This window comes from Roseomonas aeriglobus, from assembly GCA_016937575.1.
Lineage (GTDB): Bacteria > Pseudomonadota > Alphaproteobacteria > Sphingomonadales > Sphingomonadaceae > Sphingomonas > Sphingomonas aerigloba.
In genome coordinates, this window is sequence record JAFHKN010000002.1 from 1,302,626 (window position 1) to 1,358,663 (window position 56,038).

A 56,038-nucleotide genomic window follows, 5' to 3' on the forward strand; every position below is an offset into this window, starting at 1 on the left:
CCGCTCGGTCGACTCGAAGCCCGTCCGACCGCGACGATGACCGTCGAGGCCCAGGAGCGGCACGAGCGCAACGAGCGTGTCTCGCGCGAGGACTGACGCGGTTCAGCGGTTCCGTGCCGGCGTTTACGAAGTGGCAAGATTCGGCGTGATCTAATCGCGTCGCGCATACGATCTTCCACTCGGCCGGGACGATGATGGACCAGTTTTCCTCTTCAGGCGAATTTGCCGGCCTCGATGCCGCATCCGGAGCGGCCGCTGGCCGCGACGGCGGGCGCGACAGCCTGCTGCTGGTCGCACCGCTCAAGCTCGCGTCGATGGCAGTGCCCGTCACCGTGCGTATCCGCAATCTGTCGAGCGGGGGCCTGATGGCCGAATATGCCGGCCGGGCGGACATCGGCGATGCGGCGGAAGTCGACGTGCGTGGCGTCGGGCTGGTCGCGGGTCGGGTCGCCTGGGTCGCGGAGGGCCGGATGGGCATCGCCTTCGACAAGGAGATCGACCCCAAGAAGGCGCGCAAGCCAGTGGCGGTCCCCTCGCGCAGGGCGGCCGCGGTCAAACGCGGAATCCTGTAGCGTCGTCAGGGGCGGCGGTTTCGCCACCGCGGCCGCCCGGGCCTCACCCCATACGAAAAAGCCCGGCGCTGCAGTCGCCGGGCTTCGCCGTGTCTAGCGATCCTGCTGCGGGATCAGCTGTTCGCCATTTCTTCCTTGAGGCGCAGCTTCCGCTTCTTCAGTTCGGCGATGGCTGCCTGGTCCGGCGCCGGTCGTCCCTGCTCGTCTGCGATCCGGGCGTCGAGCGAAGCATGCTTGGCTTCGAGCGCCGTATAATGCGCGGTCTGCATGGATTGTTCTCTCCTTGCTTTCAGTTGCGGGAGGATGAGTAGACCATGGATCGCAGCGCTTGTCGCGGGGCGTTTTGGATGCAATCGGTGACGCGTGCGGTTTTGCGTGACGAAACGTGCGTGAGCGAAGGGTGGGGTCGATGGACGAGGCCGAGGTTCGGCAGAAACTGGCGGCATTGAAGGTCGAGCATCGCGACCTGGATGCCGCGGCCGAGGCGCTGCTGTGCCAGACCGCGCCCGATCAGCTGCTGATCGCGCGGCTGAAGAAGCGCAAGCTGTTGCTGAAGGACGAAATGGCGCAGCTGGAAGACATGTTGATTCCCGACATCATCGCCTGACGAGCGGACAGCGCCGTGACGTGGACGGTAAACGGGTCGTTAGCTTCGCAAGTGATCGCGCCGGATCGGGACACCCTGTCGGTGCGTTAACCCAAAATCGGTCTTGGCGTGCCGAGTCGCGTCATGGCACGTGTTCCGCACAGGGGACAGGGAGTAGCAGATGCGCGACGCGCCGCATTCGAGGATGCATCGCCGGCTGATCGATTCGCTTTACGTCGAATCGATGCTGCTGGCCGACGAGGCGCGCGGCTATTTCGACGAAGCCGGGCGCGCCGACCGCGAGTCGCTCGATGCGTTGTCGCGGGTGCTGTTCTCGTGCGAATCGATGAAGGTCACGACGCGGCTGATGCACGTCATCGCCTGGCTGCTCACCCAGCGCGCGGTGGCGAACGGGGAATTGCGGGTGGCCGATGCACTCGATCCCTCGCGCCGGCTGGGCGATGCGCCGCTGACCGACGAGGGGGCGATCACGATGCTGCCCGATACGGCGCGTATCCTGATCGGCGCGAGTATCGACCTCCATCGCCGGGTCGGGCGGTTCGACGTCGCGCAAGCGCGTCCGCGGATGGTCGAAAGCCCGGTGCGCTCGATACAGGATCGACTGGCGCTGGCGCTGGCGAGTTGAGAGCAGGTTCAGCTCCGCCTGATCCGCCGTCATCCCCGCGGATGCGGGGATGAGGATAGAGCCTCAAGCCCCCAGGCGCGCCCGCGCCGCCGCATATTCGCGCGCCAGCTTTGCGACATAGTCTCCGGCCGGCATCACCGCATCGACCGCGCCGATGCCCTGGCCCGATCCCCAGATATCGCGCCACGCCTTGGCCTTCGACCCGTCGTTACCGCCGAAGTTCATCGTCTTCAGGTCGCCCTCGGGCAAATTATCGGGATCGAGCCCGGCGGCCTCGATCGAGCCGCGCAGATAGTTGCCGTGGACGCCGGTGAACAGGTTCGAATAGACGATATCGCTCGCCCGCCCCGCGACGATCCCCTGCTTGTAGGCATCGACGGCATTGGCTTCCGCCGTCGCGATGAAGGGCGAGCCGATATAGGCGAGGTCCGCGCCCATCGCCTGCGCCGCGAGCACCGCGTCGCCGGTCGCGATCGAGCCCGACAGCGCGAGCGGTCCGTCGAACCACTGCCGGATTTCTTGAACGATGGCGAAGGGCGACAGCCGCCCGGCATGGCCGCCGGCGCCGGTCGCGACCGCGATCAGCCCGTCGGCGCCTTTCTCCACCGCCTTGCGCGCGAAGCGGTCGTCGATGACGTCGTGCAGTGTGATTCCGCCCCAGCCCTGGACCGCGGTGTTCAGATCCTCGCGCGCGCCCAGCGAGGTGATGATGATCGGCACCTGCCACTTCGCACAGGTCGCGAGATCCGCCTCAAGCCGGTCATTCGACTTGTGGACGATCTGGTTGACCGCGAACGGGGCGGCCGGCGCGTCGGGATTGTCGCGATTCCACGCCGCGAGCTCTTCGGTGATCCGGTGAAGCCACTCGTCGAGCAACGCTTGCGGGCGTGCGTTGAGTGCGGGGAAGCTACCGACGATGCCCGCCTTGCACTGGGCGATGACCAGGTCGGGGTTCGAAATGATGAACAGCGGCGAGCCGATGACGGGAAGCCGAAGGCGATCGAACAGGGGGGGTAGAGCCATGATCCGTTTTCTGCCGCAACCCAAATGGGCTGTCCAGCCGACCCTGTGTGCGCTTCGTGAGATCGTCGGCGCGGGGCGGTTGCGCCGTGCGGCCGGCGGGCGCACAGACCGGCTCATCGAATAAATGCCCCGGAGTGTCGGAATGAAGCGCCTTGCCACTGCCCTGTTGTTGATGACCGTTTCGACGCCCGCGCTCGCGCAGGGGCAGCTGCCGAAGACGGTCGTGCCGGTCAGCTATGACATCCGCGTCGAGCCCGATGCGGGCGCGATGACCTTCACCGGCAGCGAGACGGTAAACGTCCGCGTGACCGCACCGACCAAGACGATCGTGCTGAACGCGGCCGACCTGAATGTGACGCTGGCCAGCGTCGATGGCGTGCAAGTCAAGCCGGTGCTGAATGCCGAAGCGCAGACGCTGACGCTCAACCTCGCCAAGCCGTTGACCGCGGGCAATCACCGCGTCGCCTTTGTCTGGTCGGGCAAGATCAACACTTCGGCTGCCGGACTTTTCGCAATCGATTACACGAATCCGGACGGCAGCAAGGCGCGGATGCTCGCCACCCAGTTCGAGGCACCCGACGCGCGCCGCTTCGCACCGATGTGGGACGAGCCGGCGTTCAAGGCGAAGTTCACCTTGTCGGCCGTCGCGCCGAAGGGCCAGACGGCGTTCTCCAACATGCCGGCGAAGGTCACGAAGCTCAGCGGCGACAAGCAGCTGTACAGCTTCGCCGAGAGCCCGATCATGTCGAGCTACCTACTGTACCTCGGCATGGGGGATGTCGAGCGCAAGACGGTGATGGCCGGCAAGACTGAGATCGGCGTGATCACCCGCCGTGGCGTCATCGACCAGGCCGATTATGCGCTGGCCGCCGCCAAGCGCCTGCTACCCTATTACGAGGCGTATTTCGGCCAACCCTATCCGCTGCCCAAGATGGACATGATCGCCGGCCCCGGATCGTCGCAATTCTTCGGCGCGATGGAGAATTGGGGCGCGATCTTCTATTTCGAACCCGAACTGCTGTTCGATGCCAAGCGCGCGACGGTCGGCAACCAGCAGAGGATCTATTCTGTCATCGCGCATGAGATGGCCCATCAGTGGTTCGGCAACCTCGTCACCATGCGCTGGTGGGACGATCTGTGGTTGAACGAAGGCTTCGCCAGCTGGATGGAAGGCAAGGCGACCAACGATCTCAACCCGCAGTGGATCTATCGCGCGCTGACCGTCGCGACCGAGCGGGAAGCGGCGATGCGGGCCGATGCGACCGCGGCGACGCATCCGGTCATCCGCAAGGTGACGACGGTCGACCAGATCGGCGAAGCGTTCGACACGATCACCTATCAGAAGGGTCAGGCCGTCATCGACATGTTGGAGAGCACCGTCGGCGAGGCGAAGTTCCGCGACGGCGTGCGGCGCTACATGGCGAAGTATAAATATGGCAACACCGTCACCGATCAGCTGTGGGCCGAGATTTCGGCCGCCGCGGGCCGCGACGTCGCGCCGTTCATGCGCGACTTCACGTTGCAGGGCGGGGTACCGTTGATCAGCGTCACCACGGGCGGCTGCACGGGCGGTCGCGCGAACGTGACGTTCCGCCAGACCCGCTTCGGGCTCGACGCGGCGTCGAAGGCGCCGCAGACCTGGCGCGTGCCGGTCACCTGGACGACGCTGGGCGGCGGCCAGCAGGGCAGTGGGGCGAAGGAAGTCCGCGGCGCCACCCCGCAGACTGCGACGGCCGCGTGCGGGCCCGTCTTCGTCAACCCCGGCATGGGCGGCTATTATCGCACGCGCTACGATGGGGCTGGTCATGACGCCATCGTGAAGACCTTCGGCACCCTGCCAGTGGCGGACCAGGTCGGCTTCATGGGCGATGATCTGGCGCTCGGGTTCAGCGGTGACCAGGATCTGGCACTCTATTTCCAAACCCTGGGTGCGGTCACCACCAATGCCGATCCGCTGGTCTGGACGATGGCGGCCGGTCAGCTCGCGCGGCTGTCGGCGCTCTACGAAGGTACGCCGCTCGGCGAGCGGATGCAGGCCAGGACACTCCAGATCCTCGCGCCCGCGCTCGATCGCTATGGCCTCGAGCCCAAGCGCGACGACGACGCGCAGGTGACGAACCTGCGCGAGCAGCTGGTGTCGATGCTGGGCGGGGCGGGCGATCCGCGCGTGGTCGAGCGCGCGCGCAAATATTTCGCGGCCGTTCGTCGCGATTCCTCGGCGATCCCGCCGGCGATCCGCGCGCCGATGCTTGGGACGTTCGCGCATAACGCCACGCCCGAGGACTGGGACGCGCTGCTCGCCGCCGCGCGGGCGGAAACCAACCCGGTGGTCAAGAACAACTATATCAACCTGTTGGGTATCGCGAAGGACGACGCACTGGCGCGCCGGGCGCTCGATCTGGTCAAGACATCGGACTTCACCGACCAGCAGAAGGTCAGCCTGCTCGCCACCATCGCTCGCGAGCATCCCGACATGGCGTTCGATTTCGCGACGGCGAATGCAGCGACGATCAACGCCATGCTGGAGACGAGTTCGCGCTCGAGCTTCATCGTCCAGCTGGGCGGCGGGTCGAACGATCCGGCGATGCCGGGAAAGATTACCGCCTGGGCGGAGAAGAACCTGCCCGCCGCCTCCCGCGCGCCGGCGCAGCGTACGGTGAACGCGATCAGGAATCGCGCGGTGTTTGCGGATCGCTTGCGCCCGGCGGTGACGCGCTGGGCGGGGATGTAAGGAGCGATCCGCTCTACGTCGTCATCCCCGCCTTCGCGGGGATGACGGTGGCGGGGGGGGTGTCACCGCCGCGCGAACGCCTGCGCGATCAGACGCTTCGTCTCCGCCCAGGCAGCGCTCTCCGGCGCGACCAGTTCGACATGGCCGGTGGCGGGGACCGTGTGCAGCACCGCCCGGTCCCCCTTGGCCTGCGCGGCAGCGATATAGTCGGTCGCCATGCGATATGGGATGATCTTGTCCTCGCGTCCGTTCACCAGGTCCTGTCGGACCCCCAGCGGGAAAAGGCGGGGAACGGACGTATCGGCGTAGGGATCGGCGCGACCCGTGCCGACCAGCTGCGCGACCACGTCCGTGCCGCAACCATTGTCCGGGCTGGCGGCGGTCGCCTCCAGATCGGGCAGCCCGCCCAGGCTGACGACGGTGTCGATCGGTTGCGACCGCACGGTACGCAACACGCTATCCTTCGGCAGCTTCGGCCGGGCCGCCAGCCACAGCGCCAGATGCCCGCCCGCCGAATGGCCGACCGCGACGATGCGGCGTGTGTCGAGTCCGAAGCGCTTCGCTTCACGCGACAATCGGTCTGCGGCCATGGCGGCATCGGCAAAAGTGCCAGGATAGCCGCCGCCCGCCCGGTCCACGCCGCGATAATCGATGTTCCAAACCGCATAGCCATCGCGGCGCAAGTCGTCGGCGATCCAGTTCATCAGGCTGCGATCGGCGATCGACGTCTGCCAGCATCCGCCGTGGACCATCAGCACGGTCTTGTACGGTGGCCTGGAGCCTTTCGGCAGCCACACGTCGACCTTCTGCATCGAATCCGGGCCATAGGCGACGGTGGCATCGGGTTCGGGTTTGGGGCGTTTGGCCAGATCGGGCCAGGTGAGGAGATCGCCGGTCATGAGCGTAAGGCTAGCGGCGAGCAGGGCGTGAAGAAACATGGCGGGAGCCTAGCGAAAACATAGGTCTCGCGAAAAGGGGCGTGTCAGCCTGCGTTCGGCATCGTCGGGCGCATCGGGACGCCGGCGGCGCGGTCGCGCGCGCGGCTCGCGTTGCGCCGCCCCTCGAGCAGTTCGACCACCTGCGCGGCGAAACTCGACAATTGGCGCTTGTCACGCTCGCTCAGCCCGTCGGCGCGGGGAGTGGGATCGAAAATGCAGACCGTCCCCAGCCGCGCACGGTTGAGTGCCTTGATCGGCGCAGCGGCGTAGAAGCGGACCCCGCCGTCGGTCAGGACATGGGGGTTGGTCCGGAACAGCGGATGCAGCCGGGCGTCGGGCACTACCGTCACATCGTCGCTGTCGAGAATGTGGGTGCAGAAGGATTGGGCCCGCTGGACGGCATTTCTTTCGACGCCGTAACGCGCCTTGTACCATTGACGCTCTTCATCGATGAACGAGACGATGGCGCTGCGCACGGCGAACGTCGTTGCGATCCGACGGGCCAGATCGTCGAACGCCGGCTCGGCGCCGGTGTCGAGCACGTCATACCCCTTGAGCGTCGCGATGCGGACCGCTTCGGTGACCATCCTCTTTCTCCCTGGGATCGCGATTTTATCGAAAATAGCTTACAAATCTATGAGCATGGCAATGATTTTTACGACCGTTATGGTGGCTTTGCGTCGCTGAGCGCGCCCTGCTAACGCTTGCCGTCGCATGGCAACCCTACCCGTCGACCCCATCATCGATGCTCCCTTCGATAGCGCGCTGAGCGAGCGTTACCTCGTCTACGCCCTGTCGACGATCACGGCGCGATCGCTACCGGACGTGCGCGACGGGCTGAAGCCTGTGCACCGTCGCCTGTTATGGGCGATGCGGCTGCTGCGGCTCGACCCGGCAAGCGGCTACAAGAAGTGCGCGCGCGTCGTCGGCGACGTCATCGGCAAATATCATCCGCACGGCGATCAGTCGGTCTATGACGCGATGGTCCGCCTCGCGCAGACGTTTGCGCTGCGCTATCCGCTGGTCGACGGGCAAGGCAACTTCGGCAATATCGACGGTGATAACGCCGCGGCCTATCGCTATACCGAGGCGCGGCTGACGCAGGTTGCGATCGACCTGATGGCGGGCCTGGACGAGGACGCCACCGATTTTCGCCCGACCTATAACGGCGAGGAGCAGGAGCCGGAGCTGTTCCCAGGCCTGTTCCCCAACCTGCTGGCGAATGGCGCGGCCGGCATTGCCGTCGGCATGGCGACGAGCATCCCGCCGCACAATGCTGCGGAGCTGATCGACGCGGCGGTGGCATTGATCGACAATCCGCAGGCCAACGTCCTCGATCATGTGAAGGGCCCGGACTTTCCGACCGGCGGCCTGGTTGTCGACAGCCCCGCGGCAATCGCAGAAGCCTATGCCACCGGCCGCGGCGGTTTTCGCGTGCGCGCGCGAATCGCCGTCGAGCGTGAAAAGGGCGGCGGCTGGTATCTGGTGGTCAGCGAAATCCCCTACGGCGTGCAGAAGGGCAAGCTGATCGAGGGCATCGCTGCGCTCATCAACGAAAAGAAATTGCCGATCCTCGGCGACGTCCGCGACGAGAGCGACGAGGAAGTGCGCATCGTCATCGAACCGCGCGCCCGCACGGTAGACCCGGAAACGCTGACCGAGAGCCTGTATCGCCTGACCGACCTCGAAACGCGGGTGCCGCTCAACCTCAACGTGCTCGACAAGACGCGCACGCCGCGGGTGATGTCGCTCAGCGAGGCACTGTCGGCTTGGGTCGAACATCAGTTCGTCGTGCTGCGTCGCCGGTCCGAACACCGATTGCAGAAGATCGCCGATCGTCTGGAATTGCTGGGCGGTTACATCATCGCCTACCTCAACCTCGACCGCGTGATCGAGATCATCCGGACCGAGGACGAACCCAAGCCGGTGATGATGGCTGAATTCGCGCTGACCGATCGGCAGGCCGAAGCGATCCTCAACATGCGGCTGCGCAGCTTGCGCAAGCTAGAGGAGATGGAACTGGTCCGCGAGCGCGATGCGCTGACGAAGGAACAGGGCGAGCTGCAGACCCTGTTGTCGTCCGACGCGCGCCAGCGGACGCGGTTGAAGCGCGACCTCGGCAAGATACACGACCGGTATGGACCGGAAACCGCACTGGGCGCGCGGCGGACGACGATTGCGGAGGCCGCCCCGACGCGGATCATCCCGCTCGAGGCGATGATCGAACGCGAGCCGATCACCGTCATCCTGTCTCAACGTGGCTGGATCCGCGCGATGAAGGGGCATGTCGATCTGGCGTCGGCGGAGACCATGAAATTCAAGGAGGGCGATGGCCCCGCCTTCGCCTTTCACGCGCAGACGACCGACAAGCTGCTGCTCGCGGCGGCGACGGGGCGGTTCTATACCTTGGCCGCCGACAAGCTGCCGGGCGGTCGCGGATTCGGCGAGCCGGTGCGGCTGATGATCGACCTGGACGGCAGCGTACAGATCATCGCCTTCCTGCGTGCATCGTCGGCGGAGCGGCTGCTGATTGCGGCCACCGACGGGCGCGGCTTCCTGATCAAGACCGCCGACACGATCGCCGAGACGCGCAAGGGCAAGACGGTGATGACACCGCGCACCGGCGCGATGCTGTCGCTGGTGAAGCCCGTCCATCCTGACGACGATTACGTCGCGGCGATCGGCGACAATCGCAAGATGCTCGTCTTCCCGATCAGCGAACTGGCCGAGCTGTCACGCGGGCAGGGCGTGCAACTGCAGCGCTACCGCGACGGCGGCTTGTCCGATGCGATCACCTTCCGGTTCGACAAGGGACTGACGTGGGCGATGGGCGGCGATGCCGGGCGCATGCGGACCGAAAGCGACCTGACGCCGTGGCGCGCGGCGCGCGGCGCGGCGGGGCGCATGCCGCCGACGGGCTTCCCCCGCGACAACCGGTTTCAAACTTGATCCACTTTGGCCTGCTTTAGGGCGCCTTAACTAGTCAGGGTTAGTCCGGCGGGCGATGCTCTTCCGCAAGGCGCGTGCGCCCAGCCTTTCCGATGCCGTGCCAGCGCCTGACGCCGGGGCGTCGACCTGTGCACAGGGCCCGGCATGGCCGCCAGATTGCATCGATCTTTCCCCCGTTCCCGTCGCGATCGTCAGCTTTCGCGGGGGCGCCGTGACCTTCGACGCGGTCAATCGTCGCTTTCGCCAGGCCGGGCTGGGTGCGGTCGCCGCCGAATCGCCGGTCGTTCAACTGCTGGGCGGCCGGATCGCCGCCTTTCTCGAATCGGATGCGCTCGAACAAGAATTCAGCTGGCAGTTCGGCGAGGCGATCGATGCCCGTTACTTCCGCGTAATGCTCGCTCGCCGCGCGACTGCGCGGGGGACGGGACGCTGCCTGATCAGTCTGGTCGACCAGACGCCCGAGCAACGCACGGAAACCAGCCTGCGCCGCGAGATGCAGTCCGACAGCCTGACCGGACTGCCGAACCGGGCTGGCTTCGAGGATCTGATCGACAGCCATGTAACCACGGCGAACGCCCGATCGCACGCGGTGATGATCGTGAACCTTGCGCGGTTCAGTCGCGTCAATGCCTGCATGGGCTCGCTGGCCGGCGACGAATTGCTCATCTCGGTCGCGCGCCGGATCAAGGGCGCCTTGCGCGGGCGCGACATGCTGGCGCGAATCGGCGGCGACGAATTCGCGGTGCTTATCGAAACCGACGATGCGATGTCGGATGCGATGAACGTCGCGCGCCGGTTCCATGCCGCACTCTCAACCCCGTTCCGCCTGTCGGACTTTGAAATTCGCGTCGACTGCTCGATCGGCATCGCACTGGGCGTCGATGAGATCGTCGCGCCCGAGGACCTGATCCGCCACGCGCAATTCGCGGTGAAGCGCGCGAAGCAGACCGGACAGGTCGAGGTGTACAGTCGGACGTCCTACGACGTCGTTCGCACGCAGTTCGGGATCGAAACGCGGCTGCGGCGCGCGATCGAGAATGGCGAGATGACGCTCGCCTTCCAGCCGATCTGCGATCTGTCGACCGGGCGCATCGTATCGTTCGAATCGCTCGCGCGCTGGTCGCCCGACGGCGTTGCGATCTCGCCGAGCGAATTCATCCCGGTGGCGGAGGAAAGCGGGCTGATCCTTCCGCTCGGTCGCTGGGCGGCGGACGCCGCGGCGCAGGCGATTGCCGATTGGGATCATCGGGCGGGGCGGCACTGCGGGGTCAACGTCGCGGTCAACGTGTCCGCGATCCAGCTCCAGCGCGACGACGTGCCGATGATGGTACGGCGCGCACTCGACACGCACGGTGTCGACGGCAACCGCTTCACGCTGGAACTGACCGAAAGCGCGATCATCGGCGATCACGACCGGATTTCGGACACGCTGAAGGCGTTGAAGGAGCTGGATACCCGGCTGGCCATGGACGATTTCGGCACCGGCTATTCCAACCTGGCGTATCTCCAGCGCCTGCCGATCGACGTCCTGAAGATCGACCGTAGCTTCATCTCCGGCATGCTTGCCGATCGCGACAAGGTGGCGATCGTCCGCGCGATCCTGAGCCTCGCGCAGGCGCTGGGCATGAAGACGACTGCGGAAGGGGTGGAAAGCAACGAACTGGCCCAGACGCTGGCGGCGCTCGGTTGCACCTACGGCCAGGGCTTCCTCTACTCGCGCCCGGTCGACAGCGATGAGGCGTTCCGGTTGCTCGCCGCCGACAAGGCGTGAGCGACCGCGGCATCGACGATCGCATCGACGTCGTCGGGGAAACCTTCGGCGATCCACCGATCCTCGATCGCGCGTAACGTGCGGGCAACGTCGGGCCCCTTGCCGATACCGCGCGCAACGATCGCGCCGCCCGATACGGGCAGCCGCGGCGGCATCCATTCAGTCGGGAAGCGCGCATCGGCGCCCGCCAGCAGCAGCCGGTCGCGCGCGCTCTCAAGACCGACGCGATAGGCGAGCGCGCGCGGGCCTTCGTCACCGGCGCCCAGGCCGGCCGCCTCCAGCCGCTTGCGCTCCGCATTCGACAGCTTCAGTCGTGCGCCGACCTCGATCGCCGCGTCAGGGCCGATCAGGGCCGCGAGGCGGCGGATCGAATCGGCGCCGATGCCCTGTGCCGCCTCGGCATCGGCGAGCGCTGCCAGGCGGGCGACACCGGCTTGGCCGATTTCGGGCAGAACGGGGCGGAAGATACCACGGTCGAGCATCAGCCGCACGACCCGCACCGCGTCGCGCGCGACGAGCAACTTCAGCACTTCGTCGCGGATACGTTCGCGCGACAGCGCCATCAGATCGTTGGCGCGCTCGGTGCAGGCGTCCAGCCCCTCTGCGTCGGGGGTGTCGCCGAAGCGGGCGAGAAAGCGGAAGAAGCGCAGAATGCGGAGATGATCCTCGGCAATCCGCTGGCGCGCGTCGCCGATGAAGCGGATATGGCGTGCCTTCAGGTCGGCGAGACCGCCGAAATAATCGAACACCTCGCCCGTCTGTGGATCGGCGTAGAGTGCGTTCATCGTGAAGTCGCGGCGGGCGGCATCCTCGCGCCAGTCGTCGGTAAAGGCGACGACCGCGTGGCGACCGTCGGTCGAGACGTCGCGGCGCAGCGTCGTGACCTCGACCGGACCGCTTGCGATGACCGCAGTGATCGTGCCGTGAGCGAGGCCCGTCGGCACTGCCTTGATCCTTGCGCGGCGGAGCGCGTGCATCACCTGCTCCGGATCATGCCGTGTCGCGATATCGAGATCCGCCACCGGCAGGCCGAGCAGAGCGTCGCGCACAGCGCCGCCGACGAAGCGCGCATCCTGGCCACCGCCGAGCGCGTCGATCAGCGTGTCGAGCCCGGCGCGCTGGCGCCAGTCGGTGGGGGGAAGGGTCACCATTTCAGTTGCTTCGACAGATTGACGAGCATCGCCGCGGTCGCGCCCCAGATGGTCTCGCCCTGCCAGTCGATGCGAATGTAATGCCGCTCGCGCCCTTTCCACATCGCGGTTTCCGCGTGGTGGTTGGCAGGATCGAGGACATAGGCGAGCGGCGCTTCGAACACGGCGGCAACTTCGGCCTCCGACGGTCTCAGCGGCAGGTCGGGAGGGATGACGCCGATGACGGGAGTCACGCTGTATCCGGTGCCGGTGCGGTACGGCGCAACGGCACCGACGACCGTCACCATATCGGGGGGCAGGTCGATCTCCTCACGTGCTTCGCGCACTGCCGCGGCAACGGCATCCGCATCCTCCGGGTCGATCCGGCCGCCGGGGAACGCCACCTGCCCCGCATGTGCGCGCAGCGTTTCGGTCCGGCGGGTGAACAGAACACCCGGTTCGGCTCGGTCGGTCACGGCGACCAGCACCGCGGCCTGGGTCGCGGGTGGTGCACCCTCCAGTTCGAGGGCGCTCAGGTCGCCGGTCAGCAATTCGAGCGCATCGCGGGACCCCGCGTCGAGCGCGGCCCGGAGCCGATCGGCAAGCGTCATGCGGGTTCCAGTGGGAAGAAAGCGCCGTCGCTCCACACGCCCGGTGGCGTATCTCCGCCCTCGAGCGCGAGGTTGGCGAGATCATAATAGAGCGGCCGGGCGATCAGCGCATCGAGCCCGCCCCGGATGCGGACGTACGGATGAGGGCCGTCCGCCTTAGTGTCAAATCGCAGCGGGTGGTCGGGCCCCGCGATGACCAGGTCGCCGACGTTGGTCTGGAAGGCGATCCGCCCGTCCGCCACCTTCATCTTCACTGCGACGAAAGGCGCGTCGTCGACCGTGATGTCGAGCTTTTCGGCAGGGTTGACCAGCACATAGCCGCCGTCCGCTTCGCGCCGCAGGATCGTCGCGAACTTGCGGACCATGTCCCTGCGCCCGATCGGCGAGCCCTGATGATACCATTGCCCGTCGCTGGCGATCCGCATCTCGCTGTCGCCGCAATGGCTCGGGTGCCATTTTTCGACCGGGGCGGCAGATTGTGCGGCGATTTGGGCGACGACCTCGTCCATCGACAGCGTGTCGAGATCGGGGAGCGGCGGCATCGGCATGCCCTCCCTTTGGCAAGCTATCGCGGAAGAGGGAAGGGGCAGCGTTCCAAACCACCCGCCGGTCGCGCTGCACCTGTCCGATCCGGTCCTGCGCGGTTGCCGCAGCCGGGCAGCCGCAGGGCGCTTGGATTAGGCGCGCGCGTCGACGCGCTGGGCACGAACGACCAATGGGGAACCGTGGCTTAAATCTCGTACTCCGGGCGCCATTGCGGTTCTTCATACGCGGGACGTCGAGCGCCGGGTTGGCGGGAAACCATCTTCGAATAGAGCGCCTTCACCGTATTGCTGCCCGTGCGCTCGAAGAAATTGGGCAGGATCGCATGGACCATGCAGGCGAGGCCACCGGCGATCATCTTCGTGCCGAAGCTCGATGCGACGCCGAAATGCTCGACATAGGTCTCGCCGACGCTTTCGGGATGCGCGCGAAACCAGCGGTGCAGAATGCCGTCCTTTGCCATGTATCAGGCATAGCCCAGAAGGCGTGCGAACGAAACCTCAGTCGCGTTCCAGCGAGTCGAGAATTCTCCCGCCGGCCATGAAGACGGCGATCGGGCAGACCGCGAACAACATCCAGCCGCCGACGCCGGGATAGGCGTCGAGGTAGCGCACCCCGCGTTCGACCGCGCCGACGCCGAGGCCGTAGATTACGAGAAACGCCTCGAACTTGGTCTTGATCGTGAAAAGGCGGGTGACGCGGGACCACATGGTCGAGCAGGACGCAAAGACCGGGCCAACCGCTGAAATCCGTTAATCCGGCGTGAAGCGACGTGGTTAACTGTCAAGTAATCCGACAGTGTCGAGCGTCTCGAACAGTGCGCGGCGGGCATCCTCGATCTGACGGACGAGCGCCGGGTCGCCGATCGCGTCGTGCGGGATCGCCTCCGGCCACAGGGTCCGCACCACGTCGGCAATGCGGTCGAGCTTGGCAGCATCGACCAGAAAACGCGGATCGACGGTTGCGGGGTCGGCGACGACGCGCAGACGCAGACAGGCGGGGCCGCCACCGTTCGCCATCGATTCGCGAACGTCGACCACCTCGACCCGACGGATCGGGCCATTGCCCGCCAGATGCGCCTGCAGCCACGCCCAGACGGACGGCGTATCGCGCGCCTCGCCAGGGACGATCAATGCCATGCTGCCGCCCGGCAAGGTCACCAGTTGCGCGTTGAAAAGATAGGAAGAGATCGCGTCGACCAGGCTGACCGCGGCAGCCGGCACCTCGACGATCTCGACCTCGGGCAGGCGGGTGCGCAGATCGGCATATAGCCGCTCGCGGTCCTCGAACGCCTGTTCGTGCGCGAACAGCACGCGTTCGTTGGCCACGGCGACGACGTCGTTGTGGAACGCCCCGGCTGCGATCGCGGCATCGGATTGGCGAGCGAAGATGGCGTCGGCAACGCCGTGACGACGCGCAATGGCTTCGCTCGCGTCGCGGTGCTGGCGCGCGGGAAAGGGACCGCCGGCGACGCCGTAGACGAAGACCTCGACGCCAGGCGCGCCATGCTCGGCGCACAGCCGCATGTGATTGGCGGCGCCTTCGTCCCCAAACGGCGGCGGGACGGGTGCGTGGACCGCGAAGGCGGGGTCGGCGAATGCCATCCGCAGCTGCGCCAGGGTCGCCGGCCATTCGTGGCTGCGATGCGGCATGGTGCCTAGGTTGGCGACGCTCAGGTGGCAGCGCCCGTCTGCAGTATCGGGCGCGGGCGACACCGTCGCCGCATTTGCCGCCCACATTGCCGATGCGGACAGCGCCTGCGCCCGAAGATGCGCGGGCGCGCCGGCAAAATCGGTCGCAAGGCTTCCTAGCCAGCGGTGGTCGGGCCGCGGGTGGGGCAGCAGGATGCCCTGGGTCAGCCCGAGCGCGAGGTTCGCCCGCATCTTTTCGATGCCTTGCAACGCCGCGGCGCGCGGGTGGGCGGTGGCACCCGCATTTTTGGTCGCGGCGAGGTTGCCGGGGCTCAGTCCCGCATAATTGTGGCTCGGCCCGACGATCCCGTCGAAGTTGATCTCGACCAGAGCCATCAGCGCTCGACCTGCGTGAGGACGTCACCCACCGACACGCCGAGCGCCGCGGCACTCGCCTGATCGATCGTACCGTCGCCGACCTCGCCCAGCGTCACGCGGAAATCGCGCAGGCGTCCGGTGGCGATCAGCGAAGGCTCGCCGCCTTCGGCGACACCGGTAAGCTCGAAATCGCGCGCCTCGCGCACCGTTTTCACGCTGTCGATGCGCGCCGTCATCGTCGGGCCCCCATCGAAGATGTCGATGTAATTCTCGAACGCAAAGCCTTCATTTTCCAGCATCCGCATCGCCGCGCGCCCCGACGGGTGGGGCAGGCCGATGACGCTGCGCGCGCTTTCGGGCAACATCGCGACATAGACCGGATGCTTGGGCATCAGGTCGGCGATGAACTGGTTGCCGTGGATCGCGTTGAACTGGTCCGCCTCCTGGAAATTCATGCCGAAGAATCGCCCGGCGACGCCGTCCCAGAAAGGGGACCCGCCGGCTTCGTCGATGATTCCGCGCAACTCCGCCAGGACACGGTCGCCGAAGCGCCGGCGGTGGTTGCGGATGAACAGATAACGGCTGCGCGCAAGCAGTAGGCCGAGGCCGCCGGCGCGCTCGCCCGGGTGCAGGAACAGCCCGCCGACTTCGCTCGCGCCGCCCAGGTCGTTGACCAGGTTCAGGATTTCCGCGCTGAACGTGCGGCCGAGTTCCTCGCTGCGCTTCGTGATCGTGCCGATGCGGTAGCTGTAGAAGGGCCAGCGCTGGCCGACCTGCGGGAAGATCTGGCAGGTGCCGCGGACATCGCCGGTTTCGAGATTTTCGAGGACCAGGACGAACAGCTCATCCTCGATGGTGTCGCCGTCGCGGTCGAAAGCAGCGTGGCTACGATCGAGCTTTGCCCGCAGTGCTGCCTTTTCCGGCGGTAGGTTGGTGAAGCCCCCTCCGGTCAGCTTCGCCATTTCGTAAAGCGGTTGCAGGTCGGAATCGCGCGCGGCGCGGATGACGAAACTCACGAAAGGCCCCCCTCAAGGATTCGCATGATGGTGACCGCTGACAGCCCGGCGCGTTCGGTCAGGCTGTCGGGGATCAGGAATTCGTCCGCCGAATGGATCGCGCCCCCGCGCGGCCCCATGGTGTCGACGACCGGAACGCCGCAGGCGGCGATGTTGTTGCCGTCGCACACCCCGCCGGTCGCGCTCCAGCCGATCGGGATGCCCAGGTCGGCGCCGGTCGCGCGGACGAGGCCGAACAGCCGTTCCGCCTGTGGGTCGATCGGCTTGGGCGGGCGGTTGAAGCTGCCGTGCACCTCGATTGCGACGGCGTGCTCTGCGGCGACCGCGGCGACCGCTTGCTCGAGATGTGTGCGCGCGCGCGCTACGTCCGTGGGTAGGGCGGGGCGGAAATTCACGCGAAGGATGGCGAGGTCGGGCACGACGTTGTTCGGCCCGCCGCCGTCGATCCGTGCCGGATTGACCGACAGGCCGGGGCCGTGAACCGCCTTCAACCGCAGCGCGAGCGCTGCCGCGGCGACGATCGCGTTGCGGCCGTCGTCGGGGTTGCGCCCGGCGTGCGCGCTTCTACCGCGGACGACCAGCGAGAAATTCCCTGTGCCCGCGCGCGCGCCGGCCAGGCCACCGTCGGCCAAGGCGGGTTCGTAGGTGAGTGCGGCGACCTTGCCGTGCGCCAGCTCGGCGATAAGCGCGGAGGACGAAAAACTCCCGGTTTCCTCGTCCGAGTTGATCAGCACGTCATAGCCGAAGGCCCCCGCGCCGGGGCTCCCCTCGACCGCTTCGAGGGCCGCGAGCATGACGGCAAGCCCGCCCTTCATGTCCGCCACGCCCGGGCCGTTGATCCGGCCGTCGGGCAGTTCGGCGATCGTCTGGAACGGGTGATCGAGCGGATAGACCGTGTCCATGTGGCCGGTGAACAGCATCCGCACCGCCGCGTCGGGACGGACGCGCAGGACGAGATGGCGGCCGTGCGCGACCGGCTCGGCGCGACCATCGGTGGTAACGCGCTCGGCCGGTGCAGGCTCGACCAGCGTGATCGCGCCGGGCAATGCGGAGAAAGCGTCCGCCAGCATCCCGGCTACGGTGGCGAGGCCGCGCAAATTCCCGGTGCCGCTGTTCACCGCGCTCCACGCCAGCGTGCGCTCCAGCATCGGCGAGGCGCCGGCCCGCGCGACGGCGGCGGCTTCGGTGGCGGTCAATGGCATGGCCGCAGTCTAGCCCAGATCAGGGTAGGGACCGCAACCCCTGGTTACAAATGTTACCAAATCGGTTCTGGCGTCAGAAGGAATAGACCAGCGACGCGCGGCTGGTCGTGTCGGTGTTGACGCGACGCACCGGGGGACGACTTTCATAGTTGACCGAGTACGACATCGACGCCGACAGCGGGCCGAACAGCTTGGCCGCGAGCGCGGTACGGCTGACCAGCGTCGAGTTCAAGTTTTGGAAATAGGCGGACGCATCCTGGCTGAGCGTCACGCCACTCGCCAGCCGCCAGTCGAAGTCGAGATTGCCGCGCGCGCCCAGTTCGTTCTCGATTGATTGATCGGTGAACGCGGTGCGCCGGAACGACGGGCCCAGTTCGACGTCCAGCGTCACGCGCGGCGACCGGATCGCGGTATAACCCGCACCCGCCGATGCCGAATAGCGCGAGAAATAGCCGAGGAACTTGTCCGCCTCATATTGCGCGGCGCCATAGGCATAGAGCCGGTCGTTGATCTTGTAGTTGGGCTCATACGCGGCGAGATAATGTTCGCGCGTGGTGATGCCCACGCTCTCCTGATATTCGGCGAGCAGGCGCAGCTTGTGACGCCACTGAAAGCCCTCGCGCTTGACGTCGGCGGCCAATGTCAGGCCGACGTTGCTGGTGTTGCCGGTGGTGTAGAAGCCCCCCAGCTCGACGCGCCCGCGCACTAGGTCGAAGAAGCCCGAATCCTGCAGCGTCCTGGTCGCCGCTGCGCTCCGGGCGTCCTTCCACGCGCCGGCGATCCGGCGGATCGCCTCGGCGCTTTCCGGTGCGGCAGAGGCGGCATATTTGGCGATCGTCTGCACCTCCGCCTCGCTGCCCGATGTCATCGCCGCATCGAGCATCGCCTTGATCGGATCGGGGATCGAGGCCGGCGTCGCCTGCGCGGGCGTGCTCGTCGGCGCGGGCGGAGTATCGACGTTCGCGAGCAGCAGCGGCGAGAGGAGGAACAGGGCGGCGCGCATAGGTCGACCCTTTACCAAAAGCGGGACCGATTTACGGCTTCGGCTGGGCGTGACGGCGGAGCGGCTCGTCGAAGGCGGCGAGCACCGCTTCATAGAGGGAGCGCTTGAACGGGACGATCATCGCCGGCAACTCCGCGGGGTCGGCCCACTTCCATGCGCGGAATTCGGGATGCGCGGTCTGGATGTTCACGTCCGCGTCCGCGCCCGAAAAGGCAAACAGGAACCAGCGCTGGCGCTGCCCGCGCCACTTGCCCTGCCAGAGCTTGCCGATCAATTCCTCGGGCAGATCATACTGCAGTTCCTCCGGCGCCTCGGCGACCAGTGTCAGATGCTCTGGCGCAATTCCCGTCTCTTCCCCGACTTCGCGGATCGCGGCCTGTAGCGCGTCCTCGCCCGGATCGATCCCGCCCTGCGGCATCTGCCATGCCTCCAGCGTCGAATCGAGCCGCTGTCCGACGAACACTTTGCCGTCGCGGTTGAGGATCATCACGCCGGCGCAGGGGCGATAGGGCAGGTCGTTCATCGGTGTCTCCGGCTGGCGAGCGGATCGGTGGGCGCCTACCTAGGCGGCGTGATCGCCGTCGTCCATCATCCCGACTATGTCGCGCCCACCTTGCGCGGCTCCGGCCCGACCAAGAATGCTGCCGTCCGTGACCTGTTGCTGGCCAGCAACGCCGCGCTCGACTGGCATACGCCGGATCCGATGCCGCGTCGCTGGGTGGAGGCGGTGCACGACACCGATTACGTGGCGGAGGTCGCCGCGGCACGCGTTCCTGCGGTGAAAGAACGTCGCATCGGTTTCCCAATCACGCCGCTCGTGGCACGGCGCGCCTTCGTGGTGCCCGGCGGCACCTATCTCGCAGCGCTGCTGGCCGAAGAGCGCGGCTTTGCGGCCAACACCGCGGGCGGGAGCCATCATGCGCTTGCCGACACGGGCGCGGGCTATTGCGTGTTCAACGACCTCGCCATCGCCGCGATACGGCTGGCCGAGGAAGGACGACGCGTGCTGATCGTCGACTGCGACGTTCATCAGGGCGACGGCACCGCCAGTCTGACTGCCGGCCGCACCGATATCGCGACCTATTCGATTCATGCCGAAAAGAACTTTCCCGCGCGAAAAGCGCGATCGACGGTCGATGTCGGCCTGCCGGACGGTGTGGACGACGACGGGTATATGGCCGAACTCGAAACGACGTTGTTGCCGCTCGTCGCGGACTTCGCGCCCGATCTGATCCTCTATCAGGCGGGGGTCGATCCCTGGACAGGCGACCGGCTCGGCCGCCTGGCGCTGAGCCGCGAGGGGCTGGTGAGACGCGATCGTTGGATTGCGACACTGGCGCGTGACCGCGGCCTTCCGATCGCAAGCGCGCTGGGCGGCGGATATGGCACCGACATGATGGAGGTTGCCGACCGCCACGTCACGTCGATCCTGACGCTTGGCGCGGTTGCCACGACGTGAACGGGAATTGGCGCGCCCGGAGGGATTCGAACCCCCGACCGAGGAGGTAGAAGCTCCTTGCTCTATCCAGCTGAGCTACGGGCGCGCACGTGGACGCGTTAGCGCGGATTGATCGGTCGCGAAACGGGGATCATAAGGCCGGCATGGATCAGGGTGGGGATCAGCCGCAGCGCGTCAGTGCGCGTGAAGTGAGGCGCGGGGACTTCCGCTATTTCGACATCGTCATGGTCGCGTTCGTCGTGATCCTGCTGTTGTCGAACCTGATCGGTGCATCGAAGCGTGCAGAACTGGACCTGCCCGTTATCGGCATGTGGTCGTTCGGGGCGGGCGTTTTCTTCTTCCCGGTCAGCTACATCGTCGGCGACGTCCTGACCGAGGTCTACGGTTACGCCCGCGCGCGACGCGTCATCTGGATGGGGTTCGGCGCGCTCGTCTTCATGGCATTCATGGCCTGGGTCATCGTCTCGCTGCCGCCCGCGCGCAGCTGGCCGGGGCAGGCGGCGTATGAGTCGGTCTTCGGCAACACATGGCGAATCGTCGGCGCGTCCATGACCGCGTTCTGGGCAGGCGAATTTGCCAACAGCGTCGTGCTCGCGCGGATGAAGGTACTGACCAGGGGGCGGTATCTTTGGATGCGCACGATCGGGTCGACGATCGTCGGACAGGGGCTCGACAGTCTGCTGTTCTATCCGCTCGCCTTTGCCGGGACGGCCGGGTGGACGACCGACGCGATCATCCAGGTCGTCCTGAGCCAGTTCTTCCTGAAGACCGCATGGGAGGCGCTTCTGACGCCGTTCACCTATGCTGTGGTCAACTTCCTAAAGCGGCGCGAGGGCATCGACGTGTTCGACGACACGACCGACTTCACGCCGTTCAAGGCGAAGGTGTGACGGGTGCAGGTGGCTGCCCGGCGAGCGACGGCTTGCTATGGTCTATCGGTGCCCATGCCGGGGCGGCTTCCGTCCAGATCGTGATTTCCGGCGGGTAAAGGTTCGGATCGTCTAGCGTTCCTATCCGCAGAACATAAAGATGTTCGCGTACTTCCGCATAGCCTCCAACAGGCGTGCCGCACGTTGGGCAGAATTGACGATGCAGGACGTTGCCCGAGTCCGCGACCGAGGAATAGCTGCTCAACGCCCCCTCGATCTGCAATGCAGCGCGGGGAACGATGATATTCGCTGTGGCGCTGCCCGCGCCAAGGTACTGGCATAGTCGGCACCAGCATTGACGGGTCGTAACGGGCTTGGCGGTCAGAATGTAGCGGACGGCGCCGCACAGACAGCCGCCGGTGACGGCCGCCGCGCCCGTCATGCGTTGACCGCGGCCAGCAGCCCTTCGAACATCCGGCGCCCATCGGCGCCGCCATGCGCGGCTTCGATCTTGCGTTCGGGGTGCGGCATCATACCAAGCACATTGCCGGCCGCATTCAGAATGCCGGCGATGTTGCGGGCCGAGCCGTTGACGTTTTCGTCATAGCGGAATGCGACACGACCTTCGCCTTCGAGGCGATCGAGCGTCTCGGTGTCGGCGAAGTAATTGCCGTCGTGATGCGCGACCGGCACCGACAGCGTTTCGCCATTCGTATACTGGCTGGTGAAGATACTCTGGCTGTTCTCCACCGTGAGCGCCACGTCGCGGCAGACGAAGTCGAGCCCGGCATTGCGCATCAACGCGCCGGGCAGCAGCCCGCTTTCGGTCAGCACCTGGAAGCCGTTGCAGACGCCCAGCACCGGTACGCCGCGCTCGGCCGCCTTGATGACCGCGCCCATCACCGGCGAGCGCGCGGCGATCGCGCCGCAGCGCAGATAGTCGCCGTAGGAAAAGCCGCCGGGGATCGCGATCAGGTCGAGGCCCTCGGGCAAGTCGCTGTCGCCGTGCCACACCATGTGCGGCGCGCGACCGGTCACCTCGCGAATGGCCGTCGCCAGATCGCGGTCGCAGTTCGAGCCCGGAAAGACGACGACCGCCGCGCTCATGCGCCGCGCTCGATGCGATAGTTTTCGATGACCGTATTCGCCAGCAGCTTGCGGCACATATCGTCGATCGCCGCGTCGCTGGTGTCGTCGGCGACGTCGAGCTCGAAGATCTTGCCTGCGCGAACCTCGCCTACGCCGTCGAAACCGAGGCTGCCGAGCGCATGTTCGATCGCCTTGCCCTGCGGATCGAGCACGCCGGGCTTGAGCGTCACGACGATGCGAAGTTTCATCTGAACCTGGTTCCCCGGGCTGGTTGGGTTGGATGGCCGCGCCTATGCCCCCATGGGCGACGAGGGGCAAGGCTTCATCCCTCGTTTACGTTTTCGGAACACTTTCGGGCCGGCGGCGCATGTTGCGCGGGCGGGTGGAGTGGACACGATGGCGTATCTGGTGATGGTGATGTTCGTCGCGCTCGTAGGTTTCGGGCGGGACTATTTCCACTGGTCGGGGACGAATGTGGAATTAGCGCTGTTCGCGACGTTCGTGTTCGGCGTGATTTGCGGGTTCAAGGTCAAGGGGTAGAAGGCGCTACACCGTCGGACGACCCGGCGGGGCGGCGACCTGCCGTCGCTAAATCGCGCCCCACCCGATCTCTTATTTTCCGCGCCGCTTCCGATGGCTTTCCATGTCGAGCACGGCGGAGTCGCCTTCGCCCTCGGGCAGCAGGCCCAGGCGGCGGGCGACTTCCTGATATGCTTCGACCTCGCCGCCGAGATCGCGGCGGAAGCGGTCCTTGTCGAGCTTTTCGCCCGAGGTCATGTCCCACAGACGGCAGCCGTCCGGGCTGATTTCGTCGGCCAGAATGATCCGGCCATAGTCATTGTCCCAGATCCGGCCGAACTCGAGCTTGAAGTCGACCAGGCGGATGCCGATTCCGGCGAACAGGCCGGTCAGGAAATCGTTCACGCGGATGGCCATGTCGGCCATGTCGTGCAGTTCGTCCTGACTGGCCCAGCCGAAGCACAGGACATGCTCTTCGGAGATCATCGGATCGCCGAGCGCGTCGTCCTTGTAATAATATTCGATTATCGTGCGCGGCAGCGGCGTGCCTTCTTCGATTCCCAGGCGCTTGCTGAGCGAGCCGGCGGCAACATTGCGCACGACGACCTCGATCGGCACGATTTCCACCTGGCGAATGAGTTGTTCGCGCATGTTGAGACGGCGAATGAAGTGCGTCGGGATGCCGATCGCGCCGAGCAACGTGAATACATGCTCGGAGATACGATTGTTCAGCACGCCCTTGCCGCTGATCGTGCCCTTTTTCTGGGCGTTGAAGGCGGTCGCATCATCCTTGAAATACTGGATCAGCGTGCCGGGTTCGGGACCCTCGTACAGGATCTTTGCCTTGCCTTCGTAGATCTGGCGGCGACGGGCCATCGACAGTCCTTCAAATGCGTGCGCCCCGGCGGCGGGTGCAGCCGGGGCGGGATTGGCCGCGCCTATATCGGACGCGGGAGGCGGGTGCAATCGGCCGGGCAGCGTCCGCCTGTCCCACCGGTCGTCCGGAACCGGTCTCGCTGCGGGATGGTTCTGGCGTAAGTGGCGGAATTTGGCGGTAAAGTCCTGCCGCACCGGGAGCCTATCGAAATGCCTGATTTTACGTGCGCAGATTGCACCCGCAGATGACAAACCCTCGAATGAAGCCGCTCGCGGACCAGGTGATGGTCATAACCGGCGCGAGTTCGGGAATCGGCCTGGTAACCGCACGCATGGCGGCTGCCTGCGGCGCGCGGGTCATGCTGGTATCGCGTGACGCCGAGACGCTTGCACGGATTGCGTCTGAATTGGGCGAGCGTGCGGCGTTTGCCGTGGCCGATGTCGGTGACTGCAAGGCGGTGGAAGCCGCCGCACAGGCTGCGATCGAACGGTTCGGCCGGATCGACAGCTGGGTGAACGTTGCCGGTGTCACGATCTATGCCAAGCTGCTCGACACGCCGATGGACGAGCACGAACGCTTGTTTCGGACCAATTATTTCGGCGTTGTCCACGGCGCACTCGCGGCGATCCCACGATTGCGGAGGCAGGGCGGGGCGTTGATTACGGTCGGGTCGATCGTGGCCGATGTGCCGACGCCGGTGATGGGCGCCTATGCCGCGTCGAAACATGCGGTGAAAGGCTATATCGAATCCTTGCGGATCGAGGTGACCGGCGACGGGCTGCCGGTCGCGATCACGCTGATCAAGCCGTCGGGGATCGACACGCCGATCGCCGACCACGCCGCCAACCACCTCGACGGCGCCGCGCTGCTGCCGCCGCCGGTCTATGATCCGGTGTTGGTAGCGGAGGCCATCCTGGATGCTGCGGTTCACCCGCGGCGCGACGTGACTGTCGGTGGCGTGGGGCGTGCCGAAGTGCTTGCGGCGAACCATTTTCCCTGGGTGCTCGACTGGTTCGGCGGTGCGCTGGGTCGCGTGCTACGCGATCCGTCGCGGGACCCGTCGCCAGGCGACAATCTCGACCGCCCCTTGCGCAACGGTCTCGAGCGGTCGGCCGATCAGAGCGGGCGTCGGGTCAGCCTGTATCGGCACCGCGGCGCACTGGCGATCGGCGCGGTCGTCGCCGCCGGCATTATCGTCGCGCTGCGCCGGCGGCCAATGAGCGAAAGGTGATCGACCAGCGCGGCACGTCCATCGGGGCGATGCTGTGTTCCCAATTGTGACGGACGTCGCCCGACAGATGATAGACGGACCGCGGCGCTAGCGGCGCGGACGCCCGAGCGAAGCGTTTGCCATCCCGTTTCCGCAGGCGCAGCGTGGCCGGGGCGCCGAGCGAGATGCCGACGACATGCTCGAATACCGGCCGGTCGCGATGCCAGCCGATCCCGGCGCCGGGATCGTAGCGAATAAGGAGCGCCTGAACGAGATCGTCCTCGGCCAGACCGGCGAAAGCCGCGGCGCGGACTCGGACGGCTGTCAACCAATCCGGCATGGGGTCGGTCGGCGCGAAGCTGCCGGTCGCGAAGTCGTAGGACCAGCCGTAGGACGCGGTCAGTCGCTTGCCCGTCCATTGCTGGAAACGAAACGGCGTGAGTGGCGCCGCGTCGATGCCGGTAATGAGTTCGGCTTCTTCGGCGGGTGAGATCAGGTCGGGGACGTGGGCGAAGCCGGGGACGATCGGCGGCGCGAAAAGATCGAATTGAGACGCCATCTGAGGGATATAGGTGCCATCGAGCGGAAGACCATCGTACCTCGGCAAAGGTCGGGGCCAAGCTCCTCCAACCCATCGACGCCGCGCAACACAAGCGGTCCTCAGCCTGGACCCCGGCCTTCGCCGGGGCGCTAAGACATCAAAAACTCGGCTGGTCCGCGTCGCCGTCGCTGACCGGACGGTGGATGCCGCATTCGGTCTTGTCCCACCCGCGCCAGCGCCCGGCGCGCGGATCCTCGCCCGGCTTGACCTTGCTGGTACAGGGCGAACAGCCGATCGACGCATAGCCTTCCGCCTCCAGCGGGTGGCGGGGCAGCTTGTGCTCGGCGAAATAGGCGTCGAGCCGTGTCTTGTCCCAATCGGCCAGCGGGTTGAGCTTCAGCCGCCCCTCGTCCTCCTCGAACCGCGGCAACGCCCGACGCGTGCCGGATTGGAAGCCCTTCCGACCCGAAATCCACGCATCGAAGGGGGCTAGCGCGCGTCGGAGCGGCTCGACCTTGCGGATCGCGCAACAGCCGTCCGGGTCATATGACCAGCGCAGGCCCGTCGCGTCCTTTGCTGCGAGCAGATGCGGATCGGGGCGGTAGACCCGAAGATCGGTGAAGCCGAGTTGCTCGGCAAGTTCATCCCGGTACTGAAGCGTCGCACCGAACATCTTCTGGGTATTGGTAAAAATGACCGGCACGGTCTTGTCGATCTGCGCGATCATGTGCAGCAGCACCGCGGACTCGGTGCCGAACGACGATACGGCGGCGATGCGCCCGTTCAACTCGCCGCCAATTAGGTCGCCGAGCAGATCCTGCGTCGACGTGCCGGCAAAGCGTGTCTCGTAATCGGCGGCGTCCGCCGCGGTGAACGCCGGTGCGACGTCGATCATGTCGATCTTGCGGGCAACGTTAGCCATGGCGCAGCCTCCACACAGGCGTCCGGTCGTCGGCGGCGCGCTGATAGACGGCGGTGTAGCGATCGAGCGCGCGTTGCAGCGCCGCCGGGTCGATCGGAGCTTCGGGGGCGAAGCTGTCGAAGCCGCAGCGGCGCATCAGCGGGATCTGATCGACCAGCACGTCGCCCTGCGCGCGCAATTCGCCGGTATAGCCGGCCTCGCGCAACGCCCGCGCGGTCGAATAGCCGCGGCCGTCGCGATAGGCGGGGAAGGCGACCTCGACCAGTTTGATCCGGGCGAGATGGGGCAGCAGGACGCGCACGTCGTCGCCGGATTCGACACGCACTGCGTGCGCATCCTCCTGTCCGACGAAGGCGTCGAGCGTCACCGCCGGCTCTTCATGCGCGGTATCGTCGCGGTAGCGCAGCAGCTCAGCCATAGATCGCCTCCTTGAACGGCTCCATGCCGAGCCGGCGGTAGGTATCGAGGAAGCGCTCGCCGATCTGTCGCTGAGCCAGATAGACGTCGGTCACCTTCTCGATCGCGTCGACCACCCCGTCCTCGTCGAAGCCTGGACCGGTGATCTTGGCGAGGCTGACGTCCTCCGCGCCCGAACCGCCGAGCAGAAGCTGATAATTCTCCGTGCCCTTCTTATCGACGCCGAGAATGCCGATGTGGCCGGCGTGGTGATGGCCGCAGGCGTTGATGCAGCCTGAAATCTTGAGCTTCAGCTCGCCCAGTTCGTGCTGGCGGCCGGCCTGGCCGAACCGCGTCGCAATCTTCTGCGCAACGGGGATCGAGCGTGCGTTGGCGAGCGCGCAATAGTCGAGGCCGGGGCAAGCGATGATGTCGCTGATCAGGTCGAGGTTCGCCTCGGCCAGCCCCGCCTCGCGCAGCACCGTCCAGATCGCATACAGATCGCGGGTGGCGACGTGCGGCAGGACGATGTTCTGGGCGTGCGTCACACGCAACTCGTCGAAGCTGTAACGCTCGGCAAGGTCCGCCATGACGTCGATCTGATCCGCCGACGCGTCGCCCGGGATGCCGCCGATCGGTTTCAGGCTGATCGTGACGATGCTGTAGCCCGGCTGTTTGTGCGCGGCGACATTCTGGTCGACCCAGACCGCGAAGTCGGGATCGCTGCGGTCGATGTCGGACGGCAGGTCGCGCTCGAACGCTGGCGCGCCGAACATCGCCGTGATCCGCTCCAGCTCGGCGGCGGGCGGATCGAGGTCGAGCGTCTTTAGCCCGGCATGTTCCTCGGCGACCTGGCGCGCAAATTCCTCGGCGCCCAGCGCATGGATCAGGATCTTGATCCGCGCCTTGTAGATGTTGTCGCGACGGCCGTGGCGATTGTAGACGCGCAGGCAAGCCTCAAGATACGACAGAATCTCTGAAGCTGGAACGAAGCTATTGATTTCAGGCGCGATCATCGGCGTCCGACCCATGCCGCCGCCGGCGAATACCCGCGCGCCGATCTGCCCGTCGCGCGTCACCAGCTGGATGCCGATGTCGTGCAGACGCATCGCTGCGCGATCGGTGTCGCTGGCGATCACCGCGATCTTGAACTTGCGCGGCAGGTAGGTGAATTCGGGGTGGAAGGTGCTCCACTGACGGATCAGTTCGGCCCAGGGGCGCGGGTCGGTGACTTCGTCCGCGGCGGCGCCGGCGAATTGGTCAGACGAGATGTTGCGGATGCAATTGCCGCTCGTTTGGATGGCATGCATCTGCGCCGTCGCCAGCTCCGCCAGAATGTCGGGCGCGTCCTCCAGCTTGATCCAGTTGAACTGGATGTTCTGTCGCGTGGTGAAATGACCGTAGCCGCGATCGTACTTCCGCGCGACGTGGCCGAGCATGCGCATCTGCCGGCTGTCGAGCGTGCCATAGGGCACCGCGACGCGCAGCATGTACGCGTGGAGCTGCAGGTACAGGCCGTTCATCAGCCGCAGCGGCTTGAACTGATCCTCGCTCAGCGCGCCCGACAGGCGGCGCTGCACCTGGTCACGAAATTCCGCGACGCGGGTGTCGACGATCGCCTGGTCATATTGGTCGTAACGGTACATCAGATAATCCAGTCGCCGGCCGACGGGTCGGCGGGCTTGAGCGTCAGGTCCGGGCGCACCGTAGGACCGAGCGCGCGGATGCGGTCCTTGATATGGGCGGGGCGGGGGCCTTCGGGCGTGGCGGTCGCGTCGATGACATAGGGGCCGGTGACGCGGCGGGCGCCTTCCTCCGCGCGGGCGATGCTCTCGCCGCCGTCGGCGACATCCGACGCATCCTCCACGTGGCGCGACCAGTCGCGGCCGGTCCACCAAACGACGTCGCCAGTCGCAAGATCGTTTCCGGTCAACAACTTCACGCCAGAACCTCCGCCTGTGCGGCAAGTTTGCCGAGGCGATCATCGGCATCGGCCAGCAATACGACTTCGCCGACGACGATGATCGCCGGGCTACCGACCTGTTCCCGCACGACCATATCGCCCAGGTCCGCAAGCAGCGTGCGCAACGCGCGGTGACCAGTCAGCGTGCCCTTCTCCAGGACTGCGACCGGCATGTCCGGAGCGACGCCGTCCGTCATCAGCTTGTCGGCGATATCGGTGCAGGTCGCGACGCCCATGTAGATGACAAGCGTACGGCCCTTGCCCGCGAGGCCGGACCAATCCTGGTCCTTCAGCCCCTTGCATTGGCCTGCGACGAAGCTGACGGCCGACGACCAGTCGCGGTGGGTGAGCGGCAGCATCGCCTCCGCCGCGCACCCGAGCGCCGCAGACACGCCGGGGATCACGTCGACCCGCAAGCCGGCGGCGCGCACCGCCTCGACCTCTTCGCCGCCGCGACCGAAGATGAAGGGGTCGCCCCCCTTCAGCCGGACGACGACCTGGCCCAACCGGACATGCGCGACGATCAGGGCGTTGATCCCCTCCTGCGGCAAGGTGTGGCGGTTGCGCTGCTTGGCTACGGAAATACGATGTGCCTCGGGCGGCGCCAGGTCGAGCACACGCGGGTCGATCAGGCCGTCGTGGACGACGACGTCGGCCGACTTCAGCGCTTCGACAGCACGGACGGTCAACAGGCCGGGGTCGCCCGGGCCGGCACCGACCAGAATGACCCGCCCGCGGGCGGTGGGATCGAGAAGGGTCGCCATGATGTCTGGCGAGATGGGCTTGTTAGCACGGGCTCGCAAACCAGCGATGCTTTGGGCGGGGGAAGAGGAAGTTTTGTTCACGCAAGGGCGCGAAGGCACGAAGAGAAGGCGCGTGGTTCCCGCGGCGGCGTGAGACGCGGGGAAACGCGTAGGCGCGCATCGCTTTGCGCAGGGTCAGCCGTTTGTGCCCACAGGAGACCAAAGCGGCGTGCTGCCTGATCCTCCGTGTCTACGCGCGACCTCTAGCCGCCCTGGCGCCCTCGCGGGGTTGCGTGACAATCCATCTCACCGATCGCCATCGATATCGCGAAGGCCGATGCCGATGCTGGCACGCGCCTGCTCGGCCTCGTTGCTCGCTACGGGATACGCGCAATAATCGGCTGCGTAATAGGCGGCGGGGCGGTGGTTGCCCGACCAGCCGATCCCGCCGAACGGGGCGTTGGAGGCCGCGCCGTTGGTCGGGCGGTTCCAGTTGATGATGCCCGCACGGATGTTCGCCCAGAAGGCATCGTACAGTTTCGGATCCTGACTGATGAGAGAGGCGGACAGGCCATAGCGGGTGGCGTTGGCTTCGGTCAGCGCCTCCTCGAACGTCTTGACCCGGACCAGCTGCAGGATCGGTCCGAACAGTTCGACGTCGGGGCGTTCGCGCGCGTCGGTCATGTCGATCAGCGACGGCGTGAGAAACGGGCGATCGGCAACCGGGCGCTCGAGGTGCTTGAGCGGCCGGCCGCCCATCGTCATCAGCGCCAGAAAGCTTTCGGTCAGCATGTCGGCGGTATCGTTGTCGATCACCGGGCCCATGAACGGCTGCGGATCGGCATGCGGCTCTCCGACGATCATGCGGCCGCACAGTTTCAGCACTTCGGCGATCAGCGCGTCTGCCACTGCCGCATCGACGATCAGCCGGCGTCCGGCGGTGCAGCGCTGACCCGACGTCATGAACGCCGATTGCACGACCAGCACCGCGGCAGCGTACAGGTCGGGCTGGCTCCAGACGACGATCGGGTTGTTTCCGCCCATCTCCAGGGCCAGGATCTTCTCCGGGCGGTCCGCGTAGAGGCGGTTGAGCGCAAGACCCGTGCGTGCCGATCCGGTGAACAGAAGCCCGTCGATGCCGTCGTGGGCGGCCAGTGCCTTGCCCTCGTCCGCGCCGCCGACGACCAGCCGTACGCATCCCTCGGGCACGCCCGCGGCATGATAGCATTGGACCAGGAACTCGCCGACCGCCGGCGTCTTCTCGGACGGTTTGAATACCACGGCGTTACCCGCCAGGAGCGCCGGCACGATATGGCCGTTGGGCAGGTGCGCGGGGAAGTTGTACGGCCCCAGCACTGCAAGCACGCCATGCGGCTTGTGGCGCAGCGCCATGCGCGCGTTCATCGGAGTTTCGCTGCGGCGCTGGCCGGTGCGTTCGGAATAGGCGGTGACGGAGATGTCGACCTTGGCGATCACCGCCTCGACCTCGGTCCGCGCGTCCCACAAAGGCTTGCCGGTCTCGCGCGCGATCAGGTCGGTCAGCGCATCGGCGCGCTGGCGCACGACGTTTGCAAAGCGGCGCAGCGTCTCGATCCGGTAGGCGATCGGCTGTGACGCCCAGGCCGGCCAGCTTTCGCGAGCGCGAGCGACTTCGGTGTCGACGTCGTCGGGCATCCGTCGCCAGAGGATCGCGCCGGTCGCCGGTTCGGTCGAAAGGATTTCTTGCCCCACCATTTCGGCACGTCTGCCGGGAAAGTCCTTGATTGCCAAGGGGGGCGTCAGGCGAGAGCGTCGCCCATTTGGCGGATAGACGCCACCTTAGTGTGAAACGGCGCCCAATCGTCGCGTTCGTCGATCGCCGACCAGATCGTCTCGACTTCGTCGATCAGCATCGAACACGGCGCGCCCGACCAATAGGGATGCGTCCGATCCTTGCGCGGGTGATAGGGTTGCAATGCCGCACGCGCCGCCGCGAAGGGCTCACCATAGCGTTCGGGCAGTTCGCCGCCGAACGCCTCGAAGAAGAAGCGATCGGTCGGCGTATCGGTCGCGCGCAATGCCGGTTCGATGGCCTGGACCAGCGCGCGATCCTCTCCCGCGTTGCGCGGCGTGACGCCAAGCCGCCAGAGCAGGGCGCGCGTAACCTCGCTCTGGTACAGGTCAGGAAAAGCCTCCAGCGCGGCGATCAGCGGCTCGGCGTCGACCAGGGTGCGCAGGCTGACCGCCAGCTGCATGACGTCCCAGTGGATCGCCTCGGGCTGGCGGCCGAACGCGTAGAGGCCGGCATGGTCGAAATAGGCAGCGACATGGCCGGGATCCCACGTCGGGGTGAACCGCCAGGGGCCGTAATCGAAGCTTTCGCCGGTCACGTTGATATTGTCGGAATTGAGCACGCCGTGGACGAAGCCCGCCGCCATGTAGCTGGCCGCCAGCCGCGCCGCGCGGGCGACGACGTTCTGCAGCAGCCGCACCGGATCGCCCGGCGCAGCGTCTTGGAGCCGGACGAGCACATAATCGACTAGCCGCGCCATATTTTCCGCGTCGCGCAGATAGGCGAGCCGCTGGAAGGTACCGATGCGGATGTGACCGTGGCTGAGCCGCACGAGGACGGCCGAGCGGGTCGGGGAGGGCTCGTCGCCGCGCTCCAGCGCCTCACCTGTCTCGATCAGCGAGAAGCTGCGCGAGGTTTCGACGCCCAGCGCCTGGAGCATCTCGGTCGCCAGCACTTCGCGCACGCCGCCCTTCAGCGTCAGCCGACCGTCGCCGAACCGGCTCCATGGCGTCTGGCCGGAGCCCTTCGTGCCCAGGTCCATCAGCCGGCCCCTGTCGTCGGTCAGCTGCGCGAACAGGAAGCCGCGGCCGTCGCCGATGTCGGGATTGTAGGTGCGGAACTGGTGGCCGTGGTACCGTAGCGCGAGCGGCTGCTCCAGGCTGCCGGGCAGGGGCGCGAACCGGCCGAAGTGGCGCACCCAATCGTCGTCGCTCAGGCCGTCCAGGCCGACCTCCGCCGCGGCCCGGTCGTTGCGGAACCGCAGGATCGTCTGCGGAAAATCAGCCGCGGTTACCGGATCATAGAAGGCGTCCCCTAATTCGAGGATCGCGCGTGACGGTTGCAGTCTGCTGGCCATGCGTGGATATGGGTGGCCATGGTCAGTGAGCGCAACCGCCCCTATGCCGACGCCTATTGGGAATCGCGCGATGGGCTGAGATTGCATTACCGCGATTATGCCGGCGGCGGCGATGGCCGCCCGCCGATCCTGTGCCTGCCGGGCCTGACCCGCAATGCCCGCGACTATGCGACGCTTGCCGAGCGATTGGCGCCCGAGTGGCGTGTGCTGGCGATCGATTTCCGCGGTCGGGGCGAAAGCCAGGCGGCCAAGGACCCGATGAGCTATGTGCCGCTCACCTACCTCCAGGATATCGAGGCGCTGCTGGAGGATCAGAAGATCGACCGGTTCGTCGCCTTCGGGACGTCGCTTGGCGGAATCGTGACGATGCTGCTCGCGTCGGTCGAACGCAGCCGTATCGCCGGCGCGCTACTGAACGATGTCGGGCCGGAGATCGAGGCGGCGGGGCTTTCGCGAATCCGCGGCTATGTCGGCAAGAACACGTGGCACCCGACGTGGCTGCACGCGGCACGCGCGCTGGCGGAGGCGAATTCGGACGTCTACCCAGACTATACGATCGAGGCGTGGCTCGCGATGGCGAAGCGGCTGTATCGCTTGAACTCGGCCGGGCGGATCGTGCTCGATTATGACATGCGCATCGCCGAGCCGTTCCGCGTGCCCGGAAACGAAGCCGGGCCGGACATGTGGCGTACTCTGGATGCGCTCGCCGGACGGCCGGCATTGGTGCTGCGCGGCGAGCGATCGGACATCCTTTCGGAAAAGACCGCCGACGCGATGGCGCTTCGGCTGGGCGGTCGGGCAGAGGTGGTGACGGTGCCCGCGGTCGGGCATGCGCCGACACTGGACGAACCAACCTCGATCAGGGCGATATCGCGCCTGCTCGACAAAGTGCTGGAACCGGTGCCGGCCTGATCCTTTGTCCCCCGACACCTCGGGAGACTATCAATGACCGACGCGTCCGACGCGCATACCGCCATAACGTCGCTCAAGGGGCGGCGGATCGTCGTCACCGGCGGCACGACCGGCATCGGCCGCGCCATCGCCGTGCTGCTGGCCTCGGAAGGCGCCAGGCTGCACATCTGCGGGCGCAATCCTCAGCACCTGCAGGACGCGCTCGACCGCATTGGCGAGGTTGGCGACGGACAGGGGACGAGCATCGACCTGGCCGAAGAGGGCGCGGTGCCGCGCTATTTCGACGATGCGGTGCAAGCGCTCGGCGGGCTCGACGTGGCGGTCATCAATGCGGCCATCGCGGCCGAAGGGCTGACCGACATGAGCGCGGACGACCTGCGCTACGCGATCGCCACTGATTTTACCGCCTATCTGACCAGCGCCCACGCCGCGATCGACAAGGGCGCGACGGACCTCGTCCTGATCGGCTCGATGTCGGCGCATGTCCTGGGCCCGGGATCGACCGTCTATGCCGGGATCAAGGCGGGCATCGCCGGCTTTGCCGAAGCGCTGCGTCGCGAGGTCGGTCCGAAGGGCATCCGCGTCTCGCTGGTCGAACCTGGCAAGACCGGTGCGGACATGCAGCTGCCGGACATTCCGGTCGAGGAGCAGCGCAAGATGATCCACGACCAGACGATGCTGCGTGCCGAGGACATTGCGGTCGGGGTCCAGTATATTCTGACGCAACCGCAGCGCACCGTCGTCCAGCAATTGACGATCGTACCGCGCGATCAGGAGGCCGAATGAGTTTTCCGACCGACCGGCTGGTGTTCACGCCGGCCGACATCGACCTCAGCCGCTCGCCCCTGCGCGGACATTTCGATACCGAAACCTATGTGCTGGGTGCATTCAATCCCGGCATGACGCGGCTGGCGAACGGCAATCTGCTGCTGATGGTCCGCGTGGCGGAGGCGCTGCGGACGCCCATCCGTGACGGGCACATCCCCGCCATTCGTTGGACTGACGGCACCTACACGCTCGATGCGTGGCCGCTCGAACATGTCGATACCAAGGACCCGCGCAAGTTCATGATGCGCGCGGCCGGGTGGAAGGTGATGGCGCTGACCTCGCTCAGCTGGCTTTTGCCGGTCGAGATGACGCCCGACGGGCTGGAAGTCGTCGCAATCCACTACGACCGCGCGATCGAACCGCGCGCGGCCTATCAATGCTATGGCGTCGAGGATGCACGGATCAGCCGGGTCGGTGACCGCTATCTGATGACGACCTGCTCGGTCAGTCCGGAACGGCATTCGACGACGCTCTACACCTCCACCGACGCGCTCGACTGGACGCTGGAGGGGATCGTCCTCGACCATCAGAACAAGGACATGCTGATCTTCGAAGGCCAACCTGGCGGCAAATATTGGGCACAGACGCGGCCGCTCGGCGATTTGTACTTCGCCTATCCGCCGGGCAGCGACTGGCGCGCAGGGCCGTCGATCAACCTCGCGACGTCGCCCGATGCGCTCCACTGGAAACCGTACGACGCGCCGGGCATCCGGCCCCATGCCGCCACGCTGGCGACCGCGCGGATGGGCGGGGGCACGCCGCCGATCCTGACCGATCGCGGCTGGCTGACATTGTGGCACGGCGTCGAGCCGTCGGGCGTCGTCGGCATCTATCGCACCTATTGGTCGATCCTCGACCGCGACGACCCGTCCAGGACCGTTGCGACCGAGCACACCGCGCTGCTCGAACCCGCGCCTGCGTTGACCGACCCGATCCGCGAGCTGATGTACCTCGACAACGTCGTCTTCACGACCGGCATTGCCGATGGCGGCGACCATTTTGTCGTGGCGAGCGGGGAGGCGGATCTCGCGTGCCGGATCACCCATATCCCGAAGGAGGTGTTCGCTGGCTGATCCCCTGATCGTCAGTGCGGTGTTCGGGCACGAGGATGCCGCCGCCCTCGACGGCTTGCGTCGTGCCCATTTCCCGCCGGAGCGCAACCAGTTGGCCGCGCATCTGACGCTGTTCCATCACCTGCCGCCCTCGGTCGCGGACGAATTGAAGCACCGCTTGGGTCAACTGACCCGCGGCGTGACGGCGCCGCAGGCGTGGCTGGGTGGTGTGATGTCGCTCGGCCGCGGTACCGCCTTCCGCGTCGAATCGCCCGAGCTGGAAGCGATTCGCGCCGATTTGGCCGACGCCTTTGCGCCCCTGCTGACGCCGCAGGATCAGGCCGGCTGGCGTCCGCACGTCACGATCCAGAACAAGGTCGCCCCCGCCGACGCCAAGGCATTGCAGGCGCAATTGTCCGCCGATTTCCAGCGCCGGCCGCTCCACATCAAGGGCCTCGCCAGCTGGTGGTATCGCGGCGGCCCGTGGGAGCAACATTCCCTGCACAACTTCGCTTGACCGCCGCGCGGCGGCGACCTATTGGGCGCGCCTCACGGAGTTGGGCGGAGTAGCTCAGCTGGTTAGAGCAGCGGAATCATAATCCGCGTGTCGGGGGTTCAAGTCCCTCCTCCGCTACCACCGGCTCCGTGATTTTCCCCTCACTCGATCAGCGGTTTCGCGGCCACCGGCTTGCCGGCACCGAGTGCGTCCAGGCGCCCCATTTGCGTCGCAGCGTCGCCGACCACGACGTATGTCATGCGATCGACCGGCCAGTAGCGCTGGGCGAGGCCGCGGATACGGTCCACCGTCATGCCGTCGAGCACGGCTGCCTCGCGCACCGGATAGTCCGCCGGCAGGCCATAGTCGCCCATCAGCGCAAGCATATCGAGCTTGTCGATCAGTTGTTCGAACTGGAACGCACGGGCTTTCGACAGCGATGTCTTGGTCAGTGCCAGGTCGTCGGCGGTGAACGTCGTCGGATAGTCGGCGACGATCTTGCGTGCGAGGCTCGCCGCCTCGAGCGTCACGTTGGCGCGCACCGGGCTCGACAGCGTCCAGCGGCCTTCGCTGCGCCAGCCCTGCTGCCCCGAGCGGATACCATAGGTATACCCCTTGCCCTCGCGCACCTCCTGCGTCAGCCGCGAGGCGAAGCCGCCGCCGCCGAGGATGTAGTTGGCGACGTGCAGCGGATAATAGTCCGGATCGGCGCGGCGGACGGTCGGCGTCGAGAACATCAGCAACGACTGTTTCGCGTCGGGCACGTCGTAAAAGTACAGGAGGGCCGCGTCGGGCTTCGTTGGCTCCGGCAATGCTGCCAAGGCGGTCGGGGGCGTCGTCCAGGCCGCGGCGAGCGGGGCGAGGGCGGCGGCCGTCTGGGCTTGAGTCACGGCGCCCGCGACCCGGAACCGCGCGGCCCGCGGCGACAGGCTGGCATAGGCGGCCTTCAGATCGTCCAGCGTCAGCGCGGCGATCGAATCGGGCGTGCCGAGGATATCCTGCGCCAGCAGCGATCCCTGCGGGTAGCTGACGACATTCGTCACGCGCATCGCGAGCGCCTGCGGGTCCGACTTGTTATCCGCGATCCGGGCCGTCACCGCGGCCTTCGCCAGCGTGAGCTCTTTCGCATCCCAGCGCGGTTCGAGCAGGATCTCTCGGAACAGCGCCAGCGTCGCGTCGTAGTTGCGCGCCAGCGTCGTTCCCGACACCAGCAGACGTTCGCGATCGACACTCGCGTCGATCCGCGCGCCGAGGGCTTGTAGCGCCTTCTCGAGCTCGGCCGGCGTACGGCGCGCGGTGCCGCGAGTCAGCATGCGCGCGAGCAGCGTCGCCGTGCCCGGCTTGGCCCCGGCGTCGAGCCGCTGGCCGCCATCGACCGACAAAGTGAAGCGGACAACGGGCAGCTCGCGGTCCTCGATGCCCGAAACCGCGACGCCGTTGGCGGCGGTCATCTGCCACGGTGTCGGCGGCGTTACGGTCGGGGCGGGGCCGAACGGCGGTTCCCTGGTCCGATCGATCTTCGAGGGCGTGCGCGTATAGGCCGTGCGGCCTGCGTTCTGGTCGACCGCCGCCTCGGCACCCTGGACGATCGGTTCGGTCACCGGCGTCACCATCGTCGCACCGGTCAATGCGAGCGATGCCTTGCCCTTCGGCACGGCGCTGACCGAGACGTTCGGCCGCTGGTAGACATAGCGGCGGAACACACGGTCGATGTCGGCCGGGGTCAGCGCACGCAGGCGCGTGAGATAGGTGTCGAGGAAGTTCGGATCGCCCGTCTGCGCCTCGTACCGCGCGATCGCCGTCGCCTTGCCGTCCACGTCGCCCAACTGGCTATAGATCGCCGCCTCCCGCAGCGTCTTGACGCGCGCGAGCGCGGCCGGATCGACGCGAAACTGTGCGAGGCCCTGATCGACGGCCGCCTTAACCTGATCGAGCGTCACGCCAGGGAAGGCGCGGACCGCCAGCACCGATTCGCCCGCGATCTCGCTGTCCCAATTGCCGATGTCGACCTTGTCGGTCAGCTTCTTGTCTTCGACCAGCAGCTTGGTCAGCGGCGCCTCGCGCCCTTCGGTCAGCAGGTCGCCCAGCATTTCGATCGCAACGGCGTCGGGGTGGCCGACGCCTACGGTCGGCCAGGCGATCGAGAGCTGCGGCAGCTTGGCATAGCTGTCCTCGTACGCGATCGACTTCGCCGCGTTCAGCGTCACCGGTTGCGGCCTCGGGCGAGCGGCGGGCGCGCCGCGGGCGATCTCGCCGAAATATTTCTCGACCCACGCCTTTGCCTGGGCGGGGTCGAAGTCGCCCGCGATCGTCAGCGTCGAGTTGTTCGGCGTGTACCATCGGCGGTAGAATTCCTGCACGTCGCTCAACTGCGCCGCGTCCAGGTCCTTCATCGACCCGATGACCATCCAACGGTACGGGTGCCCCTCCGGGTATAGCGCCTCCGCCATCAATTCGTTGACATGGCCGTACGGGCGGTTGTCGACCGACTGGCGCTTCTCGTTCTTGAGGACCTGCTTCTCCTTTTCGAGCACGGCCGGGGTTACGGTCTTGATGAAGAAGCCGAGCTTGTCCGCCTCCGCCCAGATCATCTTCTCCAGCGCGTCCTTGGGCACCTCCTGATTGTAGACCGTCCAGTCGCGGCTGGTGCTGCCGTTGGCACCGGTCCCACCAATCCGTGCCGACAATTTGTCGAGCCCGCCGGGGCCGAGATTCTCCGAATTCAGGAAGAAAAGATGCTCGAACATGTGCGCAAAGCCGGTGCGCCCGGCGACCTCGCGCGACGAGCCCACATGGGCGGCCAATACCACCGCGACGACCGGATCGGACCGGTCGATGTGGAAAATGACCTTCAGGCCGTTCGGCAGCGTGTAGCTGGTCGTCGGCAGCACCTTCTGCGCCGCCGGGCGGGCGCTCTGCGCGAGTGCAGGCTGGGTCAGCGCGCTGGTGAGTGCAAGCGCCGCCAGCAGGTAGGTGCGTCCGATCGACATAAGTCCCCCCGAGGTGATTTTGCCGGGAGGTTAGGGGGCTTGGGAGGAGAGAACAACGGCCGTTGAAATCCTCCCCTTCAAAGGGAGATGGCCGGCGTAGCCGGTCGGAGGGGTGTCACCCACTCCGGATAGCGGGACACCCCTCCGTCGCGCTCACGCGCGCCACCTCCCCTTGCAGGGGAGGATTGCGAGTCACCCCACCGGGATCCCCGGCAGCGACTTCGACGTGCGGATCGTCAGCGACGTCTTCACATGGCTGACATTGGGCGCCGGGGTCAGCTGAGTCGTCAGCAATTCCTGGAAACTGCGCAGGTCGGTCGCGACGATTTTCAGGATGAAGTCGATTTCACCGTTCAGCATGTGGCATTCGCGCACTTCGGGAATGGTCGCGACATGTTGCTCGAACGCGGTCAGATCGGCCTCCGCCTGGCTTTTCAGGCTGACCATTGCGAACACCGTGATGGTATAGCCCAGGCTCGCCGGGTCGAGCGCGGCGTGATAGCCCTGGATCGCGCCCGCCTCCTCCAGCGCGCGCACACGCCGCAGGCAGGGTGGCGCAGTCAGCCCCACGCGCTCCGCCAGATCGACATTCGTCATCCGCCCGTCTTCCTGAAGAAGACCCAAAATCTGTCGATCGATCCGATCGAACGCCATAGTCGCCCCATTTATTCTATCATTCGTTCTCGCTACGATAAGAATATTACGCCGGAACGCAATTGTCTCACATTCGGACGGCCGCAAATCGAGGCCGATTTCGCTGTTTCCTTTCGCGACTCCCGGCGGTTAAAGATTCCTTACTCCCGTCGCCGCCGCGTCGGGACGGGGATTGGCTTCTTTGCGCTTCGACGACGTTCTCGGCACGGTTCGGACCATCGACCTCGCGAGCCCGTCGGCTGCGCAGGCGGCATGGCGTCAGATCGTCGATCTGGTCGGCCGTGGTCGGGCGGCGGCGGACGATTGGGCGCTTTCGACGCTGAGGACCATTCGCGACCGCGTACCGATCACCGCGCGCGCGGCGAGTGCGCGGGCGTTGTATGGCGCCCCGGCGCCGGCCGCCTTGGTGCGGCTGCTCGCGACCGACGACATCGCGGTCGCCGCCCCGATCCTGCGCCTCGCGACGCTGACTGACGCCGAATGGCTCGATCTGCTGCCGGCGTTGTCGCCGGCCGGCCGAGCGATCCTGCGCCACCGCCGCGACCTGAGCGGTGTCGTGCAGCGTGGGTTGGAAAGCTTCGGATCGGTCGATTTCGTGCTGTCCGACGAAGCGCCGGCCGCGGCGCCGGCATCGGCACCGGTGCCAGTCCTCGACGCCCAGCCCGAGCCCGAACCTGAGCTTGCGGCACAGCCCGAGCCCGAACTCGATCCGGCGCCCGCGATCGTCGAGGAGAGTGGCCCGTTCCTGTCGCTCGGTGCTATCGCCAAATCGTTGCCGATCGTGGCCGAGGCGCGGCGTCGCGAGAACGACAATGAAGCGCCGGTGGCCGAAGGCGGCGTTTTCCGCATTGCCGATGTCGTCGCGCGGATCGAGGCGTTTCAGAAGCGTCAGGACGAACACCCTCGCGCCGTCGCCACCCGCGCTGCGCCGGCACGCGAGTCGTTCCGGTTCGAAACCGATCCGACCGGGACGATCCGCTGGGTCGAGGGTATGGTGCGCGAAGCGATCCTCGGCACGTCCATCGCCACCCCGGCACGGCCCGCACAGCCGGGCGTCGACGGGATCGCCGCGGGTGCCTTCCGGCGTCGCGCGCGCTTTGCCGACGCGCATCTGATCGTGGGCGGGGCAGGGGATGCCGCTGGCCGCTGGCTGATGACGGGCATGCCGTTGTTTGATGCGGCGAGCGGCCGTTTCACCGGCTATCGCGGTAGCGCGCGGCGTCCGGAGCGGCACGAGTCGCCGACGCCTGCGCGTGCAGCGGCGGCGGCGCCGGCCGCCGATTCGCTCCGCCAACTGGTTCACGAACTGCGGACGCCGACCAATGCGATCGCGGGTTTTTCGGAAATGATCGAGTGCGAGATGCTCGGGCCCGTCGAGCCGGTCTATCGCGAACAGGCCGCGACGATGCGCGACGATGCGCATCGGCTGCTGTCGGCGATCGACGACGTCGATGTCGCGGCGCGGGTCGCGGGCGGCGCCCTGCCGCTCGACCCGGAAAGGATCGCGGTCGCGCCGATGCTGCACCGGCTGGCGGCCGACCTGCATCTGCTCGCGGAGGCGCGGGGCGCCCCGGTGCCGGTGATCGCCGACGAACTGACCGTCCTGGCCGATGCTCGTGCGCTCGACCGCATCGTCTCCCGCCTGCTCGGCACCGCGATCGGCGCGGCGATGATGGGCGAGGAGATCGCGGTTCATGCCGATGCCGAAGCCGGCGGTCGCGTCGCGATCTCGGTCACCCGTCCGCACGCGTTCGACGCCTATCCCGGCGACCGCATCCTGTCGGTCGATGACGAGGACAGCCCGGCCAGCCTGCTCGGCGTCGGCTTCTCGCTTCGGCTGGTTCGCAACCTGGCGCGTGCGATCGGCGGCGCCTTCGACATCGGTGAGCGGGCCATGACCCTCCACCTGCCGGCGGCGGACGACGATACGATGGGGCATACCGCTTCGTCCTGAGCCGCGCTAACAAGGGCGCGATGACGTTCCGCCCGCCTGCGCCGACGCCCGACCGCCACGTGCGCTGGCCATCCGATTTCGGACAGCGGTTCACGATCTTCGTCGATACCGAAGAGGAATTCGACTGGACGCAGCCCTTCTCGCGCGAGGAGCGATCGGTGACGGCGACCGCCGCGATCCCCGAAGCCACTCGGCGGTTCGCCAATGCGGGCGCAGCGCTGACCTTCCTGGTCGATCATCCGATCGCCACCGATCCTGCGAGCGTCGCCGCCATTGCCGAAGCGCTCGACGTCGGCACCTCGGCTGTCGGCAGCCAGCTACACCCCTGGGTCAACCCGCCGTTCGATGAAGCGGTAGACGTCGTCAACAGCTACCCCGGCAACCTGCCGGTCGCGTTGGAGGCGGCGAAGCTCGACGCGCTGGGGGCTGCCATCACCGCGGCCTTCGGAACGGCTCCGCGCATCTATCGTGCCGGACGATACGGCCTTGGCCCGAACACGCTGCGGCTTCTGGTCGAACGCGGCTATGCAATCGATAGCTCGATGCGGTCGCGCTTCGACTATCGACGACAGGGCGGACCCGACTTTTCGGGTATCGGCAATGACGCGTTCGTGACCACACCGGGCGTGGTCGAATTGCCGCTGACGACCGTCGATACCGGGGCGCTGCGATCGCTCGGCCCCGCGCTTTATCGCCGGGCGGCGCGCGTGCCGCACGGACCGGGCATGCTGGCCCGGACGGGCCTGCTCAACCGCGTCGCGCTGACGCCGGAGGGCATTCCGGTCGCCGAAGCGCTGGAGGCGGTTCGCGTCGTCGTCGGCGAAGGTCTGCCGCTGCTGAACTTCTCGTTCCACTCGCCGACATTGGTTGCCGGCCACACGCCCTATGCGCGTGACGCGGCGGACGTAGCCGCCTTCTGGGCATGGTGGGATGCGGTGCTCGGGCTGCTCGCGCGGCTGGGTGTAGGGACGGTGGGGGAGGCGGAGCTGGTCGCGGCCGTCGCCCACCCAGGGGCGTAGCGTCGCCCGATCTCGCCGACGCTTCGCCATGCCTTTCTGCGGTGGCGCTGGTGGGCCCGGCAGGACTCGAACCCGCAACCTAGCCGTTATGAGCGGCCAGCTCTAACCATTGAGCTACAGGCCCCCAGCGCTGGTCCCGCAGGACGCGCGGCGTTCTGACCGGGTGGGAAGCGGCTGTCCAGTGCATTCTGGCGACGCATTCCGCCGACCCCGGCGGTCATGACGTCGTCGCGCGCTCGGCGAGTTGGAGATAGAGGTCGCGGTACGCCGCGATGATCGTGCCGTGTTCGTAATCCGCGGTTACGCGGGCCTGCATCGTCTGCCCCATCGCGCGGCGGGTGTCCGGATCCTGCAGCAACCGGACGATCGCGGACGCGGTCGCTTCCGGGTTGACCAGCGGCGTGATGATACCGCCGTGAGCGCTGTCGGCGCCCCGTCCCTCGATCATTTCGCGGCAGCTGCCAACGTCCGGGGCGACGACCGGGATACCGCAGGCGCCGCCTTCGAGGATGATCAACGGCTGGGCTTCGGACAGGCTGGTCAGGACCAGCACATCGACCCGCGGCAGCCATTCGGCAATCGCGACGCGGCCGGGAAAGCTGATGACGTCGCCCAGGCCCAGATCCCGGACCAGCGCCAGACATTCGGCGGCATAGTCGGGATCTTCGTCCAGCGGACCCAAGACGACCAGCCGCGCCTTGGGCATTCGGGCATGGACCAGGGCCGCGGCGCGAACGAACGACTTGACGTCCTTGATCGGAACGACGCGGCCGAGCAGGGCGACCAGCGGCCGATCGGGATCGCGCTGATCGGGCAAAGCTGCGAAACGGCCGGTTTCGATGCCGTTGGGAATGACCTGCAGCCGCTCGGGATCGGCGCCCAGCCGACGCTGGACCTGCGAATTGTCGCCATACAGCGCGATGATCGGATCGCACGCGTCGTAGCAGGCGCTGCTGTAGGCCGAAAAGGCGCGCATCCACACGTCGCGCAAGTCGGCGACGCTCCGATCGACCGCCAGCCCCGAATCGATCTGATCGCCGATCCAGTCGGCCATCAGCACTTCGATCTCGCGTTCGAGCAGATAGATGCCGTGTTCGGTGATTGCCGCCGGGCGACCGGTCTGGCGGCGCGCCCGGGCGGCGATCACGCCGGCAAATCCGGTCGAGATGGTGTGGTAGACACGCGCCCGCGGAATGGGCGTCGTCAGACAGGCGAGCAGGCCGCCGAACAGCGCGCGCGTCGCCCAGAAGAAGTGGTGGAACGACGCGCTGGGCAGGACCGTCTCGTAATGCGCGCGGATCAGGTCGAAGACGATCGGATGGGCCAGCACGTCGGCCGGACGGGTCTGCAGGTTCAGCCGGGTGAACAAGTCGATCAGGTCGTTGAGCGGCTGCGCTCCGTCCTCGGCGATCACCCGGACAAGCGCCGCGCCGATCGCCGCGGCCGCCGCATCGGGGACGGCACGGGGGCGCTGCGGTTCGGGAGCGAGCCCGACCTCGATCAGCTCGACGACGTTGGGCGGCAGCGTGATGCGGTGTGGAAGCGGTGCCGCGCTTGGCTTGATCGCTACGATGGCGAAGCGGATATCGGGCAGGTGTCGGATCAGGTCGTCGAGCCATGCCGATACGCCGCCGATGACATAAGGATAGGCGCCCTCGACGATCAGGCAGACATCGACGTCCGGGGTGGCGGACGCGGCGGGGGAAGCGGCGGTCATGCCTGCTGCGGCCTGTTCCATCCGCCCAGACGCGCAGGCAGGTGTGTAGGGGCGCGTGCCGCCAGCGCGTCGAGCGTGGCGAAGTCACCGGCATCCCACGCGCTCTCGGCCAGCAACGCCTCGTAACGGCGCGTCCGCTCGACGGTCGTTGGTTGCGCGGCCATCAGCGTCAACGCTTCCTGCCGCATCGCGCGGCGCTGGGCATCCGACAACAGCGCGTTGCCGCGGGCATGGTCGGCGAGCAGGGTGACGAGCGCGTCCTGCGCATCCGCCTCGCCGCGCTCGCTGCGGGCGGTAAGCGCGGCGCGCTGCTCTGACAGATTGCCGATGACCCGCGCCGCCGCCGCGGCCGCCAGTGCGCGGATCGTCTGATCCTTGTCGGCCAGCGCCTGGACGATCAGCGGCGACAGCTGGGGCCGGAAGGCGCGCACGACCGCCTCCAGCGCGCGGCGTCGGGCCGCGACGTCGCCATGGGCAAGCACCGTCGAAAAGGCGCCGATCGATTCCGCCGGTGGCGTGTGAATGCGGCCGTCGAGCATGCGCGCGGCGGTCGCGGGCTGGGGCAGCCCGGCCTGCGCATCGCGATCGATCGGTGCGGGCAATTGCAACCGACGCCGCCAGGCGAGCCCCTGAGCGACGATCAGGCCGACGGGCCCGATCGCGCCGGCGGCTGCGACGCGCAGGCCGATCGGCCGGATCTTCCAGCTGGCGACATAGCCGGCGAGCGACAGGGCAAGGTGCCCGAACAGGCGAATCGTGTCGGGCAGGAACGCGGCCGTCAGCAGCGCGATATCGGCAACGCCGAGCGCGCACAGGGCCAGGATCGCGAGCATCAGCCCCGCCCGGCGCGGCTGGCGGGGGGTGTCGCGGGCTGCGCCCCCAGTTCCAGCACGCTGGGTAGCCAGGTCGCGATTTCCGCAAGCTCGGCGGCGCCGTGGCTGCCGATCGCGTCGAGCCCGGTGCGGTGCACGACAAGGCATCCCATCAGCCGCCCGTCGGACCCACGAAGCGGAACGGCCGCGACCCCGATGTTGGCGAGCCGTGGCCGGTCTTCCGCCACGGCAACAGTCAGCGGATCGACCGCGCGCTCGAGATGCTGAACCAGCGGCTGCGGCAGGATATCGGGGCGCGCGCCTGCCGCGGCGCCGCGCAGCCAGACGCGGGCGCCCTGGTCGGGATCGATACGGTAGCAGGTGAAGTCATCGGTCTTCGTCGCGACGCCCAGCAGGTCGCGCAGCGCTGCCCGTCGCTGGTCGACCGGCGCCGTGATCGCGGCTGCGGCGAGCGCGATGACACGACCGGGCGAAGCCCCATCGGTGGCCATGCGGACCTGTAGCGTGCGGTTGACGTCGACCAGCTCCTGATAGGCGCTATCCAGCCGAGCGGCATCGGTCGCAGCAGCGCGGCGCGAACGTCGCAGACGTTGGATGCGCCGAACGCGCGCATTGGTGACTTCCCCCACGGCAGTCGCCACGACGAACCAGAGGAGGGGGGTCGCCGACAGTCGGAGCAGCCGCTCGAGATAGTCACCGGCGGGGGCGACCTGCTGACCGAACGCCAGCCAGATCCCGGTCGACACGATGGCAGCGGTGAAGCCGGCTTCGGTGCCGTACGCCAGAGCCAGGATCAGGACCGGCACGCCGTAGGGATTGGGCGATATACCGGCGAAGGCGCTGCCCCCGGTGAGAATCCGATCGAACAGCGCGATCGTGCCATAGAGGATGGCGAATTCGGCCAGGACGCGCAGGCGCCGGCGCCAGGGTGAGGCCATGCTCACCGGCCCGGGCCCAATCCGCGGGTGATCTGGGCGCGGCCAAAGAGCTGGCGTCCGTCGAAACCGGTGCGCGACACCGACGTCAGCCCGCCGCTGCCGTCGATCCGCCAGCCGTCACCGAGCAGGGACGACAGGCCGATCGCGACGTTGGGACCGTCGCCGCCGAACCGGTCGACCGTATAGCCGAGCTGTCCGGTGAGCTGCGTCCTGCCCAGCGTCGCGCTGCCGATTCCCAGCAGCGAATGGTTTTCGCGATCGATCAGCGTCAGTGCCGTGGGGCGACGGTTGGCCAGCACATATTCGCCATCCAGACGATAGGCGAGCGTCAGCGACGGCGAGCCGCGCCGAACGAGATAGTCGAGCGCTCCGGCCACGGTGACCGTGTCGCTCGCGTCATAGGCGCCGGCCAGGCCATATTGATTCCACGCCCCGTCCAGCTGTGCGTACAGGCCCGGTGCGACGCGATACGCGCCACCGATCCCGATCCGCGACAGCGCCCCGGCGGCGAGCGCCTGCTGGCCCGTCGAGTAATCGGGCAGGCGGTAGACCGCGCCGCCGCGGATCTGCAGCTCGGACGCGCCCGCGACGAAGCGGATGCCGCCACCGGTCACGCCGGTATCGAGCGCGGACGCCGCGAGCAGCGTCGCGCTGACATCGTCGGAAAGGCGCACCCCGACGCTGGCTTCCGCAATCTGCGATCGCTCGCGGACGGCGCTGCCCGCCGTTTCGACGCGCGTCTCGATGTGGCGCAACGCACCGCCCAGCGACACCGCGTCGCTCAGCGCGCCATCCACGCGTGCCGCAACGTCGATTTGGGTCAGGTCGCCGCCATCGCGCACCGTGGCGGCGACGCTGGCAGCACCCGGAGCAAACGCGCGGGCCCGGCGGGCGGCACGATCATCGGCATTCAGACGGCGATAGAGCGCATCCGCACCGCGGGCGTCGCCGTTCGCGTTGCGGGCGTCGGCGAGCGCCCGGAGCGCGCGCGGATCGTCGGGGTAGCGGTCAGCCAGCGCCTGGGCCGTTCGGCGTGCCTCGCCCGGATAACCGGCGGCGGCGCTCGCCTCGATGCTGGCCAGCGCAACGTCGATCGCTTCGCCGTCGGAGACCGACGCGGTCGATGCCGTTGTGGAAGCAATGGGCGCGGCGGCGTAGAGGAAGGTCAGCGCGAGCGTGCTGCCATCACGTTGCCAGGCGATCCGCCACGGCGGGGCCGCCCGCAGCACCAGACTCTGGTCGTTCCAGCGCAGGTCGGCGATCGCCGCGCCGGCCGAACGCCGCAGCGTATCGATCGCGGCGGTATCGATCGGGCGATCGGCGCGTATGACGAGTTCGCCGTCGTGATCCGCGACCTCGAGCCGCGTGCCAGCGGGCCAGCGCAGGCGCTGCGAGCCGAGGCTGAGGGCGGCGTCGCGGTCGTCCCAGGCCGGGGGCGGAACGCTGGGCGGTTCGTCGGCGGCGAGCAGGAGGAGAAGGGGGAGGATCATCGGGCCAGAATCTCCCGTGCACGGCCGGGCTCGCCCTGCGCGATCAGCAGTCGGGCGTGAAGCGCGGCGAGCGCGCGGTCCTTCGGATCGCGCGTGCGCAGATCGGCAATCATCCTCGTCGCCTCCGCCCGGCGGCCGAGGCGTTCGAGCAGCTCGACCGCAGCCTTGCTCGGCGTCGGTGTCCGGCGCAGCGCCCGTTCGAGCCAGGGGCGCGCAGACCGCTCGCCCGCCAGCTTCGCCTGCACGTCGGCGCGCAGCCGTAGCGCTGCTGCGTCGTCGGGACGGTCTTCGAGATAGACGTCGAGGATGGCGGCCGCCCCGGCCGCGTCGCCCCGGTTCCAGGTCGCCCATGCCTGGCTCAGCCGCTGCTCGGGCGTCAGCAACCCGGCCTTGACGAGCGGGCGCAGGACCGGATCGGGCAGCTGGCCCGATGCGGTCGGCGGCGCGGCGGCGGCGATGCGCTTCAGCTCGGCTGGCGGCAACGCGCGGCCGTCGAGCAGCTGAGCCGTGATGGCGCGGGTCGCCGCATCGTTGCGGACGGTGCGCGCCAGCTGCAACCGCGTCAGTAGGACGTCGGTTCGGTTGCCGAGGGGGTGGCGAGCAAGCTCCGCCAGGGCGGTCGACGGCGTCGTGCGCGCGGCATAGGCGAGTAGCCAGCCGGTTCGGTCGCGCTCGGTCCCGCTGTCGGTACGCCGCAGCAGCCAGGCGACGTCGCGCGGCTGCGGGCGCGGGCCGAGCAAGTAGAGCAGGCGCTGCGACGCCGCGGTGGTCGGCGATTGCGTGGCGGCCACCGATTGCAGGACGGCGATGGCACTGGCGCGGTCCCCTGCCGCCAGCAGTCTTTCCGCGAGCGCCGCGCGGTCGGCCCCCGGGGTCGCCGCCTGTTGGCGCAGCAGCGCGATCAGGCCCGCGCGGTCGCCACTGCGAGTCAGAATGGCTTCTCGTGCGGCCATCCGGTCCTTGGCCGGCAGCAGGGCGGCTGCACGCAAGGCGGCGGCGGTATCGCCGCTACGTTGCGCGACACGCAGCGCGAGCCACGGGTCGGCCGCCCGCCATCCATCACCGGCGACCCGGCTCAGCTCGGGCAGCAAGGTCGTCTTTTCGAGCCGCCGCGCCAGGTCGAGGGTCAGCGCGGCCTCGGGCTTTGGGATGGCGCCGTTGGCAGCGGCGCGCAGGATCAGGTCCGGCCGGTTCAGCGCATAGCCGGCAGCCAGGATATCGGCGGGCGGCACTGCCTGTCGACGCTCGACCGCGGCGGTCAGCAGCGCGGTCGCGACGGCGGTATTGCCCGCGGTGCGTGCGCTCTCGAACTGCTGACGCCAGGTCGGCGGCTGCGGCGCAGGGTTCGCCGCCGGCTGGGGAACGGGGGCGACAGGTTCGACCGGCGCCGCGATCGCCGGTTCCGGCGCGGGGGTTGGGGCGGGTTGCGGCGCGGCAGCGGGGGCGGGGGGCGCACTCTGACCGTGCCGATCGACGCTCTGCAATTCGCTCGAGTTCGGTAGCAGCGCCGATGCAAGGGCAAGCATCCCGATGCCGATGGCAATCGGCGCCAGGAACAACAGGCTCTGTCGCGATGGCCGCACGCTCATCCACCGCGCTCCGGCAACAGGCGATCGAGCGCGAGGGTCGCGACATAGGGCGAGAAGCCGGCCGCCCGTTCGCGCGCGTAGAGCGCTGCGACAATCTTGCGGTCGTCGGGTTCCCAGTAATCGAGCGTCGCCAGCGTCAGCTTCGGGTCGGCCCGTCGTGCGGCGGCCAGGCGTTCCGCCTGCCACGCCCAGTCGCTGTCGGGCGTCATCTCGTAGCGTCGCTCGGCAAAGTTCCAGCGCGACGCCATCGCCTCCGCCAGCAGGATATCGAAGGCGCCCGCCGCATCGGGAACGACCGCATAGCCGCGGTTGACCATGATGCGGATTGCCGGAAACCGTGCGCGGATCGATCGCAGCAGGCTCGCGCCGGCGGCGATCATGCCGGCATTGCCGACCGGGTCGGCCCGCTCCATCGCTTCGGCATTGTCCATCGTGTCGATGAAGATGCCGTCATACCCCAGCTGCAGAATGTCGGGGATCAGCCGGTCGAGCACCAGCTCGCCCCACGTGCGTCGGCGCAGGTCGACGCGCCGCGCGTCGGGCCAGTTCGGATTGGGATCGAAGAGCGCACCGGCGTCGTCCAGCGAGGAAACATAGGGGCGCGTCCGTTCGACTTCGCCCAGGCTGATGTAGCCGAGCAAGCTGGCGCCCGGCCCACGAAGCGGGGCAATGGGGCGGGGGTGATCGGGCTCGAGAACCAGAAGTTCGAAGCGTCGCGCCGTCGCGGGATCGGTCGTTGCCGAATAATCGATTGCCCAGCGCATCGGCGGCGGCGCCTGGCGCGAATCGATGGCGGCGGCGGCACGGGGGGCGAACGCCAGGGCGAGGACCTTCGCCCCCATCTCGATCATTCGCCTGCGATTCATGGCGCTTTCGCCCAATCCCTACAAAAGTCGGCCGCCTGCACCGACCACTGCCGGATTGTTTCCCACAAAGAGCATAAATATTAGATTTACGGTGGCGTTCGCGACCATCGCGATGCCGATCGCCGCTGCCATGACGGCGCCTGCCAGATATCCCCAACCGAAGGCGCCGACACCTGTCGGCCACAGCCACAATGTCGCGATCGCGCTGGTGAGCGTAAACGCGCCCCACACCGCGACGATGCGCCCGAATAGGTTGAAATAGGCGAGGACGACGGTGCTCGCGATGGCGATCAGGTGAAACACCGCCCCCAGCGCCGTCTGTCGAAAGGCGAAGATGACACGGATATCGGCGCCGATCAGGTCGATCAGCGGCACCGCCAGGACCCAGGCGGACGCGGCGACGATCAGCTGCGAGATCAGCAGGACGCGCAGACCGTCGAACATCGTGCGGACCAGATCGGCGCGTGCCTCCTCGATCCGGGCAAGCCGCGACGTACCGGTGCACCGCGCCATCAGATCGCTGAACACCCGGTCGAACCGGGTTTCGGTGACGATCAGCATCAGCGTCAGTCCCGGCACCAACGTCAGCAGGCCAAGGAAACTGCCGAAGTCGTTGATCGGATTGAGCCGCAACGTGGACAGCGCCTCGACGCTTTGCGGCCCGAACCACAGCATCCACTTGTCGATCCAGATCGCCACGACGCTCAGCAATCCGGCGAGCGCGACCAGCACGCCCTGCCGTCGCGCGATTAGGGGAGCGTCCGGCAGACGCGCCGGTGCGGGAAAACGTCGGACCAGCACGACGCAGAGCATCACGAGCGTAACCGCGAGCCCGGCAACGATCGCCCCCAGCACTTGCCAGGCGGCGGGTTGCGGCATCATCGCGATCGCCACCGCGATCACCGCGATCCCGAACAGATAGGCGGCCAGGACCATGCCATAGCGTTGTGCTGCGGTGATGAGCGGTGCCGCGATCCAGATCTGGGTCAGGATCGTGAACAGCAGTACCGCCAGCAGCGCCACGGGGAAGGGCATGGGGGCGACCCAGCCGAACAGGATCGACGCCACCACGGCCGCGATCGATCCGCCGAGCGCCAGAGCCGGCCCGACCATCCCCGGAATTCGCGCCGACTGGCCGGCGAACAAGGCGTCGGACACCAGGCGCGTCGTCAGGATGCCGATCGGGGCGGCAATGACCGCGGTCAGGCTGAAGGCATAGATCAGCAGGCTGTGAACCAGCGCCGCGTCGGCGCCGGTCATGCCCAGCCGGCTCCACTTTGCCAGTACTACGACGCTGGCGGCCGTCACCAGCCAGGGGCCGGCGCTGATCGCGGTCCCGTGCAGCGCGGCGCCGACGATTCCGCCGATGCCGCCGTCGCGGGCCATCTTCGCCAGCTTGAAGCCGATGCCCGCCATCGCGCGTCCGCCAGATTACAGGATGAAGTCCGTAACCGTCAGTTCGTGACGACCGACCAACGCGATCGAGAAGTCGGCGCTCGATCCGGCGTTCACGTTGCCATAGATCACCGTATATTCGACCCCGCCGATCGTTTCGAAGGCAAAGCGCAGCTGGCCGGCACCCGAAAAGGCTGCACCGGCGCCCGCGCGCAGCGTGAACGCCTGGTCGCCCGGGGAGAAGATCGATGTGTTGGCATCGATCGCCGACAGGTCGATCTTGTCGATCCCTCGCTGGAAATCGGTGATGATGTCGCGCTGCGACGACAGCGTCGAGCTATCGGACGTGCTCGTGAAGCGGAACACGTCGGCACCGGCGCCACCGGTCAGGATATCACGGCCGCTGCCGCCATCGATGATGTCGTTGCCGTCGCCACCGTTGATCGTGTCGTTGCCCAGGCCGCCGATCAGTATGTCGTTGCCGGCCAGGCCGTTGAGCACGTCGTTGCCCCAGCTGCCGTCCAGCGTGTCACCCTCATTCGTCCCGGTCAGCGTATCGCTCAGGAGGCTGCCCGTGCGGGTGATGCCGGCGACGTCGATGACGTTCACGGTCAGAGTCTGGGTGTCGATGAGACCACGCGCGTCGGTCGCGACGACCGTGACGATGTAGGAATTGTTGCGGTTGCTGTCGGTCGGCGTTTCGAAATCGGGTGCCGTCAGGAACCGGAGAGCGCCGGTCTGCGCGTCGATCGCAAAGGCCGCGCCGTCGCCACCGGCGCCGATCGAGAAACGGACATTGTCGCCCAGCGCGGAATTCGCATCGGTCGCGGTGATCGTCGTGACCGCGGTCAGGTTTTCGCTGATCGCGACCGTCCCGGTCGCACCGCTGGAGAAAGAGGTGATGACCGGGGCGACGTTCGCTTCATAGCCGACCGACACCACGTGGCTGCCGATCGCGCCGATGTCGAGCGTCAGGATCTCGCCCGTCAGGCTGACGACACTTGCGCCGGTGACCTTGACCCAGTTGGTACCGGGCGCCTGCAGGTCGATCACCACGCGGCCCTCGCCGGAAACCGAGAAGCTGAGGTTGCGGCCGTCGCCCGACAGCGAGATCAGGTCCGCCCGCATCGGCAGCGCGGTGATGCGCGTCACATCGTCGGCTACGGCGCCCATCGTGATGGTGAAGGTGCCGCCCGATTGCGGCAGGAAGACCTTGTCCGCGCTATAGGCGTACCAGTTCGCGACCTTCTGGATCACGCTGGTGCCCTGGCCGTCGACGTCGAGCGCGAAATTGCCGGTCGCCGCGCCCGCCGACACCGTCGCGGTGATGGTGTTGCCCACGACGGTGCTGGTGATCGACGACTTCTGGAAGGCGGAAATGCGTTCGGCCAGATCGGCCAGCGTCACGAATTCCATACCGGCCGCCGCCGCGCGGGCGATCCAGTTGGTGAACATCGACGTGACATAGGGGGACGTGCCACCCGTGCTCCACATCGTCGGACCATAATCGTGCCACGGCCACACGATGACGGGCGCGTCGGCTTCCGCTGTCAGCGTTGCGAATTCCTTCGCCCAGAACGCCTCGGCCTCGGCGACGGTCTTCTTCTGGAATTCCATCAGCGAGAAGTCGAAGAAGGTGTTGGGCGCGATATAGACCTTGCCCGCCGTTGCATTCTCCGGCGTCATGAAACCGAAGGCGTTGGGATAGCCTGCGCCGACGCCCGAGTAGCCGCCCGACAGATAGTCGACGTATTTGAAGATTTCCTGGCTGGTCGCGATCGTCTCCGGCGCCCCCGGAACGGCGGCGCCGCCGACGCTGACCGCCGTGCCCAGATAGGCCTTCAGCTGCGCTTCGAGCAGCTTGCGCTCGTCGCCGAATTCGAAACGGATCTGGTCGGGCGTCAGCAGGTTGGTGTTTTCGGGATGGGTATAGCTGTGCAGCCCCAGCTCGTTGCCCATCGCCAGCAGCTGCTTGTAATACGGCAGCGAGCCCGCCCAGTCGGTCGTCTGGCCATTTGCCGGATCGTTGCCGATGTTGACGTAATAGCTGCCGACGAAATTATACTGCGCCTTCCACGCGGTCAGGATCGGCAACAGCTTGTCGTAGATGCCCGGCGCCGTGCCGTCGGGGTTGACCTCGGCCTTCTCCTGGCTCTGGTCCATGTCGACGCGCGCCGCGACCAGCCCGGCGTTACGGGTCATCTGCAGCCCGACCGACAGGCCGCTGCCGTTGACCGAATAGTCGATCGCCTTCTGCAACAGATTTTCGTCCGCCATCACGGCTTCGGTCGAAAACAGCACGTTGCGACCGCCGGTCTGGCTCGCGATGGCGGCGGCATAGGTCTGGCCGCCGACGGTTTCGGTCGCGATCGTCGTGCCGGTGCCGCTGACGCTGGTGATCGCGTTCCAGCCCACGCCGGTGTACTGATGGATCAACTGGCCCTTATCATAGCCGTCGAGGACCAGGCTGGTGTCGCTTGCCCTGACGGTCACGTCGCCGGTGCCGCCGGTCACGCGGGTGACGTCGAAGAACAGCTTCATGCGCGCATAGCTGTCGCCCGGCAGCGCCGATCCGTCCGCCGCGTTCGTCATGAACTCGCCGCCGGCGACCAGGCCGATCCCGAACTGTTTGACCGCCTGTTGCAGCGTCGCGGTGATCGCGTCGACCTGAGAGGCATCGACGTTGCGGAACGACGGGAAGACGATGGTGTCGTATTTGGCCAGCGTCGCCAGATTGGTCAGGTCGCCTTCGCGGATGATGTCGAACGGCACGCCCGCCTGCATCGCCTGGCTCTGGGCGGCCATGAACAGCTGCGAATAGGCGGTGGGGCTGAAATAGGCCTTGGCCGTCGCGTCCGACCAGACGATCGCGATGCGGTGATCGGCGGCAGGCGTGATGCCGGTTTCGTTGAAGACGGTGAACCCGCCCGCGGAATAGCTACCGGGAAGGAACACGCTGTTGTTGACGTCGAACAGCGTGTCGATCGCCGCCGGGTTGCCGATCGCCGCCTTGGGCACCGCGAATTCCAGCGTCGTGCGATCCGCCGACCAGGCCGCGGTCAGGTTGCCCAGTACCAGCGTCTGTCCCGCGTCGCCCTTGAACAGCGACACGACGCCGTTCGCGTCGATATTGACGTTATATTCCGCGCCACCGGCAAAGCCGAAGATCTGATAACCCGTCGCGGTATTGCGGTCGGTGTTGAACCATGCCGTCGTGTTCGCGCCGATCGCGGTCGGGGACTTCAGCGCGAAGACGAAGCTGTCGCCGGCGGCGCGGGCGTAGATGGCATAGCCGGCGGGCAGGTCGCGATCGATGCGGTCGTTCGCCGACCAATCGCTCAGATTTCCATCGACAATCAGCGGCGCCGTGTTAACCATGTCCATCAACCTTCAAGCTTCGCCCGGTACATCAGGCATGTGCCGGCGCGTTACAGCATGTCTGTCTCTAGCGGAACACGAGTCGGGCGCCCATTTTCGCGGTGTTCCGGAATGACACGTGTCGACCCTGCGTTCACGTTCCCAGGCCAGATTGGTTAATCGCCGCCAAGGTCGAGCGCGACCGTGGGCAGTGAATCGACGCCTGGGATGGCGTCGATCCATAGCGCAATCAGGCCGTCGGCCTTCGTAACCGGCGGAGCGCGACGTCGCCCCCGATGACGGCCAGCAGGCTAGCCCCGAAGAGGGGGAGCGTGACGCCGAGCGCGATGACGAGCGCGAAGAACGCCTTCGCCAGCGGCGGACCATCGCGGACGACAGGAGCGCCGAGCGTCCCCGTCGGCCGCCGGCGCCACCACATCACGACGCCGCTGACCGATACGAGGATCAACCCGAGCGCCGTGACGAGATTCAAGAGCTGGTTGAGCCACCCGAACAGGGCACCTTCGTGGACGGCAATGCCATATCCGACCAGCCGATCGACCAATCGCCGCTGTGAAAAGTCGGTCCGGGTCAGGATCGCACCACTGGCCGGGTCCAGCGTCAAATCGGTCCGGTGCGGCCGGTTCGCCGCATCCGACTTGGCCGTCCACGGCTGGCCGGGCCCGGTCGGCGGGGCGATCAGCACCGGTCCGGCCAATCGAAGGGGGGCGACGGCGGCCACCAAACGGTCGAGGGGAACATAGGGCGCCGCGGGGTGGGCCATCGTCATGCCGCCATGTTCGGCATGCTCGTCCAACATGGCGCGTGTGCCCGCATCGGCCGAGGCGCGCGCGCTGAGTTCGCCGCTCCGCCCCGTCGTCCAGTCCTGGCGCGCCGGCTGCCCTTCGACCGCGGCGCGCACGACCTTCAGGTAACTGCCCCAGCTCTTTGCCCAGGGCAGGCCCGAAAGCAGCAGGAACAGCGCCATCAGCGAAACCCAGAAGCCGGCGACGGCATGAAGGTCGCGCCAGAACCGCCGCCCGCCGGCGGACACGCGCGGCCAGACGACACCGGCCGGCCCGCGCCCGCGCGGCCACCACAGGAACAAGCCGGACAGGATCATGACGATCGCCCAGGACGCGGCAAGTTCGACCAGATAGGAGCCGGGGTTGCCGACCATCAATTCGCCGTGCAGCCGGGACACGATCCGCATCAGCCGCTGGTCCTCGTTCACGGTCTTCAGGACCGCGAGCGTCTGCGGATGAACATAGACCCGCGTCTCCTGCCGGCCTGCGCCGACGATGACCTGAACCGCTTGGGTGGGGGTATCCGGCAGCTGATAGCGGTGCAGCACCGATCCCGGCACGGCGGCCACTGCCGCTGCCGCCTGTCGGGCGGCGCTTGCGCGCGGTCCGGTGGCGGCGGCGACATCGGCATAGGGGCGGTCGATCAACGCCTCGATCTGCGGCTTGAACAGATAGACCGATCCAGTCACCGCCAGC

General features: G+C 67.2%; 54 protein-coding genes and 3 tRNA genes (2 of these 57 cut by a window edge). 18 read left to right on the forward strand and 39 right to left on the reverse strand.

Going from position 1 to position 56,038, the window contains the following annotated elements; all coding sequences use genetic code 11:
* A protein-coding gene (gene dksA / locus JW805_06700; GenBank protein ID MBN2971704.1) for an RNA polymerase-binding protein DksA crosses the window boundary here: on the forward strand, positions 1-96 show its 3' portion. It extends 360 nt beyond the left edge of the window; the window shows 96 of its 456 coding nt (coding positions 361-456); the start codon falls outside the window, past its left edge; the stop codon is at positions 94-96.
* 98 nt (positions 97-194) lie between these two features.
* Complete coding sequence (locus tag JW805_06705) at positions 195-572, forward strand: hypothetical protein (GenBank protein MBN2971705.1); 378 nt, start codon at positions 195-197, stop codon at positions 570-572.
* A 113-nt stretch (positions 573-685) separates the two neighbouring features.
* Here JW805_06705 and JW805_06710 read toward each other — a convergent pair whose 3' ends face one another.
* The gene (locus JW805_06710) at positions 686-841 is read right to left on the reverse strand and encodes a YdcH family protein (protein ID MBN2971706.1); all 156 of its coding nucleotides are present in this window, start codon (positions 839-841) and stop codon (positions 686-688) included.
* A gap of 140 nt (positions 842-981) precedes the next feature.
* Here JW805_06710 and JW805_06715 point away from each other — a divergent pair, with 140 nt between their 5' ends.
* Complete coding sequence (locus JW805_06715; GenBank protein ID MBN2971707.1) at positions 982-1,179, forward strand: DUF465 domain-containing protein; 198 nt, start codon at positions 982-984, stop codon at positions 1,177-1,179.
* A 160-nt stretch (positions 1,180-1,339) separates the two neighbouring features.
* Entirely contained in the window at positions 1,340-1,804 is a 465-nt protein-coding gene (locus JW805_06720) for a DUF1465 family protein (protein ID MBN2971708.1), read from the forward strand.
* Positions 1,805-1,867: 63 nt separating this feature from the next.
* Here JW805_06720 and JW805_06725 read toward each other — a convergent pair whose 3' ends face one another.
* A complete protein-coding gene (locus tag JW805_06725; GenBank protein MBN2971709.1) occupies positions 1,868-2,827 on the reverse strand; it encodes a nitronate monooxygenase in 960 nt (319 codons plus the stop codon).
* 142 nt (positions 2,828-2,969) lie between these two features.
* Here JW805_06725 and JW805_06730 point away from each other — a divergent pair, with 142 nt between their 5' ends.
* Entirely contained in the window at positions 2,970-5,558 is a 2,589-nt protein-coding gene (locus JW805_06730; protein MBN2971710.1) for a M1 family metallopeptidase, read from the forward strand.
* 62 nt (positions 5,559-5,620) lie between these two features.
* Here the strand turns inward: JW805_06730 and JW805_06735 are convergent, their stop codons facing one another.
* Both JW805_06735 and JW805_06740 read right to left on the reverse strand, forming a co-directional pair.
* Positions 5,621-6,496 carry an alpha/beta hydrolase gene (locus JW805_06735; GenBank protein MBN2971711.1) on the reverse strand — a complete coding sequence of 292 codons (876 nt, stop codon included), beginning with the start codon at positions 6,494-6,496 and terminating at the stop codon, positions 5,621-5,623.
* Positions 6,497-6,540: 44 nt separating this feature from the next.
* Positions 6,541-7,083 (reverse strand): GAF domain-containing protein, encoded by a 543-nt coding sequence (locus JW805_06740; GenBank protein MBN2971712.1) that lies wholly within the window; start codon positions 7,081-7,083, stop codon positions 6,541-6,543.
* Between the two features lie 127 nt (positions 7,084-7,210).
* On the opposite strand from JW805_06740, the gene parC reads away from it, so the two are divergent.
* Both parC and JW805_06750 read left to right on the forward strand, forming a co-directional pair.
* Entirely contained in the window at positions 7,211-9,445 is a 2,235-nt protein-coding gene (gene parC / locus JW805_06745; protein ID MBN2971713.1) for a DNA topoisomerase IV subunit A, read from the forward strand.
* Between the two features lie 55 nt (positions 9,446-9,500).
* Entirely contained in the window at positions 9,501-11,216 is a 1,716-nt protein-coding gene (locus JW805_06750; GenBank protein ID MBN2971714.1) for a bifunctional diguanylate cyclase/phosphodiesterase, read from the forward strand.
* Here the strand turns inward: JW805_06750 and JW805_06755 are convergent.
* The 10 genes from JW805_06755 to JW805_06800 form a co-directional block, all read right to left on the reverse strand.
* Positions 11,156-12,367, reverse strand: coding sequence for a CCA tRNA nucleotidyltransferase (locus JW805_06755; GenBank protein MBN2971715.1), 1,212 nt, complete (start codon positions 12,365-12,367; stop codon positions 11,156-11,158). The two genes, JW805_06750 and JW805_06755, sit on opposite strands and share 61 nt — an antisense overlap.
* Entirely contained in the window at positions 12,361-12,957 is a 597-nt protein-coding gene (locus JW805_06760; protein ID MBN2971716.1) for a CoA pyrophosphatase, read from the reverse strand. Before JW805_06760 ends, JW805_06755 begins: the two co-directional genes overlap by 7 nt.
* Positions 12,954-13,505, reverse strand: a complete 552-nt coding sequence (locus JW805_06765; protein MBN2971717.1) for a DUF1285 domain-containing protein — start codon at positions 13,503-13,505, stop codon at positions 12,954-12,956. Before JW805_06765 ends, JW805_06760 begins: the two co-directional genes overlap by 4 nt.
* A 182-nt stretch (positions 13,506-13,687) precedes the next feature.
* Positions 13,688-13,963, reverse strand: coding sequence for a hypothetical protein (locus JW805_06770; GenBank protein ID MBN2971718.1), 276 nt, complete (start codon positions 13,961-13,963; stop codon positions 13,688-13,690).
* A 37-nt stretch (positions 13,964-14,000) separates the two neighbouring features.
* Positions 14,001-14,210: a hypothetical protein gene (locus tag JW805_06775; GenBank protein ID MBN2971719.1), complete on the reverse strand. Its 210-nt coding sequence runs from the start codon at positions 14,208-14,210 to the stop codon at positions 14,001-14,003.
* 66 nt (positions 14,211-14,276) lie between these two features.
* Positions 14,277-15,527 carry an N-succinylarginine dihydrolase gene (locus JW805_06780; GenBank protein MBN2971720.1) on the reverse strand — a complete coding sequence of 417 codons (1,251 nt, stop codon included), beginning with the start codon at positions 15,525-15,527 and terminating at the stop codon, positions 14,277-14,279.
* Positions 15,527-16,525 (reverse strand): arginine N-succinyltransferase, encoded by a 999-nt coding sequence (locus tag JW805_06785; GenBank protein MBN2971721.1) that lies wholly within the window; start codon positions 16,523-16,525, stop codon positions 15,527-15,529. The genes JW805_06780 and JW805_06785 overlap by 1 nt, the downstream gene beginning before the upstream one ends.
* A complete protein-coding gene (locus JW805_06790; GenBank protein MBN2971722.1) occupies positions 16,522-17,727 on the reverse strand; it encodes a hydrolase in 1,206 nt (401 codons plus the stop codon). The genes JW805_06785 and JW805_06790 overlap by 4 nt, the downstream gene beginning before the upstream one ends.
* Before the next feature lie 73 nt (positions 17,728-17,800).
* The gene (locus tag JW805_06795; GenBank protein ID MBN2971723.1) at positions 17,801-18,730 is read right to left on the reverse strand and encodes a DUF481 domain-containing protein; all 930 of its coding nucleotides are present in this window, start codon (positions 18,728-18,730) and stop codon (positions 17,801-17,803) included.
* A gap of 31 nt (positions 18,731-18,761) precedes the next feature.
* Positions 18,762-19,253, reverse strand: coding sequence for an RNA pyrophosphohydrolase (locus JW805_06800; protein ID MBN2971724.1), 492 nt, complete (start codon positions 19,251-19,253; stop codon positions 18,762-18,764).
* Positions 19,254-19,280: 27 nt separating this feature from the next.
* Here JW805_06800 and JW805_06805 point away from each other — a divergent pair, with 27 nt between their 5' ends.
* A complete protein-coding gene (locus tag JW805_06805) occupies positions 19,281-20,189 on the forward strand; it encodes a histone deacetylase (GenBank protein MBN2971725.1) in 909 nt (302 codons plus the stop codon).
* Positions 20,190-20,197: 8 nt separating this feature from the next.
* On the opposite strand, the gene JW805_06810 is transcribed toward JW805_06805, so the two are convergent.
* A tRNA-Arg gene (locus tag JW805_06810) sits at positions 20,198-20,274 on the reverse strand.
* A gap of 58 nt (positions 20,275-20,332) precedes the next feature.
* Between JW805_06810 and JW805_06815 the strand changes: the two genes are divergently transcribed.
* The gene (locus JW805_06815; protein ID MBN2971726.1) at positions 20,333-21,079 is read left to right on the forward strand and encodes a queuosine precursor transporter; all 747 of its coding nucleotides are present in this window, start codon (positions 20,333-20,335) and stop codon (positions 21,077-21,079) included.
* Here the strand turns inward: JW805_06815 and JW805_06820 are convergent.
* The 3 genes from JW805_06820 to purS are packed head-to-tail and all read right to left on the reverse strand — an operon-like array spanning position 21,063 to position 22,395.
* A complete protein-coding gene (locus tag JW805_06820) occupies positions 21,063-21,500 on the reverse strand; it encodes a GFA family protein (GenBank protein ID MBN2971727.1) in 438 nt (145 codons plus the stop codon). The genes JW805_06815 and JW805_06820 overlap by 17 nt on opposite strands.
* Positions 21,497-22,165: a phosphoribosylformylglycinamidine synthase subunit PurQ gene (gene purQ / locus JW805_06825; protein MBN2971728.1), complete on the reverse strand. Its 669-nt coding sequence runs from the start codon at positions 22,163-22,165 to the stop codon at positions 21,497-21,499. Before purQ ends, JW805_06820 begins: the two co-directional genes overlap by 4 nt.
* Positions 22,162-22,395, reverse strand: a complete 234-nt coding sequence (gene purS, locus JW805_06830) for a phosphoribosylformylglycinamidine synthase subunit PurS (GenBank protein MBN2971729.1) — start codon at positions 22,393-22,395, stop codon at positions 22,162-22,164. The genes purQ and purS overlap by 4 nt, the downstream gene beginning before the upstream one ends.
* Before the next feature lie 28 nt (positions 22,396-22,423).
* Between purS and JW805_06835 the strand changes: the two genes are divergently transcribed.
* Positions 22,424-22,687 carry a hypothetical protein gene (locus JW805_06835; GenBank protein ID MBN2971730.1) on the forward strand — a complete coding sequence of 88 codons (264 nt, stop codon included), beginning with the start codon at positions 22,424-22,426 and terminating at the stop codon, positions 22,685-22,687.
* Positions 22,688-22,759: 72 nt separating this feature from the next.
* Here the strand turns inward: JW805_06835 and JW805_06840 are convergent, their stop codons facing one another.
* Positions 22,760-23,542: a phosphoribosylaminoimidazolesuccinocarboxamide synthase gene (locus JW805_06840; protein MBN2971731.1), complete on the reverse strand. Its 783-nt coding sequence runs from the start codon at positions 23,540-23,542 to the stop codon at positions 22,760-22,762.
* Positions 23,543-23,802: 260 nt separating this feature from the next.
* Between JW805_06840 and JW805_06845 the strand changes: the two genes are divergently transcribed.
* Positions 23,803-24,774, forward strand: coding sequence for an SDR family NAD(P)-dependent oxidoreductase (locus JW805_06845; GenBank protein ID MBN2971732.1), 972 nt, complete (start codon positions 23,803-23,805; stop codon positions 24,772-24,774).
* Here JW805_06845 and JW805_06850 read toward each other — a convergent pair.
* The 8 genes from JW805_06850 to JW805_06885 form a co-directional block, all read right to left on the reverse strand.
* The gene (locus JW805_06850; GenBank protein MBN2971733.1) at positions 24,734-25,312 is read right to left on the reverse strand and encodes an alpha-ketoglutarate-dependent dioxygenase AlkB; all 579 of its coding nucleotides are present in this window, start codon (positions 25,310-25,312) and stop codon (positions 24,734-24,736) included. The two genes, JW805_06845 and JW805_06850, sit on opposite strands and share 41 nt — an antisense overlap.
* A 139-nt stretch (positions 25,313-25,451) precedes the next feature.
* Complete coding sequence (locus JW805_06855) at positions 25,452-26,189, reverse strand: phosphoadenylyl-sulfate reductase (GenBank protein MBN2971734.1); 738 nt, start codon at positions 26,187-26,189, stop codon at positions 25,452-25,454.
* 19 nt (positions 26,190-26,208) lie between these two features.
* Entirely contained in the window at positions 26,209-26,634 is a 426-nt protein-coding gene (locus JW805_06860; GenBank protein MBN2971735.1) for a DUF934 domain-containing protein, read from the reverse strand.
* Positions 26,627-28,258: a nitrite/sulfite reductase gene (locus JW805_06865; GenBank protein ID MBN2971736.1), complete on the reverse strand. Its 1,632-nt coding sequence runs from the start codon at positions 28,256-28,258 to the stop codon at positions 26,627-26,629. The genes JW805_06860 and JW805_06865 overlap by 8 nt, the downstream gene beginning before the upstream one ends.
* Entirely contained in the window at positions 28,258-28,554 is a 297-nt protein-coding gene (locus tag JW805_06870) for a DUF2849 domain-containing protein (protein ID MBN2971737.1), read from the reverse strand. The genes JW805_06865 and JW805_06870 overlap by 1 nt, the downstream gene beginning before the upstream one ends.
* Positions 28,551-29,339: a uroporphyrinogen-III C-methyltransferase gene (gene cobA, locus JW805_06875; protein MBN2971738.1), complete on the reverse strand. Its 789-nt coding sequence runs from the start codon at positions 29,337-29,339 to the stop codon at positions 28,551-28,553. The genes JW805_06870 and cobA overlap by 4 nt, the downstream gene beginning before the upstream one ends.
* A 285-nt stretch (positions 29,340-29,624) precedes the next feature.
* Positions 29,625-31,052, reverse strand: a complete 1,428-nt coding sequence (gene astD, locus JW805_06880; protein MBN2971739.1) for a succinylglutamate-semialdehyde dehydrogenase — start codon at positions 31,050-31,052, stop codon at positions 29,625-29,627.
* Between the two features lie 44 nt (positions 31,053-31,096).
* Positions 31,097-32,446, reverse strand: coding sequence for a YdiU family protein (locus JW805_06885; protein ID MBN2971740.1), 1,350 nt, complete (start codon positions 32,444-32,446; stop codon positions 31,097-31,099).
* Positions 32,447-32,458: 12 nt separating this feature from the next.
* Between JW805_06885 and JW805_06890 the strand changes: the two genes are divergently transcribed.
* The 5 genes from JW805_06890 to JW805_06910 all read left to right on the forward strand — a co-directional run bounded on the left by JW805_06890 (position 32,459) and on the right by JW805_06910 (position 35,875).
* Positions 32,459-33,358, forward strand: coding sequence for an alpha/beta hydrolase (locus tag JW805_06890; GenBank protein ID MBN2971741.1), 900 nt, complete (start codon positions 32,459-32,461; stop codon positions 33,356-33,358).
* 33 nt (positions 33,359-33,391) lie between these two features.
* Positions 33,392-34,144 carry an SDR family NAD(P)-dependent oxidoreductase gene (locus JW805_06895; GenBank protein ID MBN2971742.1) on the forward strand — a complete coding sequence of 251 codons (753 nt, stop codon included), beginning with the start codon at positions 33,392-33,394 and terminating at the stop codon, positions 34,142-34,144.
* Complete coding sequence (locus JW805_06900) at positions 34,141-35,259, forward strand: hypothetical protein (protein MBN2971743.1); 1,119 nt, start codon at positions 34,141-34,143, stop codon at positions 35,257-35,259. The genes JW805_06895 and JW805_06900 overlap by 4 nt, the downstream gene beginning before the upstream one ends.
* 19 nt (positions 35,260-35,278) lie before the next feature.
* Entirely contained in the window at positions 35,279-35,755 is a 477-nt protein-coding gene (locus JW805_06905) for a 2'-5' RNA ligase family protein (GenBank protein ID MBN2971744.1), read from the forward strand.
* Between the two features lie 43 nt (positions 35,756-35,798).
* Positions 35,799-35,875 (forward strand) — tRNA-Met (locus tag JW805_06910).
* 20 nt (positions 35,876-35,895) lie between these two features.
* Here JW805_06910 and JW805_06915 read toward each other — a convergent pair.
* Together JW805_06915 and JW805_06920 are read right to left on the reverse strand one after the other, a co-directional pair.
* The gene (locus tag JW805_06915; GenBank protein MBN2971745.1) at positions 35,896-38,724 is read right to left on the reverse strand and encodes an insulinase family protein; all 2,829 of its coding nucleotides are present in this window, start codon (positions 38,722-38,724) and stop codon (positions 35,896-35,898) included.
* A 192-nt stretch (positions 38,725-38,916) separates the two neighbouring features.
* Positions 38,917-39,378 carry an Lrp/AsnC family transcriptional regulator gene (locus tag JW805_06920; GenBank protein MBN2971746.1) on the reverse strand — a complete coding sequence of 154 codons (462 nt, stop codon included), beginning with the start codon at positions 39,376-39,378 and terminating at the stop codon, positions 38,917-38,919.
* Positions 39,379-39,550: 172 nt separating this feature from the next.
* On the opposite strand from JW805_06920, the gene JW805_06925 reads away from it, so the two are divergent.
* Both JW805_06925 and JW805_06930 read left to right on the forward strand, forming a co-directional pair.
* Positions 39,551-41,332, forward strand: a complete 1,782-nt coding sequence (locus JW805_06925) for a HAMP domain-containing histidine kinase (GenBank protein MBN2971747.1) — start codon at positions 39,551-39,553, stop codon at positions 41,330-41,332.
* A 20-nt stretch (positions 41,333-41,352) separates the two neighbouring features.
* A complete protein-coding gene (locus JW805_06930; protein MBN2971748.1) occupies positions 41,353-42,351 on the forward strand; it encodes a polysaccharide deacetylase family protein in 999 nt (332 codons plus the stop codon).
* 48 nt (positions 42,352-42,399) lie between these two features.
* Here the strand turns inward: JW805_06930 and JW805_06935 are convergent.
* The 10 genes from JW805_06935 to JW805_06980 form a co-directional block, all read right to left on the reverse strand.
* A tRNA-Ile gene (locus JW805_06935) sits at positions 42,400-42,475 on the reverse strand.
* A gap of 93 nt (positions 42,476-42,568) precedes the next feature.
* Positions 42,569-44,068 (reverse strand): GT4 family glycosyltransferase PelF, encoded by a 1,500-nt coding sequence (gene pelF / locus JW805_06940; protein ID MBN2971749.1) that lies wholly within the window; start codon positions 44,066-44,068, stop codon positions 42,569-42,571.
* A complete protein-coding gene (locus JW805_06945; protein MBN2971750.1) occupies positions 44,065-44,901 on the reverse strand; it encodes a hypothetical protein in 837 nt (278 codons plus the stop codon). The genes pelF and JW805_06945 overlap by 4 nt, the downstream gene beginning before the upstream one ends.
* Positions 44,901-45,839 (reverse strand): hypothetical protein, encoded by a 939-nt coding sequence (locus JW805_06950; protein ID MBN2971751.1) that lies wholly within the window; start codon positions 45,837-45,839, stop codon positions 44,901-44,903. Before JW805_06950 ends, JW805_06945 begins: the two co-directional genes overlap by 1 nt.
* Positions 45,840-45,841: 2 nt before the next feature.
* Entirely contained in the window at positions 45,842-47,329 is a 1,488-nt protein-coding gene (locus tag JW805_06955) for a hypothetical protein (GenBank protein ID MBN2971752.1), read from the reverse strand.
* Positions 47,326-48,918 carry a hypothetical protein gene (locus tag JW805_06960; protein MBN2971753.1) on the reverse strand — a complete coding sequence of 531 codons (1,593 nt, stop codon included), beginning with the start codon at positions 48,916-48,918 and terminating at the stop codon, positions 47,326-47,328. The genes JW805_06955 and JW805_06960 overlap by 4 nt, the downstream gene beginning before the upstream one ends.
* Entirely contained in the window at positions 48,915-49,784 is an 870-nt protein-coding gene (locus tag JW805_06965) for an endo alpha-1,4 polygalactosaminidase (protein ID MBN2971754.1), read from the reverse strand. Before JW805_06965 ends, JW805_06960 begins: the two co-directional genes overlap by 4 nt.
* A gap of 18 nt (positions 49,785-49,802) precedes the next feature.
* A complete protein-coding gene (gene pelG, locus JW805_06970; GenBank protein MBN2971755.1) occupies positions 49,803-51,200 on the reverse strand; it encodes an exopolysaccharide Pel transporter PelG in 1,398 nt (465 codons plus the stop codon).
* Between the two features lie 15 nt (positions 51,201-51,215).
* Positions 51,216-54,563, reverse strand: a complete 3,348-nt coding sequence (locus JW805_06975) for a M10 family metallopeptidase C-terminal domain-containing protein (GenBank protein ID MBN2971756.1) — start codon at positions 54,561-54,563, stop codon at positions 51,216-51,218.
* A 223-nt stretch (positions 54,564-54,786) separates the two neighbouring features.
* A protein-coding gene (locus tag JW805_06980; protein ID MBN2971757.1) for a PepSY domain-containing protein crosses the window boundary here: on the reverse strand, positions 54,787-56,038 show its 3' portion. It continues 101 nt past the right edge of the window; the window shows 1,252 of its 1,353 coding nt (coding positions 102-1,353); the start codon falls outside the window, past its right edge; the stop codon is at positions 54,787-54,789.

What these genes read in the sequence shown, in the direction of transcription:
- JW805_06705 (MBN2971705.1), top strand. Translation starts at nt 195, where the DNA reads ATGGACCAGTTTTCCTCTTCAGGCGAATTTGCCGGCCTCGATGCCGCA.
- JW805_06710 (MBN2971706.1), bottom strand. Translation starts at nt 841, where the DNA reads ATGCAGACCGCGCATTATACGGCGCTCGAAGCCAAGCATGCTTCGCTC.
- JW805_06715 (MBN2971707.1), top strand. Translation starts at nt 982, where the DNA reads ATGGACGAGGCCGAGGTTCGGCAGAAACTGGCGGCATTGAAGGTCGAG.
- JW805_06720 (MBN2971708.1), top strand. Translation starts at nt 1,340, where the DNA reads ATGCGCGACGCGCCGCATTCGAGGATGCATCGCCGGCTGATCGATTCG.
- JW805_06725 (MBN2971709.1), bottom strand. Translation starts at nt 2,827, where the DNA reads ATGGCTCTACCCCCCCTGTTCGATCGCCTTCGGCTTCCCGTCATCGGC.
- JW805_06730 (MBN2971710.1), top strand. Translation starts at nt 2,970, where the DNA reads ATGAAGCGCCTTGCCACTGCCCTGTTGTTGATGACCGTTTCGACGCCC.
- JW805_06735 (MBN2971711.1), bottom strand. Translation starts at nt 6,496, where the DNA reads ATGTTTCTTCACGCCCTGCTCGCCGCTAGCCTTACGCTCATGACCGGC.
- JW805_06740 (MBN2971712.1), bottom strand. Translation starts at nt 7,083, where the DNA reads ATGGTCACCGAAGCGGTCCGCATCGCGACGCTCAAGGGGTATGACGTG.
- parC (MBN2971713.1), top strand. Translation starts at nt 7,211, where the DNA reads ATGGCAACCCTACCCGTCGACCCCATCATCGATGCTCCCTTCGATAGC.
- JW805_06750 (MBN2971714.1), top strand. Translation starts at nt 9,501, where the DNA reads ATGCTCTTCCGCAAGGCGCGTGCGCCCAGCCTTTCCGATGCCGTGCCA.
- JW805_06755 (MBN2971715.1), bottom strand. Translation starts at nt 12,367, where the DNA reads ATGGTGACCCTTCCCCCCACCGACTGGCGCCAGCGCGCCGGGCTCGAC.
- JW805_06760 (MBN2971716.1), bottom strand. Translation starts at nt 12,957, where the DNA reads ATGACGCTTGCCGATCGGCTCCGGGCCGCGCTCGACGCGGGGTCCCGC.
- JW805_06765 (MBN2971717.1), bottom strand. Translation starts at nt 13,505, where the DNA reads ATGCCGATGCCGCCGCTCCCCGATCTCGACACGCTGTCGATGGACGAG.
- JW805_06770 (MBN2971718.1), bottom strand. Translation starts at nt 13,963, where the DNA reads ATGGCAAAGGACGGCATTCTGCACCGCTGGTTTCGCGCGCATCCCGAA.
- JW805_06775 (MBN2971719.1), bottom strand. Translation starts at nt 14,210, where the DNA reads ATGTGGTCCCGCGTCACCCGCCTTTTCACGATCAAGACCAAGTTCGAG.
- JW805_06780 (MBN2971720.1), bottom strand. Translation starts at nt 15,527, where the DNA reads ATGGCTCTGGTCGAGATCAACTTCGACGGGATCGTCGGGCCGAGCCAC.
- JW805_06790 (MBN2971722.1), bottom strand. Translation starts at nt 17,727, where the DNA reads ATGCCATTGACCGCCACCGAAGCCGCCGCCGTCGCGCGGGCCGGCGCC.
- JW805_06795 (MBN2971723.1), bottom strand. Translation starts at nt 18,730, where the DNA reads ATGCGCGCCGCCCTGTTCCTCCTCTCGCCGCTGCTGCTCGCGAACGTC.
- JW805_06800 (MBN2971724.1), bottom strand. Translation starts at nt 19,253, where the DNA reads ATGAACGACCTGCCCTATCGCCCCTGCGCCGGCGTGATGATCCTCAAC.
- JW805_06815 (MBN2971726.1), top strand. Translation starts at nt 20,333, where the DNA reads ATGGATCAGGGTGGGGATCAGCCGCAGCGCGTCAGTGCGCGTGAAGTG.
- JW805_06820 (MBN2971727.1), bottom strand. Translation starts at nt 21,500, where the DNA reads ATGACGGGCGCGGCGGCCGTCACCGGCGGCTGTCTGTGCGGCGCCGTC.
- purQ (MBN2971728.1), bottom strand. Translation starts at nt 22,165, where the DNA reads ATGAGCGCGGCGGTCGTCGTCTTTCCGGGCTCGAACTGCGACCGCGAT.
- purS (MBN2971729.1), bottom strand. Translation starts at nt 22,395, where the DNA reads ATGAAACTTCGCATCGTCGTGACGCTCAAGCCCGGCGTGCTCGATCCG.
- JW805_06840 (MBN2971731.1), bottom strand. Translation starts at nt 23,542, where the DNA reads ATGGCCCGTCGCCGCCAGATCTACGAAGGCAAGGCAAAGATCCTGTAC.
- JW805_06845 (MBN2971732.1), top strand. Translation starts at nt 23,803, where the DNA reads ATGAAGCCGCTCGCGGACCAGGTGATGGTCATAACCGGCGCGAGTTCG.
- JW805_06850 (MBN2971733.1), bottom strand. Translation starts at nt 25,312, where the DNA reads ATGGCGTCTCAATTCGATCTTTTCGCGCCGCCGATCGTCCCCGGCTTC.
- JW805_06855 (MBN2971734.1), bottom strand. Translation starts at nt 26,189, where the DNA reads ATGATCGACGTCGCACCGGCGTTCACCGCGGCGGACGCCGCCGATTAC.
- JW805_06860 (MBN2971735.1), bottom strand. Translation starts at nt 26,634, where the DNA reads ATGGCTGAGCTGCTGCGCTACCGCGACGATACCGCGCATGAAGAGCCG.
- JW805_06865 (MBN2971736.1), bottom strand. Translation starts at nt 28,258, where the DNA reads ATGTACCGTTACGACCAATATGACCAGGCGATCGTCGACACCCGCGTC.
- cobA (MBN2971738.1), bottom strand. Translation starts at nt 29,339, where the DNA reads ATGGCGACCCTTCTCGATCCCACCGCCCGCGGGCGGGTCATTCTGGTC.
- astD (MBN2971739.1), bottom strand. Translation starts at nt 31,052, where the DNA reads ATGGTGGGGCAAGAAATCCTTTCGACCGAACCGGCGACCGGCGCGATC.
- JW805_06885 (MBN2971740.1), bottom strand. Translation starts at nt 32,446, where the DNA reads ATGGCCAGCAGACTGCAACCGTCACGCGCGATCCTCGAATTAGGGGAC.
- JW805_06895 (MBN2971742.1), top strand. Translation starts at nt 33,392, where the DNA reads ATGACCGACGCGTCCGACGCGCATACCGCCATAACGTCGCTCAAGGGG.
- JW805_06900 (MBN2971743.1), top strand. Translation starts at nt 34,141, where the DNA reads ATGAGTTTTCCGACCGACCGGCTGGTGTTCACGCCGGCCGACATCGAC.
- JW805_06915 (MBN2971745.1), bottom strand. Translation starts at nt 38,724, where the DNA reads ATGTCGATCGGACGCACCTACCTGCTGGCGGCGCTTGCACTCACCAGC.
- JW805_06920 (MBN2971746.1), bottom strand. Translation starts at nt 39,378, where the DNA reads ATGGCGTTCGATCGGATCGATCGACAGATTTTGGGTCTTCTTCAGGAA.
- JW805_06930 (MBN2971748.1), top strand. Translation starts at nt 41,353, where the DNA reads ATGACGTTCCGCCCGCCTGCGCCGACGCCCGACCGCCACGTGCGCTGG.
- pelF (MBN2971749.1), bottom strand. Translation starts at nt 44,068, where the DNA reads ATGACCGCCGCTTCCCCCGCCGCGTCCGCCACCCCGGACGTCGATGTC.
- JW805_06945 (MBN2971750.1), bottom strand. Translation starts at nt 44,901, where the DNA reads ATGCTCGCGATCCTGGCCCTGTGCGCGCTCGGCGTTGCCGATATCGCG.
- JW805_06950 (MBN2971751.1), bottom strand. Translation starts at nt 45,839, where the DNA reads ATGGCCTCACCCTGGCGCCGGCGCCTGCGCGTCCTGGCCGAATTCGCC.
- JW805_06955 (MBN2971752.1), bottom strand. Translation starts at nt 47,329, where the DNA reads ATGATCCTCCCCCTTCTCCTCCTGCTCGCCGCCGACGAACCGCCCAGC.
- JW805_06960 (MBN2971753.1), bottom strand. Translation starts at nt 48,918, where the DNA reads ATGAGCGTGCGGCCATCGCGACAGAGCCTGTTGTTCCTGGCGCCGATT.
- JW805_06965 (MBN2971754.1), bottom strand. Translation starts at nt 49,784, where the DNA reads ATGAATCGCAGGCGAATGATCGAGATGGGGGCGAAGGTCCTCGCCCTG.
- pelG (MBN2971755.1), bottom strand. Translation starts at nt 51,200, where the DNA reads ATGGCGGGCATCGGCTTCAAGCTGGCGAAGATGGCCCGCGACGGCGGC.
- JW805_06975 (MBN2971756.1), bottom strand. Translation starts at nt 54,563, where the DNA reads ATGGACATGGTTAACACGGCGCCGCTGATTGTCGATGGAAATCTGAGC.